General features: G+C 72.9%; 56 protein-coding genes and 1 pseudogene (1 of these 57 cut by a window edge). 29 read left to right on the top strand and 28 right to left on the bottom strand.

The features are described 5' to 3' along the window. The 3 genes from ACZ4EF_RS22385 to ACZ4EF_RS22375 all read right to left on the bottom strand — a co-directional run. Positions 1 to 1047, bottom strand: partial view of a hypothetical protein gene (locus ACZ4EF_RS22385; RefSeq protein ID WP_467506236.1) — the 5' portion only. The gene continues 357 nt to the left of window position 1, outside the view; only the first 1047 of its 1404 coding nucleotides appear in the window; its start codon is at positions 1045 to 1047; its stop codon lies beyond the left edge, outside the window. 126 nt (positions 1048 to 1173) lie between these two features. Continuing rightward, positions 1174 to 1887: a cytochrome b/b6 domain-containing protein gene (locus ACZ4EF_RS22380; RefSeq protein WP_355343891.1), complete on the bottom strand. Its 714-nt coding sequence runs from the start codon at positions 1885 to 1887 to the stop codon at positions 1174 to 1176. Further along, positions 1871 to 2560, bottom strand: a complete 690-nt coding sequence (locus ACZ4EF_RS22375) for a molybdopterin-dependent oxidoreductase (RefSeq protein ID WP_391164131.1) — start codon at positions 2558 to 2560, stop codon at positions 1871 to 1873. Before ACZ4EF_RS22375 ends, ACZ4EF_RS22380 begins: the two co-directional genes overlap by 17 nt. Positions 2561 to 2909: 349 nt before the next feature. On the opposite strand from ACZ4EF_RS22375, the gene ACZ4EF_RS22370 reads away from it, so the two are divergent. Then, on the top strand, positions 2910 to 3317 hold the full coding sequence (locus ACZ4EF_RS22370) for a RidA family protein (RefSeq protein WP_401724679.1): 408 nt from the start codon (positions 2910 to 2912) through the stop codon (positions 3315 to 3317). Between the two features lie 54 nt (positions 3318 to 3371). On the opposite strand, the gene ACZ4EF_RS22365 is transcribed toward ACZ4EF_RS22370, so the two are convergent. Further along, a complete protein-coding gene (locus tag ACZ4EF_RS22365) occupies positions 3372 to 4601 on the bottom strand; it encodes a PLP-dependent cysteine synthase family protein (protein WP_467506233.1) in 1230 nt (409 codons plus the stop codon). 250 nt (positions 4602 to 4851) lie between these two features. Between ACZ4EF_RS22365 and ACZ4EF_RS22360 the strand changes: the two genes are divergently transcribed. Then, positions 4852 to 5361, top strand: coding sequence for an ATP-binding protein (locus ACZ4EF_RS22360; RefSeq protein WP_391050183.1), 510 nt, complete (start codon positions 4852 to 4854; stop codon positions 5359 to 5361). A gap of 271 nt (positions 5362 to 5632) precedes the next feature. On the opposite strand, the gene ACZ4EF_RS22355 is transcribed toward ACZ4EF_RS22360, so the two are convergent. Then, positions 5633 to 5953 (bottom strand): SHOCT domain-containing protein, encoded by a 321-nt coding sequence (locus ACZ4EF_RS22355; RefSeq protein WP_467506230.1) that lies wholly within the window; start codon positions 5951 to 5953, stop codon positions 5633 to 5635. 217 nt (positions 5954 to 6170) lie between these two features. Between ACZ4EF_RS22355 and ACZ4EF_RS22350 the strand changes: the two genes are divergently transcribed. After that, positions 6171 to 7082, top strand: coding sequence for a DUF2797 domain-containing protein (locus tag ACZ4EF_RS22350; protein WP_467506228.1), 912 nt, complete (start codon positions 6171 to 6173; stop codon positions 7080 to 7082). Positions 7083 to 8020: 938 nt separating this feature from the next. Here the strand turns inward: ACZ4EF_RS22350 and ACZ4EF_RS22345 are convergent. Next, positions 8021 to 9253 carry an ROK family protein gene (locus ACZ4EF_RS22345; protein WP_355343876.1) on the bottom strand — a complete coding sequence of 411 codons (1233 nt, stop codon included), beginning with the start codon at positions 9251 to 9253 and terminating at the stop codon, positions 8021 to 8023. Between the two features lie 17 nt (positions 9254 to 9270). Between ACZ4EF_RS22345 and ACZ4EF_RS22340 the strand changes: the two genes are divergently transcribed. The 3 genes from ACZ4EF_RS22340 (at position 9271) to ACZ4EF_RS22330 (ending at position 12033) form a co-directional block, all read left to right on the top strand. Then, positions 9271 to 10617 carry an MFS transporter gene (locus tag ACZ4EF_RS22340; protein WP_467506226.1) on the top strand — a complete coding sequence of 449 codons (1347 nt, stop codon included), beginning with the start codon at positions 9271 to 9273 and terminating at the stop codon, positions 10615 to 10617. Between the two features lie 157 nt (positions 10618 to 10774). Further along, the gene (locus ACZ4EF_RS22335) at positions 10775 to 11188 is read left to right on the top strand and encodes an SCO4225 family membrane protein (RefSeq protein ID WP_467506224.1); all 414 of its coding nucleotides are present in this window, start codon (positions 10775 to 10777) and stop codon (positions 11186 to 11188) included. A 62-nt stretch (positions 11189 to 11250) separates the two neighbouring features. Beyond that, on the top strand, positions 11251 to 12033 hold the full coding sequence (locus ACZ4EF_RS22330) for a maleylpyruvate isomerase family mycothiol-dependent enzyme (protein ID WP_355343868.1): 783 nt from the start codon (positions 11251 to 11253) through the stop codon (positions 12031 to 12033). Between the two features lie 35 nt (positions 12034 to 12068). Here ACZ4EF_RS22330 and ACZ4EF_RS22325 read toward each other — a convergent pair whose 3' ends face one another. Further along, positions 12069 to 12464 carry a MarR family winged helix-turn-helix transcriptional regulator gene (locus ACZ4EF_RS22325; protein WP_355343865.1) on the bottom strand — a complete coding sequence of 132 codons (396 nt, stop codon included), beginning with the start codon at positions 12462 to 12464 and terminating at the stop codon, positions 12069 to 12071. Between the two features lie 87 nt (positions 12465 to 12551). Here ACZ4EF_RS22325 and ACZ4EF_RS22320 point away from each other — a divergent pair, with 87 nt between their 5' ends. Beyond that, positions 12552 to 14129 carry an MFS transporter gene (locus ACZ4EF_RS22320; protein WP_391164124.1) on the top strand — a complete coding sequence of 526 codons (1578 nt, stop codon included), beginning with the start codon at positions 12552 to 12554 and terminating at the stop codon, positions 14127 to 14129. Positions 14130 to 14313: 184 nt separating this feature from the next. Further along, positions 14314 to 14760 (top strand): DUF6332 family protein, encoded by a 447-nt coding sequence (locus tag ACZ4EF_RS22315; protein WP_391164123.1) that lies wholly within the window; start codon positions 14314 to 14316, stop codon positions 14758 to 14760. On the opposite strand, the gene ACZ4EF_RS22310 is transcribed toward ACZ4EF_RS22315, so the two are convergent. The 3 genes from ACZ4EF_RS22310 to ACZ4EF_RS22300 are packed head-to-tail and all read right to left on the bottom strand — an operon-like array spanning position 14721 to position 17636. After that, positions 14721 to 15386: a response regulator gene (locus ACZ4EF_RS22310; protein ID WP_391050197.1), complete on the bottom strand. Its 666-nt coding sequence runs from the start codon at positions 15384 to 15386 to the stop codon at positions 14721 to 14723. The genes ACZ4EF_RS22315 and ACZ4EF_RS22310 overlap by 40 nt on opposite strands. Next, complete coding sequence (locus tag ACZ4EF_RS22305) at positions 15386 to 16795, bottom strand: sensor histidine kinase (RefSeq protein WP_467506219.1); 1410 nt, start codon at positions 16793 to 16795, stop codon at positions 15386 to 15388. Before ACZ4EF_RS22305 ends, ACZ4EF_RS22310 begins: the two co-directional genes overlap by 1 nt. Before the next feature lie 58 nt (positions 16796 to 16853). Next, on the bottom strand, positions 16854 to 17636 hold the full coding sequence (locus tag ACZ4EF_RS22300) for a TetR/AcrR family transcriptional regulator (protein WP_467506217.1): 783 nt from the start codon (positions 17634 to 17636) through the stop codon (positions 16854 to 16856). 150 nt (positions 17637 to 17786) lie between these two features. Between ACZ4EF_RS22300 and ACZ4EF_RS22295 the strand changes: the two genes are divergently transcribed. Beyond that, positions 17787 to 18251 (top strand): nitroreductase family deazaflavin-dependent oxidoreductase, encoded by a 465-nt coding sequence (locus ACZ4EF_RS22295; RefSeq protein ID WP_467506215.1) that lies wholly within the window; start codon positions 17787 to 17789, stop codon positions 18249 to 18251. 46 nt (positions 18252 to 18297) lie between these two features. On the opposite strand, the gene ACZ4EF_RS22290 is transcribed toward ACZ4EF_RS22295, so the two are convergent. Further along, positions 18298 to 19551: a geranylgeranyl reductase family protein gene (locus ACZ4EF_RS22290; RefSeq protein WP_355343843.1), complete on the bottom strand. Its 1254-nt coding sequence runs from the start codon at positions 19549 to 19551 to the stop codon at positions 18298 to 18300. 159 nt (positions 19552 to 19710) lie between these two features. On the opposite strand from ACZ4EF_RS22290, the gene ACZ4EF_RS22285 reads away from it, so the two are divergent. Continuing rightward, positions 19711 to 21084, top strand: a complete 1374-nt coding sequence (locus tag ACZ4EF_RS22285) for a dipeptidase (RefSeq protein ID WP_355343840.1) — start codon at positions 19711 to 19713, stop codon at positions 21082 to 21084. An 84-nt stretch (positions 21085 to 21168) separates the two neighbouring features. On the opposite strand, the gene ACZ4EF_RS22280 is transcribed toward ACZ4EF_RS22285, so the two are convergent. Together ACZ4EF_RS22280 and ACZ4EF_RS22275 are read right to left on the bottom strand one after the other, a co-directional pair. After that, on the bottom strand, positions 21169 to 22203 hold the full coding sequence (locus ACZ4EF_RS22280; protein ID WP_355343837.1) for an NUDIX hydrolase: 1035 nt from the start codon (positions 22201 to 22203) through the stop codon (positions 21169 to 21171). Positions 22204 to 22508: 305 nt separating this feature from the next. Continuing rightward, positions 22509 to 22673: a hypothetical protein gene (locus ACZ4EF_RS22275; RefSeq protein WP_467506211.1), complete on the bottom strand. Its 165-nt coding sequence runs from the start codon at positions 22671 to 22673 to the stop codon at positions 22509 to 22511. 261 nt (positions 22674 to 22934) lie between these two features. On the opposite strand from ACZ4EF_RS22275, the gene ACZ4EF_RS22270 reads away from it, so the two are divergent. Continuing rightward, positions 22935 to 23120: a hypothetical protein gene (locus ACZ4EF_RS22270; RefSeq protein WP_467506209.1), complete on the top strand. Its 186-nt coding sequence runs from the start codon at positions 22935 to 22937 to the stop codon at positions 23118 to 23120. 50 nt (positions 23121 to 23170) lie between these two features. Here the strand turns inward: ACZ4EF_RS22270 and ACZ4EF_RS22265 are convergent, their stop codons facing one another. The 3 genes from ACZ4EF_RS22265 to ACZ4EF_RS22255 form a co-directional block, all read right to left on the bottom strand. Further along, positions 23171 to 23386, bottom strand: coding sequence for an MFS transporter (locus ACZ4EF_RS22265; protein WP_467506207.1), 216 nt, complete (start codon positions 23384 to 23386; stop codon positions 23171 to 23173). Then, positions 23383 to 23568: a hypothetical protein gene (locus ACZ4EF_RS22260; protein WP_467506205.1), complete on the bottom strand. Its 186-nt coding sequence runs from the start codon at positions 23566 to 23568 to the stop codon at positions 23383 to 23385. The genes ACZ4EF_RS22265 and ACZ4EF_RS22260 overlap by 4 nt, the downstream gene beginning before the upstream one ends. 322 nt (positions 23569 to 23890) lie before the next feature. Then, on the bottom strand, positions 23891 to 24862 hold the full coding sequence (locus ACZ4EF_RS22255; RefSeq protein ID WP_467506203.1) for an ROK family protein: 972 nt from the start codon (positions 24860 to 24862) through the stop codon (positions 23891 to 23893). A 177-nt stretch (positions 24863 to 25039) separates the two neighbouring features. Here ACZ4EF_RS22255 and ACZ4EF_RS22250 point away from each other — a divergent pair, with 177 nt between their 5' ends. Continuing rightward, complete coding sequence (locus ACZ4EF_RS22250; protein ID WP_355343831.1) at positions 25040 to 26029, top strand: LacI family DNA-binding transcriptional regulator; 990 nt, start codon at positions 25040 to 25042, stop codon at positions 26027 to 26029. Positions 26030 to 26120: 91 nt separating this feature from the next. Here ACZ4EF_RS22250 and ACZ4EF_RS22245 read toward each other — a convergent pair whose 3' ends face one another. The 5 genes from ACZ4EF_RS22245 to ACZ4EF_RS22225 all read right to left on the bottom strand — a co-directional run bounded on the left by ACZ4EF_RS22245 (position 26121) and on the right by ACZ4EF_RS22225 (position 30829). Next, entirely contained in the window at positions 26121 to 27413 is a 1293-nt protein-coding gene (locus ACZ4EF_RS22245; protein WP_467506201.1) for a DUF6986 family protein, read from the bottom strand. Positions 27414 to 27557: 144 nt separating this feature from the next. Continuing rightward, on the bottom strand, positions 27558 to 28520 hold the full coding sequence (locus ACZ4EF_RS22240) for an electron transfer flavoprotein subunit alpha/FixB family protein (RefSeq protein ID WP_355343825.1): 963 nt from the start codon (positions 28518 to 28520) through the stop codon (positions 27558 to 27560). Positions 28521 to 28619: 99 nt separating this feature from the next. Continuing rightward, positions 28620 to 29405, bottom strand: a complete 786-nt coding sequence (locus tag ACZ4EF_RS22235) for an electron transfer flavoprotein subunit beta/FixA family protein (protein WP_355343822.1) — start codon at positions 29403 to 29405, stop codon at positions 28620 to 28622. Between the two features lie 206 nt (positions 29406 to 29611). Beyond that, positions 29612 to 30151: a flavin reductase family protein gene (locus ACZ4EF_RS22230; RefSeq protein ID WP_401314019.1), complete on the bottom strand. Its 540-nt coding sequence runs from the start codon at positions 30149 to 30151 to the stop codon at positions 29612 to 29614. A 264-nt stretch (positions 30152 to 30415) separates the two neighbouring features. Then, complete coding sequence (locus ACZ4EF_RS22225; RefSeq protein ID WP_391050214.1) at positions 30416 to 30829, bottom strand: TlpA family protein disulfide reductase; 414 nt, start codon at positions 30827 to 30829, stop codon at positions 30416 to 30418. A gap of 205 nt (positions 30830 to 31034) precedes the next feature. On the opposite strand from ACZ4EF_RS22225, the gene ACZ4EF_RS22220 reads away from it, so the two are divergent. Further along, positions 31035 to 31442, top strand: coding sequence for a DUF4395 domain-containing protein (locus ACZ4EF_RS22220; protein ID WP_355343813.1), 408 nt, complete (start codon positions 31035 to 31037; stop codon positions 31440 to 31442). A 159-nt stretch (positions 31443 to 31601) separates the two neighbouring features. Continuing rightward, positions 31602 to 32348: a lysophospholipid acyltransferase family protein gene (locus ACZ4EF_RS22215; protein WP_355343810.1), complete on the top strand. Its 747-nt coding sequence runs from the start codon at positions 31602 to 31604 to the stop codon at positions 32346 to 32348. A gap of 84 nt (positions 32349 to 32432) precedes the next feature. Here ACZ4EF_RS22215 and ACZ4EF_RS22210 read toward each other — a convergent pair whose 3' ends face one another. The 4 genes from ACZ4EF_RS22210 to ACZ4EF_RS22195 all read right to left on the bottom strand — a co-directional run bounded on the left by ACZ4EF_RS22210 (position 32433) and on the right by ACZ4EF_RS22195 (position 36378). Then, complete coding sequence (locus ACZ4EF_RS22210; RefSeq protein WP_467506196.1) at positions 32433 to 33035, bottom strand: transglutaminase-like domain-containing protein; 603 nt, start codon at positions 33033 to 33035, stop codon at positions 32433 to 32435. Between the two features lie 93 nt (positions 33036 to 33128). Then, positions 33129 to 34220, bottom strand: coding sequence for a threonine aldolase family protein (locus tag ACZ4EF_RS22205; protein WP_467506194.1), 1092 nt, complete (start codon positions 34218 to 34220; stop codon positions 33129 to 33131). After that, entirely contained in the window at positions 34199 to 34957 is a 759-nt protein-coding gene (locus tag ACZ4EF_RS22200) for an SDR family oxidoreductase (protein WP_355343801.1), read from the bottom strand. Before ACZ4EF_RS22200 ends, ACZ4EF_RS22205 begins: the two co-directional genes overlap by 22 nt. Positions 34958 to 34980: 23 nt before the next feature. Next, entirely contained in the window at positions 34981 to 36378 is a 1398-nt protein-coding gene (locus tag ACZ4EF_RS22195; RefSeq protein ID WP_355343798.1) for a DUF6421 family protein, read from the bottom strand. 234 nt (positions 36379 to 36612) lie between these two features. On the opposite strand from ACZ4EF_RS22195, the gene ACZ4EF_RS22190 reads away from it, so the two are divergent. The 4 genes from ACZ4EF_RS22190 (at position 36613) to ACZ4EF_RS22175 (ending at position 40045) form a co-directional block, all read left to right on the top strand. Beyond that, positions 36613 to 37284, top strand: coding sequence for a glycerophosphodiester phosphodiesterase (locus ACZ4EF_RS22190; RefSeq protein ID WP_355343795.1), 672 nt, complete (start codon positions 36613 to 36615; stop codon positions 37282 to 37284). A gap of 141 nt (positions 37285 to 37425) precedes the next feature. Further along, a complete protein-coding gene (locus tag ACZ4EF_RS22185; protein ID WP_391164114.1) occupies positions 37426 to 38346 on the top strand; it encodes an ABC transporter substrate-binding protein in 921 nt (306 codons plus the stop codon). Continuing rightward, positions 38343 to 39221 (top strand): amino acid ABC transporter permease, encoded by an 879-nt coding sequence (locus tag ACZ4EF_RS22180; RefSeq protein WP_355343789.1) that lies wholly within the window; start codon positions 38343 to 38345, stop codon positions 39219 to 39221. The genes ACZ4EF_RS22185 and ACZ4EF_RS22180 overlap by 4 nt, the downstream gene beginning before the upstream one ends. Further along, on the top strand, positions 39218 to 40045 hold the full coding sequence (locus ACZ4EF_RS22175; protein WP_391164113.1) for an amino acid ABC transporter ATP-binding protein: 828 nt from the start codon (positions 39218 to 39220) through the stop codon (positions 40043 to 40045). Before ACZ4EF_RS22180 ends, ACZ4EF_RS22175 begins: the two co-directional genes overlap by 4 nt. A 76-nt stretch (positions 40046 to 40121) precedes the next feature. Here ACZ4EF_RS22175 and ACZ4EF_RS22170 read toward each other — a convergent pair whose 3' ends face one another. Both ACZ4EF_RS22170 and ACZ4EF_RS22165 read right to left on the bottom strand, forming a co-directional pair. Continuing rightward, positions 40122 to 40655 (bottom strand): GNAT family N-acetyltransferase, encoded by a 534-nt coding sequence (locus tag ACZ4EF_RS22170; protein WP_355343786.1) that lies wholly within the window; start codon positions 40653 to 40655, stop codon positions 40122 to 40124. Between the two features lie 198 nt (positions 40656 to 40853). Next, positions 40854 to 42281, bottom strand: coding sequence for an aminotransferase-like domain-containing protein (locus tag ACZ4EF_RS22165; protein WP_467506189.1), 1428 nt, complete (start codon positions 42279 to 42281; stop codon positions 40854 to 40856). Here ACZ4EF_RS22165 and ACZ4EF_RS22160 point away from each other — a divergent pair. The 6 genes and pseudogenes from ACZ4EF_RS22160 to ACZ4EF_RS22135 all read left to right on the top strand — a co-directional run. Further along, a pseudogene (locus tag ACZ4EF_RS22160) lies at positions 42280 to 43164 on the top strand (DMT family transporter); the annotation flags it as partial. The gene ACZ4EF_RS22165 and the pseudogene ACZ4EF_RS22160 overlap by 2 nt on opposite strands. 356 nt (positions 43165 to 43520) lie before the next feature. After that, the gene (locus ACZ4EF_RS22155) at positions 43521 to 44132 is read left to right on the top strand and encodes a DUF5134 domain-containing protein (RefSeq protein WP_467506187.1); all 612 of its coding nucleotides are present in this window, start codon (positions 43521 to 43523) and stop codon (positions 44130 to 44132) included. Positions 44133 to 44213: 81 nt separating this feature from the next. Then, entirely contained in the window at positions 44214 to 45152 is a 939-nt protein-coding gene (locus ACZ4EF_RS22150; RefSeq protein ID WP_355343774.1) for a M56 family metallopeptidase, read from the top strand. Between the two features lie 23 nt (positions 45153 to 45175). Further along, on the top strand, positions 45176 to 45880 hold the full coding sequence (locus ACZ4EF_RS22145) for an HAD family hydrolase (RefSeq protein ID WP_467506185.1): 705 nt from the start codon (positions 45176 to 45178) through the stop codon (positions 45878 to 45880). Between the two features lie 227 nt (positions 45881 to 46107). Then, positions 46108 to 46782, top strand: coding sequence for a TetR/AcrR family transcriptional regulator (locus ACZ4EF_RS22140; protein WP_467506183.1), 675 nt, complete (start codon positions 46108 to 46110; stop codon positions 46780 to 46782). 108 nt (positions 46783 to 46890) lie between these two features. After that, positions 46891 to 48264 carry an FAD-dependent oxidoreductase gene (locus ACZ4EF_RS22135; protein WP_467506181.1) on the top strand — a complete coding sequence of 458 codons (1374 nt, stop codon included), beginning with the start codon at positions 46891 to 46893 and terminating at the stop codon, positions 48262 to 48264. Positions 48265 to 48409: 145 nt separating this feature from the next. Here ACZ4EF_RS22135 and ACZ4EF_RS22130 read toward each other — a convergent pair whose 3' ends face one another. Beyond that, positions 48410 to 48829, bottom strand: coding sequence for an ArsR/SmtB family transcription factor (locus tag ACZ4EF_RS22130; RefSeq protein ID WP_467506179.1), 420 nt, complete (start codon positions 48827 to 48829; stop codon positions 48410 to 48412). A 138-nt stretch (positions 48830 to 48967) separates the two neighbouring features. On the opposite strand from ACZ4EF_RS22130, the gene ACZ4EF_RS22125 reads away from it, so the two are divergent. The 5 genes from ACZ4EF_RS22125 (at position 48968) to ACZ4EF_RS22105 (ending at position 53758) form a co-directional block, all read left to right on the top strand. Next, positions 48968 to 50062: an NADH:flavin oxidoreductase/NADH oxidase gene (locus ACZ4EF_RS22125; RefSeq protein ID WP_467506177.1), complete on the top strand. Its 1095-nt coding sequence runs from the start codon at positions 48968 to 48970 to the stop codon at positions 50060 to 50062. A 98-nt stretch (positions 50063 to 50160) separates the two neighbouring features. Continuing rightward, on the top strand, positions 50161 to 50838 hold the full coding sequence (locus ACZ4EF_RS22120) for a uracil-DNA glycosylase (RefSeq protein WP_188280927.1): 678 nt from the start codon (positions 50161 to 50163) through the stop codon (positions 50836 to 50838). Between the two features lie 25 nt (positions 50839 to 50863). Then, positions 50864 to 51703 (top strand): LURP-one-related family protein, encoded by an 840-nt coding sequence (locus ACZ4EF_RS22115; RefSeq protein WP_355343755.1) that lies wholly within the window; start codon positions 50864 to 50866, stop codon positions 51701 to 51703. Between the two features lie 3 nt (positions 51704 to 51706). Beyond that, positions 51707 to 52789, top strand: a complete 1083-nt coding sequence (locus ACZ4EF_RS22110; RefSeq protein WP_467506174.1) for an N-acetylglucosamine kinase — start codon at positions 51707 to 51709, stop codon at positions 52787 to 52789. A gap of 81 nt (positions 52790 to 52870) precedes the next feature. Then, positions 52871 to 53758: a sirohydrochlorin chelatase gene (locus ACZ4EF_RS22105; RefSeq protein WP_355343749.1), complete on the top strand. Its 888-nt coding sequence runs from the start codon at positions 52871 to 52873 to the stop codon at positions 53756 to 53758. The last annotated feature ends 110 nt before the right edge of the window (positions 53759 to 53868 follow it).

Raw genomic sequence — 53868 nt, 5'->3', positions numbered from 1 at the left:
GAGCAGTGCGTCGAGTCGCTTGACCAGACCGTCGAACTGCCGCTGGTCGGCGACCCCGTAGGCGGCGTCGTGGACGAACCAGCGGCTCTCGCTGGCGGCGGCCTGCGCGGCGGTGGCGCGGGCCTCGGCCAGCCGGGACCAGGGGCGCAGCCCTTCGCGGCCGGCCGCGGTCACGGCGTCGGCGGACGAGGTGAGGGCGAGAGTGCCCACGAGGGTGACGAGCAGCGCGGCGACGGTGGCCGCGACCAGCGCCGGGTTGAACAACCGCCGGTAGTCGGTGGCCAGTTCCCACTGCCACCACAGGAGGAAGCCGAGCGTCAGCAGGCCGACAACACCGATGACGAGGGCCCAGCGCAGCGCGGCCGAGCGGGCCGCGGACTCCAACTGCGCCGCCCTCGCCTCGTACCCGGCGGACAGCTCCGTGGCCTCGGGCAGGAGCTGGTCGTGCATGATCTGCCCGGCCTGGACGTTCATCGCCACGGCGCGCGGCGGCGGGTGGCCCGCGGTGCGGTCGGGCTGCTGCTCGTCCACGTAGGCGGCCCGGCCGCTGAGGTCGTCGTAACGGCCGAGCCCGTCGAGCAGGTCCCGCACCCGGACGCTCTGCGAGCGGTCGGCGGCGAGCTGCCGCAGCAGGTCGCTGATCTCGGCGCGCCGCTGCTGCGCGGTGATCAGCGCGATGAGCTGGTTGCCGACCTCGACCTGTGCGTCGGTGGCGGATCTGCCCGGTGCGAGGGTGTCGGCCCGCTGGGCGTCCAGGTCGGCCAGGGCGAAGCGCAACTGACCCGCCACGGCGGCCCGTTGGGTCACCGCGTCCCGCAGGCCCGCGGTGTCGGACCGTACGCCGATCGCCCCGGCGACCGCGACGGCGCACAGCGCGGCCAGCAGCGCCAGCGCCGTCAGGGCCCTGGTACCGAGCCGCCGCGGCCCGGCCTTCCCCCGTCGAAGGCCGCGCCGCGGCGCGCGTATCGTCTCCGGTTGCCTGACCGTTACGGCCACCACCGCCGGCGGGTCGCCCGCCGGGGGCCGCGTCACCTGAGACGTCGTCATGCGGCGACGCTAGGCGCGTCCCGCGAAACCCCGGTGGCCCCGGAGCGACCGCCCGGTGTCCGGCCCGTAACAGAACTGCCGCGAAAGGTACGTGCGACCGCGAACCGGCCGCGGGCGCACCGGAGTTCAGCGCGGCCCGCGCGCCGTGGTCTTCCCCGACTTCCCCGTCCTCCCCGGAGCACGGCCGCCGCCGCTCCCCTCCCCGTCACCCTCGGTCGGGGATTCCGGCTGCCACAGCGGGTGTTCCTCCTTGATCCACCAGCGCGGTACGTAGCCGGTGCGCAGGCCGCGCCGCGCCTCGGGGTCCTTGCTGGCGAACCAGACGTGTCCGGTGATCCCGGCGGCCAGCAGGAGCGCCAGCCAGTCGTGCACGAAGGTGGCGCCGGTGCGGTAGAGCAGCGGGGACATCCGGGGGAACCACATGATCAGCCCGCTGCCGATCATCACCAGCACCGCGCCGACGCTGAAGGCGGCGAAGAGCTTCTGGCCCGCGTTGAACTTGCCCGCCAGGCTCGGCTCGCGCCTGCGGGTGCGCAGCGCGGCGCGCAGCCAGCGCCAGTCGTGCGGGAAGAACCGGCCGAGCCCGCTCGCGTCCCGGCGGAAGGCGCGCGAGGCCAGTCCCAGGATCACCGGTACCGGGAGCAGGATGCCGGACCACTCGTGGACGGTGACGACCAGCCGTCTGCGGCCGACGATCTCCGACAGCGGCGGGAAGTACAGACAGGCGGCGGTGAACACGCACACGCCCATCAGCCAGGCCAGTGAGCGGTGCACCCAGGTCTCGGCGCGGGTGAAGCGGCGCAGCCCGGTGACGGCCCGTGCCTCACGTAGTCGGGTCATCATGGCGGCCGTTCGACGTGCCGACCCATCCGTCCACGTCATAGCCGTAATGCTCCCAGTAGCCGGGTTGGACGTCCTTGGTGACCGTGATTCCGGACAGCCACTTGGCAGACTTGTAGAAGTACATGGGCGCGGCGTAGAGCCGTACGGGTCCGCCGTGCGCGTCGGTGACGGGCTTGTCGTTCATGGTGAGCGCCACCAGCATGTCGGGCCGCCTGGCCTGCTCCATGGTGAGGCTCTCGGTGTAGACGCCGTCGAAGCAGTTGAAGCGGATCGCCCCGCCCTTGGCCTGGACGCCCGCCGCGTCGAGCAGGGTGGACAGCCGCACCCCGGAGAACGCGGTGCTCGGCACCCGCCAGCCGGTGACGCACTGCACGTCGTGCACCATCCGCACCTGCGGCAGCGCCCGCAGATCGGCGAGGCGGTACGAGGCGGGCTTGTCGACGAGGCCGCCGACGGTCAGCCGGTAGTCGTTCTCGCCCCGGTGCGGGATGGAGTTGGACACCGAGTAGAAGCGGAAACCGCCGCCGCCGGGCAGCAGTCCGGTCACCCCGGTGGGGTCCTTGGCGCTGACCGACGCCAGGATCGTGTCGAGCTTGCCCTGGACGGCGCTGCCCACGCCGACGCCGACGGCGCCGAGTCCCAGCATGCCGAGGATGACTCGGCGACCCACGGGGGTGCCGAGCCCTTCCGATTCCGCGCCTTCCGGGGAGTCCTGAGCGTCCTGCGAGTCCGGGGTGTCCCGCGGTTGGGGGGTGTCCGGCGTTCTGGGGGTGTCCGGCGATTTCGGTGTGTGCGGGACTGCCGACGGCGGAAGCGGTTCCGGTGACCTCACCGGGTGGGACGTGCTGTCTTCCATTCCTCGATTCGAGCACGCCGGAGGCCCGCTGGCCAGGGTCGGCGGCACTCCGTCAGAGTTTCGTCACATCCGGGTCCGTTTATCCGCGTCCGCTGTGCGTTCCGCGAGGTCGCGGCGGGTGCGGGTGCGGGGACCGGCACACGGCTGTGCCACCATGCCGGTCATGGGTGACAAGGATCAGTCGGGCATCGCGCACTACGAGCGGCCGGAGGGGCTGCCGCCGGTCAACGGGTACAGCCACGCGGTGGCGTTCACCGGGCGCATGGTCGCGGTGTCGGGTCAGGTGCCGCTCGACGCGGACGGCACGCTGGTCGGCGAGGACGACGCCGAGGCCCAGATCCGGCAGGTGTTCGTCAATCTCGTGGCGGCGCTGGCCGCCGCGGGCGCGACGCCGGACCGGATCGTGAAGCTCACCGTCTTCCTCACCGATCTCGCCGACCTCGCCGCCTTCCGGCGGGTGCGGGACGAATTCCTGGCCCCGCAGAGGCTCCCCGCGTGTTCCCTGGTACGGGTCGCCGGGCTGGTCAACCCCGCGTTCCGGGTGGAGATCGACGCGCTGGCGGCGATCTGATCAGGCACTGGGTCCGGCGCCGGACCGCGCGCCGACCTCGTATCTGACGTGGCGTCAATCCGGCCGACTGCCGTCCGCCAGAAAGGCGTCGATCGCCGCCGCGTACGGCGCGATGTCCAGGCCCTGCGCCGCGAGCCAGGCGTCGGAGTAGTACTTGTCGAGGTAGCGGTCGCCCGGATCGCAGATCAGGGTGACGACGCTGCCGGTGCGCCCCTCCGCGACCATCTCGGCGATGATCTTGAAGGCGCTCCACAGCCCGGTGCCGGTGGAACCGCCCGCCTTGCGGCCGATGGCCGTGTCGAGGGCACGTACGGCCGCGACTGAGGCGGCGTCCGGGACCTTCATCATGCGGTCGATCGCGCCGGGCACGAAGCTCGGCTCCATACGCGGCCGTCCGATCCCCTCGATCCGTGAACCCCGCTCGCAGGAAACGGACTTGTCACCGGTCAGCCAGCCGTCGAAGAAGCAGGAGTTCTCCGGGTCGGCGACGCAGATCCGCGTGTCGTGCTGCATGTAGTGCACGTAGCGGGCGATGGTCGCCGAGGTGCCGCCGGTCCCCGCGGTGGCGACGATCCAGGCCGGGTCCGGGTACCGCTCACGGCGGAGCTGCTGGAACATCGACTCGGCGATGTTGTTGTTGCCGCGCCAGTCGGTGGCGCGCTCGGCGTACGTGAACTGGTCCATGTAGTGCCCGCCGGTCTCGGCCGCGAGCCGCGCGGAGACCTCGTAGACCGTGCGCGGGTCGTCCACGAGATGACACCGGCCGCCGTGGAATTCGATCAGCCGCTGCTTCTCGTGCGCGGTGGTGCGCGGGAGGACCGCGACGAAGGGCACGCCGATGAGACCCGCGAAATAGGCCTCGGACACGGCGGTTGAGCCGCTGGACGCCTCGATGACCGGCTTGCCGGGGCGGATCCAGCCGTTGCACAGCCCGTAGAGGAAGAGCGAGCGGGCGAGGCGGTGCTTGAGCGAGCCGGTCGGGTGGGTGGACTCGTCCTTGAGGTAGAGGTCGATGCCCCACGACTCGGGCAGCGGGAAGCGCAGCAGGTGGGTGTCGGCGGACCGGTTGGCGTCGGCCTGGACCTTGCGGACGGCTTCCTTCAGCCAGGCGCGGTAGCCGATGTCGGTGCGGTCGACGTCCACCGTGCCGGTACGGCCGCCCGCCCGGTCACCCGCCCCGGCCGCTCCGGTCGCCCCCGCCGCTCCGGCCCCCTCGGCAGTTCTTCCCGCGCCGCTCGCCCCGTCCGATCGCTCGCCGGTCTCGTCCGAATCGTTCGCGTCCATGCCGTGGATCATAAGCGTCTAAACCACCGGAAAGCGGTCCAGCACTGGCCCGTCGGCCTTTGCGCAGGCGGGCGACGGTCCCGGAAGTTGCGGATTCGGCCACCTGGGGAGACTCTGAAATCGCATCACGGAGTGCTGTAGCAGTCACTCTACGCATTTTCGCTCAGGTGTTCCCATCGGAGCGGCGTACGTCCCGGACCCGCCCCGCGGTGTTCCGGCCCCCGCCGCGGAGGGAGTCGCAGCCGTGATCATGCAAGCCGACCAAACCGACAGAGAGTGTGCGCTCGAACTCGACGCGCATCCGTACCGGATCCAGCAGATCCGGCGCATCGTGTCCGCCCAGCTTCGCTACTGGCGCCTCGACCCGCTGATCGACGCGGCGTCGCTAGGCATCAGCGAACTGCTCGCGAACGTCCACCGCCACGCCAAGCCCGACAAGCACTGCTCGGTGCGTCTGTCGCACGCGTCCGACCGCCTCACGGTGGCCGTCACCGACAACGACCCGAGGCTGCCGAAGCTGGCACCGGCCGCCGCGGAGCCGCTGGCGACCGCCGGCCGCGGGCTGGCCATGGTGGAGGCGGTGAGCGACAGCTGGGGCACCGATCTGCTGCCCGAGGACGGCGGCAAGGTCGTGTGGTTCGTGCTCCGCACACCGATGCCGCGGCCGTCGCTGGTCCCGCTGCGTGCCGCTGTGGCCTTCGAGCCCCCGCGTGAGCGCATCGCCGCCGTCGCCGCCAGTATCGCCGTACCGGTCGCCTGACCGACCCGGTGCGCAGGCCGCCCGTCACGGCGATCCCGTACGGTGCCTGCGCGGCGATCCGCGAGGCCACGGAACCGGCCGTCGTATCCCCCCGTGCGGATACGACGGCCGGTCCGTCTGTGCGCGCGCTCCTCCCGTGCCCTGCTGTCGTGTCCCGCTGGCGTGTCCCGCTGTCGTGCCGGGCCGCCGTGTCCCGCTGGCTCACTCGGTGGTGACGGCCCGTAGGACGTCCAGCCGGGCCGCCCGTCGTTCGGGCCGCTGGGCAGCGCGCTCACGCCGTACCGCCCGTGCCCTCGCGCAGGTCACGGCCGAAGCGCTCGTCCAGGACCGACAGTCGGCGCCAGTACTCGTCCTCGTCGATCTCGCCCGCGGCGAAGCGGCGGCCGAGCAGGGTGACCGGCGAGTTCTCCGCGGCCTCGGCGGCCGCCTCCGACCGCCAGGGCGCCGCCCGCCAGGGGCCGCCGCGCCCGCGTCCGCGCCAGACGGTGCGGCGCAGCACGGTGATCACGGTGACGACCACAGCCGCCCAGATCAGGGGCAGGAACATAATCCACGGGCCGGGCCCGCCGTCATGCCAAGCCAGGGTGTTCATCGCTCGTCAACTCCTCGGTGGGTGCCGGGTCGGGAGGTTTCTTCCGACACCACCGAGCCTCGTCCTCCACGGGCCGCCCGTCGTCGTACGGCCAGCGGCACCCGCGCTACCACTCGCGGAGTACGCGGCGGCCCCGGCGGTGCTCCCGGCCGGTGCGGGCACCGCCGTCGGCGGTCGAGGGCGGGCGCTGTCGTACCCCTGCCCTAGGGTCGGGGACATGTGGCGCTGCACGGGACTGGGCTGGGGTCAGGGAGGTCCCGAGTGGACGTGGTGGCATCCGGTGCACCGCAGCCGGTCGAGCCCGCTGCGGCTCGGCGGACCGCTGTCCCTGGCCGTCGGCGCGGACGCGGTACGCACCTGCGCGGGGGTGTGGCGCGGCGGCCGGTACGTGACGTGTCCTTACGGCGCGCGGCTGCCTCCCGACGTACGGCGCGACCAGTGCGAGCGGTGCGCCGCGCTGGACCGTTCGTATTCGGTGGCGGCCGACACCAAGGCGGACGATCCGCGGCCGTACGCCGTCTATCTGGCCTGGTTCGGCCCCGGACTGCTCAAGGTGGGCATCACGGCGGCCGAACGCGGCGCGGCCAGGTTGCGGGAGCAGGCCGCCGTCTGCTTCACCTTCCTCGGCGAGGGGCCCCTGATGACGGCCCGCCGTACCGAGGCGATCCTGGGCGCGGCCCTCGGCGTCCCCGACCGCGTCTCCGCTCCGGCCAAGCGCGCCGCCCGCCACGCGCTGCCCGACGCGGAGGCCCGCGCGGCCGAACTCCGCGGCCTGCACGCCTCGGTGGCCGGCCTGCTGCCCGACACCTTGCGGGCTCGACCCTGCGAAGTCGTCGACCACGCCGTCCTGTTCGGCCTCTCCCCCGGTCAACTCCCGCCTCCCGCCGCCCGCATCACCGCGCTGCCGCCGGGCAGCACGGTGACCGGGACGGTCAGGGCGGCGGCCGGTTACGACGTCTACGTGCGGGTCTCGGAGCCGGAGGGGGCGGAAGACTCGGGCCGCCTTCTGCTGCTCGACACCCGGCTCGCCCAGGGCTGGCCCCTGCTGCGCGCGCCGCACGGCACGCCAACGGACGTCCCGACGGCCGTGACCGCGCCGGCCAAGCAAGCCCCGCCGCCGCTCTTCTGAGGGCTCGCCGCTGCGCGGTCTGTCTTGCCCGCCCGCCCGCCCACCCGTGCGGGTGCTTTGTCGTCTGCGGGTGCCGCCTGTGCCTGGTCGGTGCCGGTCCGGGGCACCTCCTCGAAATCCGTACCACCTGGCCTCTGCGAATCCGGCACCCGGCCGTCAACGTATTTCTGCGGGGGCACCCCGCCCCGTCCCCTCCTCGCCCGTCGGCGTCCGCTTGTCCGGTGGGGGTGGCCGAGAGGGGGTGGGTGGGGGCTCGGGCACGTCGGCGTCCGACGGTCCGCTGTGGCTGAGGAATGTCCCAAAGACCGGCGACGGCGCCCGGCCGTTCCTCCACCGTGGGATCGACGGAGAGCGCCCCCTCAGGGCGGAAGACGCCCGTGGCACCCTCACAATCTTGGACACCCACCCCGGCCCCCACAGACAGGCGGACGCCGACGACCTCACCCCCACCCACCACCTCCGCCCCACCACAGCGGACCGTCGGACGCCGACGTACCCGAGCCCACCCACCCCTTCCCGTCCGCCCCGGCTGGACGGTCGGTCACGCAGGGGCCGGACTCCCACTCGCCCCCTTTCGCCCACCCCAGGTGGACCGTCGGACGTCGAGGTACCCGAGCCCACCCACCCCCTTTCGCCCACCCCGCCGGGAGGTCGGGGGCGCAGGGCAGAGCCCCTACCCACCCCCCTCGGCCACCCCCACCGGACAGGCGGACGCCGACGTACCGGGAGGGGACGGGCCGGGGTGCCCCCGCAGGGGGACGAACAGACAAGGGCTGGACGTCATCGAAGTGCGGGCACGTTCGTCGCCCGAGGAGGTGCCCCGGACCGGCACCGACCCAGGCACAAGCGGCACCCGCAGACGAAAAAGCACCCGCAGGGGTGGGCGGGCGGGAAAGACAGACCGCGCAGCGGCGAACCCTCAAACCAACGGGCACCCCTCACCCGCCCAGCAGCGCCAGCGGATCATCCAGCACCGGCTGCCACGCCAACTCCGCCGCCCCGACAAGGCTGTTGTGGTCCAGAGCACAGGCGAGCAGCGGCACACTACCGCTGCGCCCCCAAAGGCTGTGATCGGCGACAACAGCCCGCAAACGCTCCGGATCAGCGTCCAGCAGATACCGGTGCAGGCCGCCGAGAAGGATGCGATCGGGGTTGAGGACGTTGACAAGTCCGGCCAGACCGCGCCCGAGGCGGTCGATGAGGGTGTGCGCCGCGTCGCGGACGGAAGGGTCGGACGGGTCGTCGTACTCCCTGCGGAGCAGGTCGATGGACTGCTGGAGCAGCGAGCCCTCGGGCCCCGGCGCGCGACCGGCCGCTTCGAGGAAGGCCAGCGGGTCGGCCTCGACGTCGAGACAGCCTCGGCTGCCGCAGTGGCAGGGGCGTCCGTCGGGCAGCACGGTGAGGTGGCCGACCTCCAGGGCGAGCCCTGAACTGCCGGTGTGCAGACGGCCGTCGAGGACCAGGGCGCCACCGACACCGCGGTGTCCGGAGGCGACGACGAGCAGGTGCTGGGCGTCGCGTCCCGCGCCGTGCCGGTGTTCGGCGAGCGCGGCGACGTTGACGTCGTTGCCGATGAAGGAGGGGACGGGGTCGCCGTCGGGGCCCGTGATGCCGACGCGGGCGATCTGGCTCGCGAACACCTGCCGTACGGGGGCGCCCGCGGGCCACGCGAGGTGCAGCGGGTTGAGTGCGGTGCCCTCGGGCTCCGCGACGGCGGACGGTACGGCGAGGCCCGCGCCGACGCAGACCCGGCCCGACGCGCTCAGCAGCTCCGCTCCGGCCTCGACGACCGCGGCGAGCACATGCGCGGGGTCGGCGTGCACGGTCATGGAGCCGGGCGCGGTGGCGACGATCTCGCCGCCGAGTCCGACCAGCGCGGCCCGGAATCCGTCGGCGTGCACCTGGGCGGCGAGCGCGACCGGTCCGCCGGGGGCCACGTCGAGCCGGTGCGAGGGACGGCCCTGCGCGCCGGAGGGGCCGGTGGGCCGGGTGTCGACCCGGATCAGTCCCAGCGCCTCCAGCTCCGCGGCCACCGCCCCGGCGGTGGCGCGGGTCACTCCGAGCTCCGCGGTGAGCAGGGCGCGGGTCGCCGCGCGGCCGGTGTGCACGAGGGAGAGTGCCGGGCCGAGCGCGCCCCGACCCCTCTCAAGCCTTGTCCGAATCTGTGTCACCCCTCTATTCTGACTTTGTGCCGACGCTAAACAAAATAGGGACGGCCCTCGGCCGATCCCACCACACTCCCCCACCCTCTCCTGCCCTACGCCGCCTGCGCGTCGCCCTGACCGTCTTCTTCGCCGTCGACGGCTTCCTCTTCGCCGGGTGGGTCGTCCGCATTCCCGCGATCAAGGCCCAGACCGGCGCGACCGCCGGTCAGTTGGGCCTCGCGCTGCTCGGTGTCTCCGTCGGCGCCATCGCCACGATGGTGCTCACCGGACGGCTCTGCCGCCGCTTCGGCAGCCGCCGGGTGACGGTGCTGACCGGCATCCTCCTCTCCCTGAGCATCGCCCTGCCCCCGAGGACGCACTCGGCACTCGCCCTCGGCCTCGTCCTGCTGCTGTTCGGGGTGGCCTACGGCGGCATGAACGTGGCGATCAACAGCGTCGCCGTCGACCTGGTCGCGGCCATGCGCCGCCCGGTCATGTCCAGCTTCCACGCGGCGTACAGCATGGGTGGCCTGCTCGGCGCGGGGCTCGGCGGCCTGCTGGCACCGCACCTGTCGGCCGCCACGCACCTGCTGCTGCTCACCCCGATCGGCCTGCTGACGGTCTTCCTCGCCGGACGCGTCCTGCTGGCGCACCCGCTGCGGCAGCCGTCGGCGGTCGCGGCACGCCAGACGGCCGGACCCGTACAGGCCCGTACGGAACCGCCGCTCGCGGACGGCCCGGCCCGTACGGTCGCGGCACCTGCCGACGCGGTCACCGCGACGGCGAAGGACCCGGTGCACGCGCCCGCCGCGAAGACCGCGCCCGGCAGGCCCGCAAGGACGGGGCTGATCGTCCTCCTCTTCGGGCTGATCGCGGCGTGTTCCGCGTACGGCGAGGGCGCGCTCGCCGAATGGGGGCCGCTGCACATCGAGCAGGATCTGCACGGCGGGTCGAGCATCGCGGCGGCCGGTTACGCGGCGGTCGCGGGCGCGATGATGCTCGGCCGCCTTTCCGGTACCGCGCTGATCGAACGCCTCGGACAGACACGGGCGTTGGTGCTGGGCGGCCTCACCGCCTCCGCGGGGATGCTGATCGGCGCGCTGGCGCCGTCGACCCCGGTCGTGGTGGCTGGTTTCGCCGTCACCGGGCTCGGCCTGGCCAACCTCTTCCCCACCGCCATGGCCAGGGCGGGCGAACTGACCGGCCCCGGCGGCGTCGCGGCGGCCTCCACCCTCGGCTACGGCGGCATGCTGCTCGGCCCGCCCTCGATCGGTTTCCTCACCGACGCCGTCGGCCTGCCCACCGCGCTGACCACCGTCTCCGCCCTGGCCGCGGTCGCGGCGGCCATCGCCTACGGCGTACGGAACAGCGCCGCGCGCGCCGAGAAGTGACCGACGGAACAGGCGCTCACCGCCACGTATCACGGCATGCTGGTCCCCGGCCGCGAGATCCACTGCCGGAAGCGTAGGGCCCGGAGACCGGGCGGGGCGAAGGCGTCGGAGCCTCACGGGCCGGAACCGTACGGGTTCGGAACCGCAAGGAGGAGCGATGCGCATACCGTCCTGGCTGACCACCGCCACCGGCCCGCTGCACCGGGAACGGATCTCCCGCGGCTATCTGTACGTCGTCGGCGCCGCGCTGGCGCTGATGCTGCTGGACACGGCGGTCTTCTCGCACCGCAACGCCTCGCTCACCGCCGTCCTGCTGGTGCTGCTGACCCTGCCGTGGACGCCGCTGATCTGGGCGCTCTTCGCCGCGGTCGGCGGCATGGACACCCGTGGCACCGCCTTCGGCTGGTCCGGCTGGACGCTGACCGTCGTGGCCGCGCTGGTCTCCGCGGCGCTCAACGCCGTACTGTTCGGCTACGCGGCCCGGTACGCCCGCCGCCGCGCCGACACCAGGGGCGAGCGTTCCGCCGACGGCTCGACGGCCGCGGAGACGGGCGCCCGGCCCACCCGCTGAGCGGGCCGCCGGCCCCGTTTACTCCCTCGCCCGCACGGTGACCGTCCTGCGAGAATCCGCGCATGGAGAGCGATCAGCGGACGGGGAAGCGGACGGGGAGCATGGAGACAGCCGAGTTCATCGACACGCTGCGCGACGAGGGCACGCTGCTCGCCGACGCGGCGGGTGGCGCCGGTCTCGACGCGCCCGTGCCGCCGTGCCCCGGCTGGCGGGTGCGCGACCTGCTGGCGCACACCGGCGCGGTGCACCGCTGGGCCACCGGGTACGTCGCCGAAGGCCGCATGGAGCGCGAGCCGTTGGACCCGGCGGTGCCCGACGACCCGGAGCTGGTGGACTGGTACCGGGGTACGCATCGGCGGCTTACGGAAGCGCTGGTCACCGCCCCGGCCGATCTGACGTGCTGGTTCTTCCTGGCGGCACCCTCGCCGCTGGCCTTCTGGGCGCGGCGCCAGGCCCATGAGACGACTATCCACCGGATCGACGCGGAGGCGGCGCTCGGCCGCGACCCGTCCCCGGTGGCCACCGGCTTCGCGGCGGACGGCGTGGACGAGCTGCTGACCGGCTTCCAGGCCAGGCGGCGGGCCAGGCTCCGCACCGACCGGCCGCGCACGCTGCGGGTCCGGGCGGCCGACGTGCCGGGCGGCGCCCGCGAGTGGCTGCTGCGGCTCTCGCCCGAGGCCCCGACCGCGGAGCGCGACGCGCCCGGTGAGGCGGACTGCACCGTCACCGGCTCGGCGGCCGACCTCTATCTGGCGCTGTGGAACCGCGGGCCGTACGAGCGGCTGTCGGTGACGGGTGACGACGCACTGGTGGAGCTGTGGCGTCGGACGGCGAAGATCACCTGACGAACGGACCGGGGCCCGCGGATTGACGAACGGGGTCAGCTCTGGACGAGCATCCGTTCCAGCACGGCGCGGTGGCAGGGGCGGGCCTGTTCGTAACGGGCGCGACCGGTCTCGGTGAGGCCGACGCGTACGCCCCGGCGGTCCTCACTACAGATGCCGCGGTCGACGAGACCGTCCTTCTCCAGCCTGGCGACGAGCCGGGACAGCGCGCTCTGGCTGAGGTGGACGCGGTCGGCCAGCTCCTGGACGCGGAAGGTGCAGCCGCCGTCCTGGGGGTCGCCGGAGGCGAGCAGGTCCAGCACCTCGAAGTCGCTGGCGCCGAGCCCGTACTGGTGCAGCGCACGGTCGAGTTCACATGCCGTGCGCGCGTGAACGGCAAGGATCTGCCGCCACTCGTCCACGAGCGCCCGCTCACCCTTGTCGCCGGTCATGTCTGCACGGTAGCAGAAAGCGAACCCTTCATGCACGGACATTAAATGCGCTTGCATTGAATGCGTGCGCATGTAAGTCTCGCCTCCATGACCTCTCCGTCTCCTACCGTCCCCCGCACCGAGGAGCGATGGAGTGCCCTGCAGTGGGGCACGCTCCTGGTGCTCTGCGCGGCGCTCTTCCTCGACGCACTCGATGTGTCGATGGTCGGCGTGGCGCTGCCTTCGATCGCCCACGACCTCGACCTCTCCACGTCCTCGCTCCAGTGGGTCGTCAGCGGTTACATCCTCGGCTACGGCGGCCTGCTGCTGCTCGGCGGCCGCGCGGCCGACCTGCTCGGCAGGCGCCGCGTCTTCCTCATCGCGCTCGGCGTCTTCGCCGTCGCCTCACTGCTCGGCGGCCTGGTCGACTCAGGTGAACTGCTGATCGCGACCCGCTTCATCAAGGGCCTCAGCGCCGCGTTCACCGCGCCCGCCGGACTGTCGATCATCACCACGACCTTCGCCGAGGGCCCGGTCCGCAACCGCGCCCTCACCATCTACTCGAGCTGCGGCGCCACCGGCTTCTCCATGGGTCTGGTGCTCTCCGGCTTCCTCACCGAGGCGGGCTGGCGCTGGACGATGCTGCTGCCCGCGCCGGTCGCGCTGATCGCCCTCGCCGCCGGTCTGAAGCTCATCCCGAAGAGCCCGCGCGAGAGCGGCAAGGGCCGCGGATACGACCTGCCGGGCGCCGTCACCGGCACGGCCTCGATGCTGTTGCTGGTGTTCACCGTGGTCTCGGCGTCCGAGGCGGGCTGGGCCTCGGCCCGCACGCTGGTCTCCTTCGCCGCCGTCGCCGTCCTGCTGGCGTCCTTCGTCGCCATCGAACACCGCTCCTCGTCCCCGCTGATCCGGCTCGGCGTCCTGCGCTCGTCCAGCCAGATCAGGGCCAACCTCGGCGGCGCCACCTTCTTCGGCTCGTACGTCGCCTTCCAGTTCCTCGTCACGCAGTACATGCAGAACGTGCTGGGCTGGAGCGCCCTGCACACCGCGCTCGCCTTCCTGCCCGCGGGCTCACTGGTGGCGGTCCTGTCCACCCGGATGGGCCCGATCGTGGACCGGTTCGGCACGCCACGGGTGATCGCCGTCGGCTTCACCTCGCTGGTCATCGGCTACATCCTCTTCCTCCGGATCAATCTGGACCCGAACTACGCGGCGGCCATCCTGCCGTCGATGCTGCTGCTCGGCGCCGCCTTCGCGCTGGCCTTCCCCTCCCTCAACATCCAGGCCACCAACGGCGTCAAGGACCATGAGCAGGGCATGGTCTCCGGGCTGCTCAACACCTCCTTCCAGGTCGGCGGCGCCATCTTCCTCGCCGTGGTCACCGCGGTGGTCACCGCAGCCGGCGGCGATCACCCGGCGAACAAGCAGGCCATTCTCGACAGTTACCGGCCCGGCCTGTGGGTCGTCACCGGCATCGGTCTCGTGGGCCTGCTGCTGACCCTGTCCGGGCTGTTCACCCGCAGGAAGGCGTCCTACGGCATCCTGGTCGCGTCCTCGGCCGACTTCGAGAACGGGGGCGCGGGACGGTCCGGCGCCGCCGGTTCCGCGGCTGCCACGGGGTCTGCCGGTTCCGCGGGCACCGCCGAGGCGGCCGACGAATCGGAACAGGTCGCCGTGCGCGACTGATCACCCGATCGGCCGACCGCTCGGCCGACTGACCGATTCCCATCCCGCGTCCCTTCCGGCGTCCTCCGACTCCCTTGGCGATCCGGGCACTTGACGACCGGCCCCGCGCGAAAAGGCATCGCGCGGGGCCGGTCGTGCCATGGCAGACTTGGCCGCATCGCGATTGCGACGGGAGGGGCGGGGGATGCGCGGAAGCCGTACGCAAGCGGAACGCGACGCCATTACAGTCGAAATGGTCTTCGCCATGGTGTCGGGCGCCGTGCTGGCGGCGGTCGGATTTCTGGCGGTGGTGAGCCCGGTCATGGCGGACGAGGCCCACGGCACGGCCCGCGAAGGGTGGTTCACCGCCGCGGTGATCGTCGCCGCGGCCGCCTTCTGCGGGCGCGTCGCCCTGACGCTCCGCCGCTTCGAGCAGCGGGGGCACGCGCTGCACGAGCGGATTCCGTTACCCGGGGCACCGGTCGGCGCGGACGCGAGCGCCGAGAGGGGCGCGGGCGCCGAGTCGGGCACCGGAACCGGTCCTGATACGGGGGCCCAGTGGGGTACGGCGGCCGGCCGTTCGCCTTCGGGCGGTGGGTCGGTGACGTCGGGTCAGCCCAGCCAGCCGGGCCGGACGAGCCCGGACTCGTAGGCCATCACGACCAGTTGGGCCCGGTCGCGCGCCCCGAGTTTCACCATCGCACGGCTGACGTGCGTCTTGGCGGTGAGCGGGCTCACGACGAGGCGGCGTGCGATCTCGTCGTTGGACAGCCCGATGCCGACCAGCGCCATCACTTCCCTTTCCCGCTCGGTGAGTTGGTCCAGGCCGACCGCCTGCGCGGGCTCCTTGGAACGAGCGGCGAATTCGGCGATCAGCCGTCGGGTCACACCGGGCGACAGCAGCGCGTCGCCCTCCACCACCGCCCTTACCGCGCGCAGTAGTTCCTCCGGTTCGGTGTCCTTCACCAGGAAGCCGGAGGCTCCGGCGCGGATCGCCTCGAAGACGTATTCGTCGAGTTCGAAGGTGGTGAGGATGACCACCTTGACCTCGGACAACGCCGGGTCGTCGGTGATCCGGCGGGTGGCGGCGAGACCGTCCGTCAGCGGCATGCGGATGTCCATCAGCACGGCGTCGGGGGTCATGTCGCGGACCAGCCGCAGCGCCTCCTCGCCGTCGGCCGCCTCCCCCACCACCTCGATGTCGCTCTGCGCGTCCAGCAGCGCGCGGAATCCGGCGCGTACCAGCACCTGGTCGTCGGCCAGCAGCACGCGGATCACTAACGCTCCTCGGTGGCCTCGACGGCCTTGGTGAACTCGGTCGCCTCAGCGGCTCCGTCGGCGGGGGTGGGCCGGTCGGCGCGGTGGTCCCCCGCTAGCGGCTCGGCCGTGCCCGATCGTACGGCGCGTGGCGTCGGCGGGGCGGCCGGTGGGGTCGGGCCCTCGGGGCGGTCGGCCGGGGCGGAGGGTCCGGGCGTCGGGCCGATTGGGGCCTCGGTGCCGCCGGCCGGTACGCCCGGCGCGACGATCGGCAGCAGCGCGCGGATCCGGAAGCCGCCGTCGGGGCGCGGGCCCGCCTCCAGCGTGCCGCCCAGCGCGACGCTCCGCTCGCGCATGCCGACCAGGCCGTTGCCCCCGCCGCTCTCGCCGCCCGCGACGGCGGGTCCGTCGTCGTCGACCGTCACTTCCACGCTGCCGGGCCGGTAGCCGAGGCGGATACGGGCGGCGCGGGAGCCGGAGTGCCGCACGATGTTCGTCAGCGCCTCCTGCACGATACGGAAGGCGGCGAGGTCGACGCCGGGCGGCAGCGGGGCCGGTGCGCCGTCGACGGTGACCTCGGCCTTCAGGCCCGCGGAGCCCGCCTGTTCGACCAGTTCGGGGAGCCGGTCGAGGCCCGGTGCGGGCGAGCGCGGTGCCTCGCCGGGGGCGCGGAGCGTGCTGAGCACCTGCCGTACCTCGCCCAGCGCTTCCTTGCTGGCGGCCTTGATGGTGACCAGCGCCGTCCGCGCCTGCTCCGGCCGCTCGTCCATCAACGCGAGGGCCACGCCCGCCTGCACATTGATCACCGAGATGCTGTGCGCGAGCACGTCGTGCAGTTCGCGGGCGATCCGCATGCGCTCCTCGTCGGCCTTGCGGTGCTCGGCCTCGGCCCGCTCACGGCGGTCCCTGGCGATCTGCTCGCGCCGTACCCGGTACAGCTCGGCGGCGGCCAGCACCGCGAGCAGCCAGGCACCGGCCGCGGAGGTCTCCGCCCAGGACGCGCGGCCGTCGCCGGAGGGCGGCAGGTAGCGGTAGAGCCACTGGCCGATCAGCGTGTGTCCGGCGAGGAACACCAGGGCGATGGCCGGCACGGCCCTTCTGTGGCCCGCGGCGACGGCGCTGAAGAAGGCGACGACGAGGCTGGCGAAGACCGGGCCGTAGGGATAGCCGAGCGTGATGTAGAGCAGCGTCGCGCCGCAGGTCGCGGCGGCCACGACAACCGGCGCGCGGCGGCGGAGGAGCAGGAGTGCCGGGCCCGCGAGCAGCAGCAGGTAGCCGAGCCAGTCCAGGTCGACCCGGCCGGTCTGGTGGCCCGATGCCACGCGGGTGCCGACGACCTGGACGAAGGCCAGCGCGAGTGCGGGGATCCAGACGGGCCGTGCGAACGGGATTCCGTGGCGCGGCGGCCCTGTCGGCTCCTCGTTGCTCATGCGTTCCACGCTAGACCGCGGTCCGGGAGGCGGCGTCCGCTGTACGGGGGCACCGCGACTACTTCGCGGGGAGTACGCCGTCCGTCGCCGACGCGTCCGCGGGTATGTCGTCAGGGGTGTCCGCCGAGGCGCTCGCGGGGGCGCCGAGGCCGACTTGGCGGGCCAGTCCCGCGGCTGCCAGTTCGAGGAATTCACGGCGGGCCTCGACCACCCGGTTGAACTGCCCGAAGACCTCGAAGCTGATCAGCCCGAAGAGCTGCGCCCAGGCGGCGACGAGCGCGGCGACCGTCCGCACCGGCAGATCGGGGGCCAGTTCCGCGGCGAGCCGGGCGGCGTCGGCGCGGACGGGGGCGGCGAGCGGATTGCCGGGCGGCTGCGTGAGCAGGCCGTCGCGGTGGGCGTCGCGGACGACGGAGAACAGGGCCAGGGCGGCGCGGGAGGCGGGGCCGATGGTGTCGAGCGGCGCGGTGTAGCCGGGTACGGGTGAGCCGTAGATCAGCGCGTACTCGTGCGGATGGGCGACGGCCCACTCGCCGGCGGCGCGGCAGATCGCGACCCATCGGTCGGCCGGTGCCGCGCCCTGCTCCACCGCGCTCGCCAGGGCGTCCTCCGCCGCCGCGCCGATCGCGTCGTAGGCGTCGATGATGAGAGCGGTGAGCAGATCGTCCCTGCTCGGGAAGTAGCGGTAGAGGGCGGATGAGACCATGCCCAGTTCGCGTGCGACCGCGCGCAGCGAGAGCCGCGCCGCTCCCTCGGCGGCGAGCTGGCGGCTGGCCTCTTCCTTGATGGCCGCGGTGACTTCGATCCTCGCCCGTTCCCTGGCTCCTCTGATCACGCTCATGGCAGTCAGTGTGCCACCTTCAAGAGCATCAGCCAAGAAAGAGAGCAGTGCTCTTGCTTTTTCTCACGAGGCGCTGGCACACTGTTCTCAAGCGAGAGCACCGCTCACAACAGCGGTCACGACAGCAGTCGAGAAATCGGAGAGATCGCCATGTCTGAGCAGGTCGCACACGTCAAGAAGCCCGGCTGGTTCACCGTCAACGTCCTCAATCGCACGGTCGGCTGGCTGACCCGGCGCGGCTTGAGCGTCTGGGGTTCGCGGGTGCTGGCCGTCCGGGGCCGCAAGAGCGGTGAGTGGCGGCAGACCCCGGTGAATCTGCTGACCTTCGAGGACCGGCGGTATCTGGTGGCCCCGCGCGGCCACGTCCAGTGGACCTACAACATGCGGGTGGCCGGCGGCGGCGAACTGCACCTCGGCAATAAGGTCGAGGAGTTCACCGCCACCGAGGTGGCCGACGACGACAAGCCCGCCATCCTGCGCGCCTACCTCAAGCGCTGGAAGGCCGAGGTCGGAGCCTTCTTCGACGGCGTGGGCCCGGATTCGACCGACGAGGAGCTGCGCGCGATAGCGCCCAACCACCCGATCTTCCAGGTCCACGCCACCGACGGGAAGTGAGGCGCGGGAGTACGGCACAGGGCCCGGAGCCGGGCCGGGGCCGATGTCAGGCGCGGTCGACGGCCTCCAGTGCCTTGCGGGCGAGCGGGTGGGTGCGGACGAGTTCGGCGAGCGAGCTCTTTCCGCGGGTGATGCCCGCGAAGGCGCGCCAGGCGGGCGGGAATGTGGTGAGCACGGCGTGCAGCATTCCGGGGCGCCGTTCGAAGAGGGTCAGCATGCGGCGGCCGACCCCCATCTCGACGCCGAGCCCGGCCTTCACCGCGAAGGTGTAGTTGAGGGCCTGGCGCCTGGCGTCCACCGCGTCGTGGGACTCGGCGATGCGCACGGCCCACTCCCCCGCCAGACGCCCGGAGCGCAGCGCGTAGGAGATGCCCTCGCGCGTCCAGGGTTCGAGCAGGCCCGCGGCGTCGCCGCAGACCAGGACCCGGCCCCGGGAGAGCGGGGAGTCGTCGGCGCGGCAGCGGGTGAGGTGGCCGGAGGAGACGCTGGGTTCGAACCCGGCCAGGCCGAGGCGGGCGATGAAGTCGTCCAGGTAGCGCTTGGTGGCGCTGCCGTCGCCGCGGGCGGAGATCACGCCCACCGTGAGGGAGTCGCCCTTGGGGAAGACCCAGCCGTAACTGCCGGGCAGCGGGCCCCAGTCGATCAGCACCCGTCCCGCCCAGTCCTCCGCGACGGACGTGGGGACCGGGATCTCCGCCTCCAGGCCGAGGTCGACCTGGTCGAGCTTGACGCCGACATGAGCGCCTATCCGGCTCGCACTGCCGTCGGCGCCGACGACGGCGCGGGCGTAGACGGTCTCCTCGACGCCCTTGCCCGCCGGGCCGCCGCTGCCGTTGAGCACGACGGCGACGGTGCGACGGTCGGGGACACCGGGACCGTGCTGCTCCACGCGGGAGACGGTCACTCCGGTGCGCAGCTCGGCGCCCGCCTCGCAGGCGGCCTCCACGAGGGCGTTGTCGAATTCGGGCCGGTTGATCAGCCCGAAGAGCATCTGCCGGGAGCGCTTGGTGCGCGTCAGCTTGCCGTTGAGGCTGAAGGTGACCGCGTGCACCCGGTCGCGCAGGGGCAGTTCGAATCCCGGCGGCAGGGCGTCCCGTGAGGACCCGATGATGCCGCCGCCGCAGGTCTTGTACCTCGGCAGTTCGGACTTCTCCAAGAGGAGGACCCGACGGCCCGTCACGGCCGCGGCGTGGGCCGCGGTGGCCCCCGCGGGGCCCGCGCCGATCACCACGACGTCCCAGACCGCGAGCGCCTCGCCGTCGTTCGCGCCGCTGTCCTGCGCCGCCTGCTCACCGCTCACGTCTGTTTCGCTCCCGCTCGGCCTGTCCGGCTGTGTTGCCCCTGTTCAGCCGCATCCTATTGCGCCCGTCCGGAACATCTCGCTGTGGCACCATCGGCAGCGACCCCGTTGTGTGCACCAACGACCGATGTTGCCACCTGATTCCTGCTAGGAGCACCTATGTCCAGCACCCCGCTCGCCGATACTGTCGCCGCTCTGCTTCCCCGTGCCCGGACGGAGCTGGCGGAGCTGGTGTCGTACGCGTCGGTGGCCGATGAACGACAGTTCCCGAAGAGCGAGTGCGAGAAGGCGGCCGTCTGGGTGGCCGACGCGCTGCGGGCGGAGGGCTTCCAGGAGGTGGCCCTGCTGGACACCCCCGACGGCACGCAGTCGGTGTACGGCTGGCTGCCGGGGCCCGAGGGCGCGCCGACGGTGCTGCTGTACGCGCACTACGACGTGCAGCCGCCGCTGGACGAATCGGCGTGGCTGTCCCCGCCCTTCGAGCTGACCGAGCGGGACGGCCGCTGGTACGGGCGTGGCGCGGCCGACTGCAAGGGCGGCGTGCTGATGCACCTCACGGCGCTGCGGGCGCTGCGCGAGCACGGCGGCGCTCCGGTGAACATCAAGGTCATCGTGGAGGGTTCCGAGGAGCAGGGCACCGGCGGTCTTGAGCGCTACGCCGAGGAGCACCCGGAGCTGCTGGCCGCCGACGCGATCGTGATCGGCGACGCGGGCAACTTCCGGGTGGGGCTGCCCACGGTGACCTCGACGCTGCGCGGCATGGTGCTGGCGGAGGTCCGCGTCTCGACGCTCGAAGGCAACCTGCACTCGGGGCAGTTCGGCGGGGCGGCGCCGGACGCGCTGGGGGCGCTGATCCAGATCCTGGCGTCGCTGCGGGACGCGGACGGTTCGACCACGATCGACGGTCTCGACGCCTCGGGCGAGTGGCCGGGGCTGCGCTACCCGGAGGAGGACTTCCGGCGCGACGCCAAGGTGCTGGACGGTGTGGAACTGGTCGGCAAGGGCAGTGTCGCGGACCGGATCTGGGCGCGTCCCTCGGTGACGGTGCTGGGCATCGACGCGCCGCCGGTCGTCGGCGCGACCCCGTCCGTACAGGCCACCGCGGGCGCGCTGGTGAGCGTCCGGGTCCCGCCGGGCACCGCGGCCGAGCAGGCGGCCGAGGCGCTGACCGCGCATCTGCGGGCGGCGGCTCCGTGGGGCGCGAAGGTGGAGGTGACGCAGCGCGGCAGCGGTCAGCCGTTCCGCGCGGACACCGGGAGCCCGGCGTACACGGCGATGGCGGACGCGATGCGGGAGGCGTACGGGGAGGAGTTGGCGGTGGCCGGGCAGGGCGGTTCGATCCCGCTGTGCAACACCCTGGCGACCCTGTATCCGCGAGCCGAGATCCTGCTGATCGGCCTCAGCGAGCCGGAGGCGCAGATCCACGCGGTCAACGAGAGCGTGTCGCCGCGGGAGCTGGAGCGGCTGTCGCTGGCGGAGGCGCTGTTCCTGGGCCACTACGCGGCCTCCAAGTCCGCGGGCGGCGCGGCCTGACCGACCCGCGGGACCCGGCCGCCGTCACCGCCGTCCACGCCGGGTGGGCGGCGGCGGGGGCAGCGGCGGCCGGGCGGGGCGGGGTCATTCGGCCGGGTGACCGGCCTCCAGGTTGAGCGGGCGGCCCTGTTCGCGGGCGCGCAGCGCCCAGCGCAGCCGGTCGAGGCGGGCCGGTGGGAGCAGTCCCGCGGCCTCGTCCTCGGTGACGAAGCGCCAGCCGCGCAGTTCGGCGCCGGGCAGCAGCAGGCGGCCGATGTCCGCTTCCGCGACCCGGCCGCCGTCGAAGATCAGGCGGAGCCCGCCGTAGCCGGGCGGGCGTGGTGGTTCCCAGTCGACCACGAGGAGTTCGAGGCCGCGGGCGAGTTCGAGCCCCAGCTCCTCGGCGACCTCGCGGTGTCCGGCGCGCGCGGGCGACTCGCCGCGTTCGACGACCCCGCCGGGGAACTCCCAGCCGGGTTTGTAGGTCGGGTCGACCAGCAGGACGCGGTCGGCGTCGTCGAAGAGCAGGACGCCGGACGCCACGGTCTCCGCGGTCGGTTCGGGGGTCTGGACGATCCCGCAGGCCCCGGCGCCGCGCCCGACGGCCTCGGTGACCCGCAGCGCGGTCTGACGGGGGGTCAGGCCCGCGGTGGACAGGATGTGCGCGTCCAGGGCGAGCCACGGCAGGGCGTTCTCGTAGTCGGCGATGCGGTCCAGCGCCCAGCGGCGGGCCCGGTCGTTCGTTCCGGTGCGGTCGGGGTGGTCGTCCCTGGTGGCGATGCGTTCACGCAGGATCGTTTCTCCTGGTTCCAGCAGTACGTGCCGGACCTCGATGCCACGGGACGCGAGGCCACCGAAGATCTCGTCGCGGTAGTCCTGCCGCAGCAGGGTCATCGGGGCCACCAGAACGCCGCCCACCTCATTGAGGAGAGCGGCGGCGGTCTCGACCACCAATCGCCGCCATATGGCCAGGTCCTGATAGTCGGTCACTTCTTGGAGCCGTTTTTCCGGCAGCAGTTGGCGCAGACAGCCGCCGAGTACCTCGGGGTCGTACAGGGTGCTTTCCGGTATCAGCTCCAGCATCTCCAGTGCGGCGCTGGTCTTCCCCGCGCCGAACGCCCCGTTCACCCAGATGATCACGGTGCCCCCTTTTCCGTAGACCCCTACGAATTGCCCGGATCATCGTGGGCGGCAAACGCGCCGTGGCCCGCGGCGGCGCGTACCGGCCGCAGCGGTCGGCGCGGGGAGGCCAGCGTGACGGACACCGGACCGTCGCGGTGCGGGCCGTCGGAGCGCGGCCCGGGCCGCGTCTCCGCCTCCGCGGCCGCCACCCTGTGCTCACCGCGGACCGGCCAGCGCCCGCCGTGTCGAGCCGGGCGCCGCACGCGATGCGGTGGAAGGCGCGGGTCGCTCCCGCCTCCCGGTCCTCGGAAACGCCCCGCCCCTCAGCGGGAATCCGGCACGGCGGCGGCAGGGGCGGGCCTCGGCGCGGCGCCCGGTCCGCCGCGCAGCGGGTCCTCCTCGGCGAACAGCGCGGCCAGGAAGGCAGCGGCGCAGACGGCCGCGGCGACCATGAAGATCTGATGCGTCCCCGTCGCGCCGGAACGCAAGTACGCGTCCCGCGCCGCCCGCGCCCGGCCGACGCCCCTCGGTGGCCCGGGTGAACAGCGAGCCGAAGACGGCCACGCCGAGCGAGCCGCCGACCGTACGGAAGAGCGTGGTGCCGGCGGACGCGACGCCCATGTCCCGCATCCCGACGTTGTTCTGGGCGATCGTCGTGGGCATCCGCATCAGCAGGCCGAGCCCCGCACCGGCCGGAGCTGGTGGCCGACGCGCCCTGGACGCTCTGCCGGTACAGCGGCGGATCGAGCGTGGCACCGAACATCGCGGCGCCCACCGCGAAGATCATCATTGACGAGAGCCGGACGTTCCGGGTGTCGAACACCCGCAACGGCAGGACGGGTTCGGCCGCGCGGCGCTGCGAGGCGACAAAGGCGGCCAGGCCGAGCGCGGCGGCGACGGCCAGCGCGCCAATCCGCCAGGAGGCCCAGGCGTAAACGGTTGCCCGCCCAGGTCCCGGCGAGCACGACCGAGGAGGGGGCGAAGGTCATGAGGACGATGCCGGGCCAGTCGGTCCTGGCCTTGCCGCGGGAGGCGGGTAGCGGGTCGCGGACAGCCGCAGCATCACCTGGCACCACACCAGCGCGAGCAGGCCGAGCGGCAGATTGACGGAGAAGGCCCAGCGCCAGCCGAGGTGGCCGGTGACGAAGCCGCCGAGCAGCGGGCCGCCGATGGTGCCGAGCGCCATGACCGAGGCGGTCATGCCCTGGTAGCGGCCCCGCTCACCGCGGGGGGCACCGGCGCGCCGATCAACGAGAAGGCGCCCACGGCGAGACCGCCCGCGCCGGGCCCCTGAAAGGCCCTGAAGGCGATCAGCGCCGTCATCGGCTGCGCGGCACCGGAGTGCGCGCCACCTGACGAGACACGGCACGCGGTGGCGTCCACGACGCGAAGCACACCGCGCGGAGGCCAAGGTCTCGGGGCCCGCCCCCAGACGCCCTCATCCCTCGGAAGAGAGCGCACCGAGATCTCGGCGAGCACGGTGCGCCGCCGTCACCAATCGCCAGAGGGCACGCCAGGTCTTTTGAGGGCCGCGGGGAACTGCGCGCCCAGCCAGCGCGCAGCCGCGGACCGCAGCCGGCCCTCGCGAGGCGGTCACCTCTTCGGATTGTCGGGCCACCGGCCCGACAAGAGCCGAGCACGCCGCGGGCCCCCGCCCCCACAGGAACCGCCCTCGCGGACGCGGACCCGGCGGCGAGCCGCCCCGTCAGATCGTCGTCGTAAAAGCGTCCAACCGCAGCGCCTGCGCCGCAGCCGCCGCCGCCCCGACCAACCCGGCGTCCGTCCCGAGCTTGGCGGGCACGACATCGACCCCGGCCGCGAAAGAAAGCGTGGCGTACCGCGCGAGGTGCTCCCGGAGAGGATCGAAGAGAATCGGCCCGGCCCCCGCGACGCCCCCGCCGATGACGGCGACATGGATCTCGACGAGCGTCGCGGTGGCCGCGATCCCGGCCGCGAGCGCCTGCGCGGCCCGGTCGAAGGAGGCCAGCGCCACGGCGTCCCCGCCGCGCGCGGCCTCGGCGACGGCCGCCGCCGTGGGCACGGCACCGGCGGGCGGCACCCAGCCCCCGTCCAGCGCGCGGCGCGCGATGTTCGGCCCGCTGGCGATCCGCTCGACGCAGCCGCGCGACCCGCACGGGCAGAGATCACCGTCGAGGTCGACGCTGATGTGACCGATGTGCCCGGCATTGCCGGTGGGCCCGGGAAGGAGGGCGCCGCCGAGGACCAGACCGCCGCCGACCCCGGTGGAGACGACCATGCACAGCGCGTTGTCGTAACCGCGGGCGGCTCCCTGCCAGTGCTCGGCCGCGGTCATGGCGACGCCGTCGCCGGTGAGGACGACGGGCAGGCCGCCGACCGCGTCGGACACCCGCGCGACGAGCGGGAATTCGCGCCAGCCTGGCACGTTGACCGGGCTGACGGTGCCGTGCGCGGCGTCGACGGGACCCGCGCTGCCGATGCCGACGGCGACGACGCGGGTCCACACGGCGGTGGCCCGCAACTCGGCGATCACGTCGGTGACCGCCCGCACCACCGTCTCGCCGTCCTCCCCCGCGGGCGTCGCCCGCAGCGCCCGCGCCAGCAGTCGCCCCTCCGCGTCGATGAGCGCCCCGGCGATCTTCGTACCGCCGATGTCGATTGCGGCCACGAGTGGACCGGTAGCGCCTTGGGGGTGCATCGCTCGGGGATCTCCTCTTTCCTGACGTTCCTGACGAATGTCCTGGCGAATCGCCCGGGGTTCCGCGGAAACGGCACCAGAGATAGTCTCGCCTAACTCTGACAACGTTGTCCAACTCTTCCCGCAGGGAATACTACGATCGTGACCCACAGTTCTGGACGAGTTCCCCGGCCCACCATGAAAGATGTCGCCGCCCGAGCGGGCGTCGGCCTCAAGACGGTGTCGCGGGTGGTGAACGAGGAGCCCGGCGTCACCCCGGACACGGTCGCCCGCGTCCAGGCGGCGATCGACGCGCTCGGCTTCCGGCGCAACGACAGCGCGCGACTGCTGCGCACCCGCCGCACCGCCAGTGTCGGCCTGGTGCTCGAAGACCTCGCCGACCCGTTCTACGCCCCGCTCAGCAGGGCGGTCGAGGACGTGGCGCGGGCCAACGGCGCGCTGCTGTTCACCGGGTCGAGCGCCGAGGACCCGCGGCGTGAGCAGGAGTTGGTGCTGGCGTTCTGCGCCCGCCGGGTGGACGGGCTGATCGTGGTGCCCGCGGGTGACGACCACCGGTATCTGGTCCCGGAGATCGAGGCCGGGGTGGCCACGGTCTTCGTCGACCGTCCCGCGGGCCGGATCGACGCGGACATGGTGCTGACCGACAACGCGGGCGGCACCCGTGACGGTGTCGCGCATCTGATCGCGCACGGACACCGCAGGATCGGCTTCATCGGTGACCAGCCGGGCATTCACACCGCCGCCGAGCGACTGCGCGGCTACCGCGAGGCGATGGCCGACGCGGGGCTGACCATCAGGCCCGAGTGGTACTCGATGGGCCCGACCAACCCCGAGCGGGTCCGCGCCGTCCTGGCGTCCCTGCTGTCCGGTCCCGAGCCGGTGACCGCGCTGTTCGCGGGCAACAACCGCGTCACCGTCACGGCGGTGCGCGTGCTGTCCCACCACCCGCGCCCGGTCGCCCTGGTCGGCTTCGACGACTTCGAACTCGCCGATCTGCTCGACCCGCCGGTCAGCGTCGTGGCCCAGGACTCGCCGGGGCTCGGACGCAGCGCGGCGCAGTTGCTCTTCCGCCGCCTGGAGGGCGGCGCGGACGCCGCTCCCGCCCGGCTGGAGCTCCCCGCCCGCCTGATCGCCCGCGGCTCCGGCGAGATCCCCCCGTCCGACTGAGCACCCGCCGGGCCCGTAACGGCATCGGTCCTTGTCCTGCGGGCATGCGCCCGGCGCGTCAGGGGCCGTTCGCAATCCGCGGGACAGGCGCCTAGCGGCCCGCCAGCGTGTCCAGCTCCGCGCGGCCGAGGCCGGTGCGCTCGATGACCTCCTCGGCGTCGATGGCGCCGCAGTCGAGGCCGCGCAGCAGGTAGCCGCTGAGGGCGCGGGCCGTGGCGGGCTCGTCCATTACGTCGCCGCCCGCCTTGGCGACGTAGGCGGCGAGGCGGGCGGCGGAGGCGTCCAGGCCCTCGCGGTAGAAGGCGTAGACGGCGGCGTAGCGGGTCGGCAGGTGGGCGGGGTGCATGTCCCAGCCCTGGTAGTACGCGCGGGCCAGTGAGCGGCGGACCAGGCCGTAGTGCAGGCGCCAGGCGTCGTGCACCTGCTCGGCCGGGCCGACGGGGAGCACGTTGGTGGAGCCGTCGGACAGCCGGACGCCGGTGCCCGCCGCGGCGACCTGCATGACCGCCTTGGCGTAGTCGGCGGCCGGGTGGTCCATCGACTGGTGGGCGGCGCTGACCCCGCACGCGGCGCTGTAGTCGAAGGTGCCGTAGTGCAGACCGGTGGCGCGGCCCTTGGCGGCGTCGATCAGCCGCGGCACGGTCGCCGTGCCGTCGGGGCCGAGGATGGACTGGGTGGTCTCGATCTGGATCTCGAAGCCGATCCGCCCCCGCGGCAGCCCGGCCGCCCGCTCGAACTCCTCGCACAGCCGCGCCATCGCCGCGACCTGCGCGGGGAAGGTCACCTTGGGCAGTGTCAGCAGCAGCCCGTCGGGCAGACCGCCCCCGTCCAGCAGGGCGGTCAGGAAGAGGTCGAGCGTACGGATGCCCCGGTCGCGGACCGCCGCCTCCATGCACTTCATCCGGATGCCGACGTACGGCGGCGCGCTGCCGTCCGCGACGGCGGCCGTCACGGTGCGGGCGGCGGCCACGGCCGCCGCGTCCTCCTCGGTGTCGGGGCGCGGCCCGTAGCCGTCCTCGAAGTCGATCCGCAGGTCCTCGACGGGCTCGCGCTCCAGCTTGGCCCGCACCCGGTCGTGGACCTCGGCGGCCAGCCCGGTGGACGGCCCCGCGGGAAGGCCGAGTACGGCGGCGAGCGCGGCGGCGTCCGGGGCGTGGGCGTCGAGTGCGGCCAGCGCCTGGTCGCCCCAGTCGCGTACGGTCCGGGGGCCGAAGGCGTCGGCGGGTACGTAGACGGTGTGCACGGGCTGCCGGGTGCCGGGGTCGCCGGGGTAACGGCGGGCCAGTTCGGCGTCGGTGCCGGCCAGACCGGCGCCGATGTCCGCCCGTACCGCGTCCGCCAGTGTCGTACCGGCCGCCGCCGCGCCCGCTGAGCCCTGCGCCATGTGCCACCCTCCCGGAAATTCAACAAATCGTTGAAGTGAAGCTAGCCGTGCCGTAGGCCGAGGTCAACACCCCACCAGGGGGGCGCCGGACGGACGACGGCCCCCGCACGCGGCTGGCGTGCGGGGGCCGTCGGGAGGGGTCGGTCAGCCCTTGCGGGCCTTGATCTCCTCGGTGAGCTGGGGGACGACCTGGAAGAGGTCGCCGACGACGCCGTAGTCGACGAGGTCGAAGATCGGCGCCTCCGCGTCCTTGTTCACCGCGACGATCGTCTTGGACGTCTGCATGCCCGCGCGGTGCTGGATCGCGCCCGAGATGCCGTTGGCGATGTAGAGCTGCGGCGACACCGACTTGCCGGTCTGGCCGACCTGGTTGGTGTGCGGGTACCAGCCCGCGTCCACCGCCGCGCGCGACGCGCCCACGGCCGCGCCCAGGGAGTCCGCCAGCGCCTCGATGACCGAGAAGTTCTCGGCGCCGTTGACACCGCGACCGCCGGAGACCACGATCGCGGCCTCGGTCAGCTCAGGACGCCCGGTCGACTCCCGCGGGGTCCGCGAGACGACCTTGGTGCCGGTGGCCAGTTCACCGAAGGCCACCTCCAGCGCCTCGACCGTCCCGGCCGCCGAAGCCGCCTCGACCGGCGCGGAGTTCGGCTTCACCGTGATGACGGGGACGCCCGTGCTGACCCGGGAGCGGGTCGTGAAGGCGGCGGCGAACGCCGACTGCGTGGCCACCGGGCCGTCGGCGCCGGCCTCCACGTCGATCGCGTCGGTGATCAGGCCCGAGCCCAGGCGCAGCGCGAGCCGCGCGGCGATCTCCTTGCCCTCGGCGGAGGACGGCACCAGGACCGCGACCGGGCTCACCGCCTTGGCGGCGGCCTCCAGCGCGTCGACCTTCGGTACGACGAGGTAGTCGGCGAACTCCGGCGCGTCGGCGGCCAGTACCCGCACGGCGCCGTGCTCGCCCAGCACGGAGGCGGCGGCGTCGGCGCCGGGGCCGAGGTGGACCGCGACCGGCTCACCGATCCGGCGGGCCAGCGTCAGCAGTTCGAGAGTCGGCTTGCGGACGGCACCGTCCACGTGGTCGACATAGACGAGGACTTCACCCATGGAAATGCACTCCTACGAAAAAGTTTGACGGGGCGGATACGGACCGGAACGGCCGGAGGCGGGCCCGGGACAGCGTCCGGGAGGGCGCCCGGCATCCGGTCAGATGAACTTCTGGCTCGCCAGGTACTCCGCGAGCTGCTTGCCGCCCTCGCCCTCGTCCTTCACGATCGTGCCCGCCGTCCGCGCCGGACGCTGCGTGGCGTCCTCGACGGCCGTCCACGCACCCGCCAGGCCCACCTCGGCCGCGTCCAGACCCAGATCCGACAGGTCCAGGGCCTCCACCGGCTTCTTCTTCGCCGCCATGATCCCCTTGAACGAGGGGTAACGGGCCTCGCCCGACTGGTCGGTCACCGAGACCAGCGCCGGAAGCGACGCCTCCAGCCGCTCGCTGGCCGCGTCGCCGTCGCGGCGGCCGGTCACCTTGCCGTCCTCGACCGACACCTCGGACAGGAACGTCACCTGCGGCACGCCCAGCCGCTCGGCCAGCAGCGCGGGCACCACGCCCGCGGTGCCGTCGGTCGAGGCCATGCCGGTCACGACGAGGTCGAAGCCCGCGCGCTCGATGGCCTTGGCGAGCACCAGCGACGTGCCGAGGATGTCCGTGCCGTGCAGGCCGTCGTCCTCGACGTGGATCGCCTTGTCCGCGCCCATCGACAGCGCCTTGCGCAACGCGTCCTTCGCGTCCTCGGGACCCACGGTCAGCACCGTGATCTCCGCGTCGTCCGCCGCGTCGGCGATCTGCAGCGCCTGCTCGACCGCGTACTCGTCCAGCTCGGAGAGCAGGCCGTCCACCGCGTCGCGGTCAGTGGTCAGGTCCTCGGCGAAGTGACGGTCGCCCGTGGCATCGGGCACGTACTTCACTGCGACTACGATCCTCAAACTCACGCCAGCTCTCCTACCTACTGCATCGTTGCAACGTCTTCGTCCAACTGCCCCGGAATCCGCCCCGGAATGGCAGCATAGGCGTCCGCGGCGGCGGCTCCCCGCCGGGACGCAGCAACTGCCCCGACAGAAATATTACTCGCCAGTACACAGAGCTGGTTCCCCGTTAGCAAGGACCTTGAACTGTGATGTGGCCGACGCCGCCGCCGTCAGTGGCCGAGTGAGTTGAAGCCGCCCTGGTGGTAGAGGAGCGGGCGGCCGGGACCCTGGGGGTCACCGGCGACGGCCTGGGCGATGACGATCCGGTGGTCGCCCGCCGGGATGCGCGCCACCACGCGGCACACCAGCCAGGCCGGTACCTCGTCGAGCAGCGGGACGCCGTGCGGGCCGGACGCCCAGGCGGTGGCGGGGCCGAAGCGGTCGGCGCCGCTGCGGGCGAACGTGCCGGCCAGCACTTCCTGGTGCTCGCCGAGTATGTGGACGCCGACGAACGACGCCTCGGCGACGGTCGGCCAGCTCGACGACCCCAGGCTGATGCCGAAGGAGAGCAGCGGCGGCTCGGCGGACACCGAGGTCAGGGAGGTGGCGGTGAAGCCGACGGGATCGGGGCCCGCGGCGGTGATCACGGCGACTCCGGCCGCGTGGCGGCGGAAGACCGAACGGAAGACGGCGGGGTCGAGAGCGGGGCCGGGCGTGGGGTCGAAGGCCGAGGAGTCAAAGGCGGCGGGGTGATCGCTGATGGCAGTCACGGTCAGATCCTTCTGAAGCGGTCGAGCGGCGGAGTGCGGGTCGTGGGCGCTCAGCAGCTCGGACAACGCGCGCTGGAGTGCCGACCGAAGTCGACATCGGCGCGCGCGTACAGATACGCGTACAGAAAGTGGTCGTGCGACATAACGTCAGAGTGACGATTCGGACGGGGTCACGTCAAGACCCGCCCGGAATATGGAATTTCCGTCACACCGCGCTCCGCCGGAGGCTGACAGCCCCTCAGATCGGCCGGCCCGCCCGGCTCGTCAGACAGCCGCGCCCAGCGCGGCGATCACGTCCGCCTTGCGCGGCTGACCGGCGGCCCTGCGCACGATCGCGCCGTCCGCGTCGAGGACGAACACGGTCGGGGTCTTGAGGACGCTCAGCCGCCTGACCAGCTCCAGGTGCGCCTCGGCGTCGATCTCGACGTGCCGGACGCCGTCCACCATGCCCGCCACCTCGTCGAGCACGCGCCGGGTGGCCCGGCAGGGCGCGCAGAAGGCGCTGGAGAACTGCACCAGGGTGGCGCGCTCCCCCAGCGGCCCGCCGAGGTCAGCGGCCGTCAGCCGCTCGTCGCCGTCCTTCGTCCGCACCCGGATTCTCCCGTCCCTGCGCCGGTGCACCAGCCCGTAGGCGCTCGCGGCCAGCAGTACGGCCAGGCAGACCACCAGTCCCGTCAACGCCGTGCTCCTCGTCCGCTCACACATCTCGTACGTCTCATACGCCTGCTCATACGTCCGGTCACACACCGTCGTACGTCCGGTCACACACACGGTCGTACGTCCGGCGGCTTCCCGCCCGCGTCATTCCGATCCGTGCAGCGTTCATGCGAACGCAATGATTCCCGCGGTCGCGTTCCGTCGCTGGTCGGCCATTATTTCAGTCATGGAGATCGATGTACGAGGGCCCCGCTTCGGTGCGTCCCTGACCACGGTGGTGCTGGCGGTCGTGCTGATCACCGGCAGCGGCTGGCTGCTGGCCGTTCAGGCCGCGGTCTTCGCCGTGGGAGCGGTGGCCGGAGTGCAGAATTCGCCGTACGGCTGGGTTTTCCGCACCCTGGTGCGGCCCAGGCTGGGGCCGCCGCCCGGCACCGAGGACGCGGCCCCGCCGCGGTTCGCGCAGGCGGTGGGTTTCGGCTTCTCCGTGATCGGTGTCATCGGCTACCTGGTGGGCCCGCAGTGGCTGGGTCTGGCGGCCACCGCGTGCGCGCTCGCCGCCGCCTTCCTCAACGCCGCTTTCGCCTACTGCCTGGGGTGCGAGGTGTATCTGCTGCTGAAACGGGCAGCAGCCTGATGGGTTCCGCCGCAGGTCGTGAGAAGAATCTCGCCTTGGCACCGGTCCCCGGGATGACAGGGGGCCCGCCGGCGGGGCACCATCGCTCAGCGGCCGAACAACTTACGGGCGCGTAACTTCCGCCGGGAGCGCCGCCCCGGAGAGAGCAGGTGCCCCGACATGGCCGAACTCGTCTATCCACCGGTGATCGCTTGTGCCCGCACCATGTTCAAGGTGCAGGGGCTCAAATTCGACATCCGGGGCACCGAGAACGTCCCCCGCCAAGGCGGCGCCCTGCTCGTCAGCAACCACATCGGCTATCTGGACTTCGTCTTCTGCGGTCTGACGACGCTGCCCGCCAAGCGCCTGGTGCGCTTCATGGCGAAGGAATCGGTTTTCCGGCACAAGGTGTCGGGTCCGCTGATGCGCGCCATGAAGCACATTCCGGTGGACCGCTCCGAGGGCATGCACGCGTACGCGCACGCCTTGGACGCGCTGCGCGGCGGTGAGATCATCGGGGTCTTCCCCGAGGCGACCATCTCGCAGTCGTTCACGTTGAAGTCGTTCAAGTCGGGTGCGGCCCGGCTGGCGATGGAGGCCGGTGTGCCGCTGCTGCCGATGGCGCTGTGGGGCACTCAGCGACTGTGGACGAAGGGGCACCCGCGCAATCTGGGCCGCAGCAAGTTCCCGATCACGCTGCGGATCGGCGAGCAGATGCGCCCGCAGGAGAACGAGAAGGCGGGCGCGCTCACCCGGCGGCTGCGGCTGCGGGTGCAGGAGCTGCTGGACGACGCGCAGCGTACGTATCCGGGCAGGCCCTCGGGCCCCGCCGACCGCTGGTGGCTGCCCGCGCATCTGGGCGGCACCGCCCCGACGCCGGAGGAAGCGGCGGCCAGGGACCGCGAGCAGCAGCCCCAGCCGAGCTGAGGCGGGACCCTCCGGACGCGGGCGCGGAACCCCAACCGGACGCGGGACCCCTCCGGACGCGGGACGCGGGACGCGACGGCGTCCTCACGGCAGTTCGGTGGGCAGCGTCCTGGCCAGTTCCGACCGGTCGCGCGCGCCGCGCAGGGCCTCCAGTACGGCCGTGGGCGGCGCCGCGTGCACGAGCGGATAGTCGGCCTCGCCGATCTCCGGGCGCGCCGCCCACGCGAGCCGTTCCTCGTCCAGCGAGAAGCGCGCGTCGACGCCGGGTTTGTTGCCGCGCGCGTCCAGCCGTGACCAGTGGCCGCGCCCCGGCAGCAGCAGGGCGATCAGGCCGTGGACCACCGGGTCCGTACCGTCGTCGTCGGTGAGCCGCTGGTAGCAGAGCCCGGCGGGGATGGACGCGGCGCGCAGCAGCGCCGTCAGCGCGTGCGACTTGGCGTAGCAGATGCCGGTGCGCTGCTCCAGCACGTCGGAGGCCCGCCAGGTGACGCGGTCGTCGCCGGAGTCGAAGGAGTGCGGGATCGTGTCGCGGACGAATACGAAGGCGGCCCGCGCATAGTCATGCGGTCCGGTGGTATGGGCCAGCAGCGCGGCCGCGGTGTCGCGCACTCGTGGGTGGCCGTGGTCGATGACGTCGTCGGCGGCCGTATAGGCCGAGAGGTCGGCGGTCTCCAGGATCAGCTCCATGTGCGGGAGCCTAGGAAACCGCCGACCACTCGATCAATCGAATTACCGCCAACCGCATACTCATGCGGCCGACTCCGGGCCGCCGGACAGGCCCTAGGCCCGCATCTCCTCCTCGAGCGCGGCGGCGAAGCCGTCCACGTCCGACTCGGTCGTGTCGAAGGAGCACATCCAGCGGACCTCGCCCGTCGACTCGTCCCAGAAGTAGAAGCGGTAACGCTTCTGCAGCCGCTCGCTGACCTCGCGCGGCAGCAGGGCGAAGACGGCATTGGACTGCACGGGCCGCAGCACGGTGACCCCGTCCACGCCCCGTACGGCCTGCTCCAGGCGGCGGGCCATCGCGTTGGCGTGGGCGGCGCTGCGCAGCCACAGGTCGCCCGAGAGCAGCGCCTCGAACTGCACGGAGACGAACCGCATCTTGGAGGCGAGCTGCATCGACAGCTTGCGCAGGTAGTCGATGGCGCGCACCCGCTCGGGGCTGAGGACGACCACGCACTCGCCAAGCAGCAGGCCGTTCTTGGTGCCGCCGAAGGAGAGGATGTCCACGCCCGCCTCGGTGGTGAAGCGGGCCAGCGGCACGTCGAGGCCGGCCGCCGCGTTGGCGATCCGCGCGCCGTCCAGGTGCACGGCCATGCCGAGCTGGTGCGCGTGGTCGCAGATCGCCTTGATCTCCTCGGGCGTGTAGCAGGTGCCCAGTTCGGTGGTCTGAGTGATCGAGACGACCTGCGGCTGGGCCCGGTGCTCGTCGGAGAAGCCGTACGCCTGCCGGTCGATCAGCTCGGGGGTGAGCTTGCCGTCCGGGGTCGGGACGGTGAGCAGCTTCAGGCCGCCGACCCGCTCGGGGGCGCCGCACTCGTCCACGTGGATGTGCGCGGACTCGGCGCAGATCACCGCGCCCCAGCGCTCGGTGACGGCCTGGAGCGCCGTCACGTTGGCGCCGGTGCCGTTGAAGACCGGGAAGACCTCCGCGCGCGGGCCGAAGTGGCCGCGGAAGACCTCCTGGAGGTGGCCGGTGTACTCGTCCCCGCCGTAGGCGGGCTGATGGCCGCCGTTGGCGAGGGCGAGCGCGGTGAGGATCTCCGGGTGCACCCCGGCGTAGTTGTCACTGGCGAAGCCGCGCACCTGCGGGTCGTGGCGGCGCACGGCGTCGCTGGCGAGCTGTTCTGTCACGGTCGGGGCGTCAGCCACTGTCGGGTCCCGTTCACTTCCGTAGGGCTCTGGTCCCAGACGTCCGCGATGGCCTCGGCGAGGTCGCGCACGTCGGTGAAGCCGGCGAATTTGGCGTTCGGGCGCGTGGCCCGCATCTCATCGTGCACCAACGCCTTGATCACCAGCACAGTGGCCGCGGCCGTGGGTCCGTCGGCGCCGCCGAGCTTGCGGAAGGAGTCGCCCAGCGCGAGCGTCCACGCCTCGGCCGCGGCCTTGGCCGCGGAGTAGGCGGCGTTGCCCGCGGTCGGCGTGGTGGCGCCGGACGCGCTGATCAGCACGTACCGGCCGCCGTGGCTGCGCATGAGGCCGTCGTGGAAGGCCAGCGAGGTGTTCTGCACGGTACGGATCAGCAGCTTGTGCAGCACGTCCCAGTCGCCGAGGTCGGTCTCGGGGAAGGACGCGGAGCCGCGCCAGCCGCCCACGAGGTGGACCAGGCCGTCGACCCTGCCGTGGTCCTTCTCGATCCGGCCGGCCCAGTCCTGGGTCGCCTCCAGGTCGAGCAGGTCGACGATCTCGCCGGTGATGTCAGCGCCGCCCGCGTCGTAGCGCGCCGCGTCGACGGCCTCGGCCAGCCGCTCGGGGTCGGCGTCGGCGGCGATCACATGGCCGCCCTCGCGCGCGAGCCGTTGCAGTACCGCCCGCCCCGCGGGGCCGCCCGCGCCCGCCACGGCGATCACCGCTCCGTCGAGACCACCCGTGTACGTGTCGGTCGTCATGTCCGCCTCCTCGGCCGCACCGGTCACGCGGCGCCCCGAAGTGAGCTCTCGCCGGTGATTCCCTTGGTCGAGGTGATCACCGTCCGCAGCTTCTTCGCAAGGGCCTCGTAGAACATGCTGAGCGGAAACTCGTCCGCCAGCACGTCGTCCACGAGTTTGCGCGGGGGCTGGGACAGGTCGAGGGCGTCGGGGCCCTTCGCCCAGACCGAGCCGGGATGCGGGGAGAGGTAGCTGGCGACCAGGTCGTAGGCGGCGAACCAGTGCACGAGCTTGGGCCGGTCGATGCCGTCCCGGTAGAGCGTCTCGATCTCGGCGCAGAGCTGGTTGGTGACCTGCGGTGCGCGCTCCCAGTCGATGTGCAGGGTGTTGTCTGTCCAGCGTACGGCGTCGTGCTTGTGCAGGTACGCGAAGAGGAGTTGTCCGCCGAGTCCGTCGTAGTTGCGGACGCGTTCACCGGTGACCGGGAAGCGGAAGAGCCGGTCGAAGAGGATCGCGTACTGCACGCCCAGGCCCATCGGGTGGCCCTCGGCCTGGAGCTTCACGGCCTCCCTGAACGTGGTCAGGTCGCAGCGCAGCTCCTCCAGCCCGTACATCCAGAACGGCGCGCGCTGCTTGATCATGAACGGGTCGAACGGCAGGTCGCCGTGGCTGTGCGTGCGGTCGTGGATCATGTCCCACAGGACGTACGTCTGCTGCGCCAGGTCCTGGTCGGCGATCAGCCGGGCCGCCTCCTCGGGCAGTTCCAGGCCGAGGGTGTCGACGGCGGCGGCGGTCACCGCGCGGAAGCGGGCGGCCTCGCGGTCGCAGAAGATCGCGCCCCAGGTCCAGCGCTCGGGGGCCTCGCGGACGGCGACGGTCTCCGGGAAGAGCACCGCGGAGTTGGTGTCGTAGCCGGGGGTGAAGTCCTCGAAGGTGATCGGTACGAACAGCGGGTTGTCGTACCGATTGCGCTCCAGCTCGGCCAGCCAGTCGGGCCAGACGACGCGCAGGGCGACGGCCTCCAGATTGCGGTCCGGGTTGCCGTTCTGTGTGTACATCGGGAAGACGACCAGGTGCGGCAGGCCGTCGCGGCGGTCGGCCGCGGGCTGGAAGGCGAGCAGCGAGTCGAGGAAGTCCGGGACGCCGAAGCCGTCGTCGGACCAGCGGCGCAGGTCGGCGACCAGGGCGCGGTGGTACTCGGCGTCGTGCGGGAGGAGCGGGGAGAGCTGTTCGACCGACTCGGTCACCCGGCGCACGGTGCGCTCGGCGTCGTCCTTGCTGGGCGCGCCCTCGGCCTCGAAGTCGATGGAGCCGTCCTTGCGCTGCCAGGGCCTGATGGCTTCGACGGCCTGCTTCAGCACCGCCCACGCGGGGTGGCCGACGATGCCCACGCCGGACGTACCGCCGCCGTCCGCCACCTTCGCCGAAAGAACTTCGCCCATGACCCCTCCTCCACAAAAGAAACTGTCGTCCGGACACCGTATCCGTGACCTTGTTGATCCATCAAGGGGAGCCGGTGGAGATTGTCCTGCCTGATGGTCGACAGGCCGCTGTTCTTCCTGTCGTCTGCCGGGATGGGTCACTAAAACTTGCGCATAGGGGCCGCTTGAGCACGCGGTCCCGAGTCGTCACGGCGTGTTCGGCCCGCCGTCGCCCGGTCTCGCTAGGGTGCCGGTATGAGCTTCCTCACCGTCGGCCACCGCGGGGTCATGGGCGTCGAGCCGGAGAACACCCTGCGCTCCTTCCGCCGAGCCGAAAAGGCGGGCCTGGACCAGATCGAGCTGGATCTGCACCTCAGCAAGGACGGCGCGCTGATCGTCATGCACGACGCCGACGTCGACCGCACCACCGACGGCGCCGGGCTGGTCCGCGACCTCACGCTGGACGAGATCCGCGGCCTGGACGCCGGGCTCGGCGAGCGCGTACCGGTCTTCGAGGAGGTCCTCGAAGCGGTTGGCCGGCCGATCCAGGCCGAGATCAAGGACGTGGCGGCGGCCCGGGCGCTGGCCGACACCCTGAGCGCGCACGGCGCGACCGACCGGGTCAGTGTGCTGTCCTTCCACGACGAGGCGCTGGCGGAGATCCGTACGCTGCTGCCCGACGTGCGCACGGTGCTGGTCGCCAGCGACCTCGGCCCGGAGATCGTCACCCGCGCCCAGGCGGTGGGCGCCCGCCTGGTCAGCCTGGAACTGCGGCAGGTGAACCTGGACGTCGTCGAGCGCTGCCAGGCCGCGGGCATCGCCGTCATGGCCTGGACCGTCAACACCGCGCAGGAGTGGGCCCTGGCCCGCGCGCTGCGGCTGGACGGCGCCGCCACCGACCTCCCCGAGGAACCGGCCATCGCGTAGCGCCGCGGTACCGTACCGGCGTCATCCTGCGGCGCCGCGGTCCCGCGGCCCCGCGCAATGTGCCGGACACAAAGGTCCGGCATCCGGACAACTGGCCGAATCGCGTGGACAGACGCGCCCGCGCGGTGCCAAGGTCCCGCCATGCGTCCCGCGATCTCGCTGTCCCCGCGCCGTGCCGCGCTCGCCGCGGCTGCCCTGCTCACCCTCGCACTGGCCGGCTGCTCGCCCCAGGACGACACGACCGACGCCGGTCCCTCGTCCTCCGCGGCGTCGGCCGGTGCGACCGGCACCACCACCGCCACCACGGCGTCGTGCGCGCCCGGCACGCTCGCCACCCGTACCCCCGGCAAGCTCACCGTCGGCACCGACAATCCGGCGTACGACCCGTGGTTCTCGGACAACAAGCCGTCCAACGGCAAGGGGTACGAGTCGGCGGTCGCGTACGCGGTGGCCAAGCAGCTCGGTTACGCGCCGGACCAGGTCGTCTGGCAGACCGTGGCCTTCAACAAGGCGTTCGCGCCCGGTGCCAAGAACTTCGATTTCGACATCAACCAGGTTTCGATCAACGACGAGCGCAAGAAGGCCGTCGACTTCTCGCCCGGCTACTACGACGTACGGCAGACCGTCGTCGCGCTGAAGACCTCGAAGATCGCGAACGCGCACAGCGTCGCGGACCTGAAGAACGCCAAGCTCGGCGCCCAGGTGGGCACCACCAGCCTGGACGTCATCGACAACCTGGTGAAGCCCGCCAAGCAGCCCGCCGTCTACCAGCGCAACGACCTCGCCGTGGCCGCGCTCAAGAACGGCCAGGTCGACGGGATCGTGGTCGACCTGCCGACCGCCTTCTACATCACCGGGGCCGAGGTCACCGACGCCAAGGTGGTCGGGCAGTTCGCGGCGGCGGGCTCCTCGCCCGAGCAGTTCGGGCTGGTCCTCGACAAGGGCAGCAAGCTGACCGCGTGCGTCTCGCGGGCCGTCACCGCCCTGCACGGCGACGGGACGCTGGCCGCCCTGGAGAAGCGGTGGCTGTCGGACGCCGTCGGCGCCCCGGTGCTCGGATGACCGTGCGGGACGACCCCGCGCAGGTCGACACGTACCAGCCGTCCGCGCGGCGGATCGAGCGCGAGCTGTACCGACGCGCCCGCGGCCGCCGCGCCTTGGTGGTGGCGAGCGTCAGCACCCTGGCGACCGCCGGGGTGCTGATCGGGCTGATCGTCAGTTCGCCCGGCTGGCAGCGCACCCGTGAGACGTTCCTCAACGGGCACTACGCGCGGCTCGCGCTGCCGGACGTGCTCCAGGGCCTCTGGCTCAATCTGCGGCTGATGGTGGTGTGCGGCGCCGTCGTCTTGGTCGCGGGGCTGCTGCTGGCGGTCGTGCGCACCCTGCGCGGCCCGGTGTTCTTCCCGCTGCGCGCCCTGGCGACGGCGTACGTGGACTTCTTCCGCGGGCTGCCGCTGATCATCTGCCTGCTCGCGGTGGTCTTCGGCGTGCCCGCGCTGCGGCTGAGCGGCGTCACCAACGACCCCGTGCTCCTCGGCGGCCTGGCGCTCTGCCTGACGTACACCGCCTATGTCGCCGAGGTGTTCAGGGCCGGGATCGAGACCGTCCACCCGAGCCAGCGCGCCGCGGCCCGCTCGCTCGGCCTCAGCAGCGCGCAGACGATGCGGTACGTGGTGCTGCCGCAGGCCGTGCGCCGCGTGGTGCCGCCGCTGCTCAACGACCTGGTGTCGCTCCAGAAGGACACCGGTCTGGTGTCGATCGCGGGCGCCGTGGACGCCGTCTACGCGGCGCAGATCATCGCCAGCCGTGACTTCAACTACACGCCGTACGTGGTCGCGGGGCTGATCTTCGTCGCGCTGACCATCCCGATGACGCGGTTCACCGACTGGGTGACGGCCAGGATGAACCGGCGGCAGTCGCAGGGAGGCGTCGTATGAGCGGCACGGGCGGGGACCGGCTCGCCAAGGACGTACCGCCCCAGGCGCGGGACCTGGCCGATCCGGACCGGAGCCGGGACACGCCCGTGCTGCGGCTGGAGTCGGTCCGCAAGACGTACGGCTCCTCCGTCGTTCTGCGGGACATCGCGCTCGACGTGCCCGCGCACACGGTCACGGCGCTGATCGGCGCGTCCGGCTCAGGGAAGTCCACGCTGCTGCGCTGCGCGAATCTGCTGGAGGAGATCGACGACGGCGCGATCTTCCTGGACGGCGAGGACATCACCGACCCGCGGGCCGACCAGGACGCGGTACGGCGCAGGATCGGCGTCGTCTTCCAGGCGTACAACCTGTTCCCGCACATGACGGTGCTGGACAACATCACGCTGGCGCCGCGCCGGGTGCACGGGGTGCCGCGGGGCGAGGCGGAGGAGCGGGCGCGGGAGCTGCTGGCCCGGCTGGGGCTCGCCGACCGGGCCGCGGAGTATCCGGACCGGCTCAGCGGCGGCCAGCAGCAGCGGGTGGCGATCCTGCGGGCGGTCGCGACCAGGCCGCGGCTGCTGCTTCTCGACGAGGTGACCGCCGCGCTCGACCCGGAGCTCGTCGGCGAGGTGCTGTCGGTGGTCCGCGACCTGAAGGAGCAGGGCATGACGATGGTGATCGCCACCCATGAGATGGCGTTCGCCCGCGATGTCGCCGATCAGGTCTGCTTCCTGGACGCGGGCGTGATCCTGGAGCGCGGCACTCCCGCCGAGGTGTTCGGCGCCCCGGCCGAGCAGCGCACGCGGGACTTCCTGCGCCGGATCACGGAGGCGGGACGGCTGTGACGGCCGGGGCCGGGCGACCGGGTTCGGGGCGCCGGGTACCGGGTGGATCGGGTGTCGGGTGGCGGGCGTCCGGGTCTCAGACCAGCTTCTTCGTGAGCAGCTCGAACTCCAGGTCGTCCCTGGTCGGCAGCCCGAAGCGCTCCTCGCCGTACGGGAAGGGGCTGGTCTGCCCGGTGCGCTGGTAGCCGCGGCGGACGTACCAGGCGATCAGGTCCTCGCGGACCGAGATCACCGTCATGTGCAGCTCGGCGACGTCCCACTCCTCGCGGGCGAACCGTTCGGCCTCGGCGAGGATCACCTTGCCGAGCCCGGCGCCCTGGAGCGCGGGCCGTACGGCGAACATCCCGAAGTACGCGTGGTCGCCGCGGTGTTCGAGCTGGCAGCAGGCCACCACCTCGTCGCCGGACTCCACCACCGTCAGCCTGCTGTCCGCGCCTTCGATGACGGCCAGCACGCCCTCGGGGTCGGTCCGCTGCCCCTGAAGGATGTCCGCCTCCGTCGTCCACCCCGCGCGACTCGCGTCGCCGCGATAGGCGGACTCGATCAGCCCGACCAGGACGGGGACGTCGTCGGGGGTGGCGGCGCGGAAGCGGGGAGCGGCGATATCCATGCGGGCAAGGCTATCCCCAGGTCCGGGCCGCGCTCACGGGTCCTGCCGAGGTCTTCGCGGGCGGGCGGCGTCGGCGCGCGACGGGGCGCGTGCTCGACGTGGGGCAGGGCGCGTGGTCGGCGTGCGACAGGACGCGTGCTCGGCGCGCGGAAGGGCGCGTGTGCGGCGCGCGGAAGGGCTTCGTGACAGAGCTGGTGTTCACAGCGCGGGGGCGGTCTCGCGCAGCGCCAGCTCGAAGCGCCGGACGCCTTCGGTGATCTCGGCGGCGCCCGTGGTGTAGGCGAAGGTGATCCGTATGTACGGGGCGGGCGACTCGGCGGGGAAATAGGGACGGCCGGGGGCGACGGCCACGCCCGCGCGGAGCGCGGCGCCGGTCAGCGCGGTCTCGTCGGTGCCGTCGGGCAGCCGCAGCCACAGGTGGTAGCCGCCGGTGGGCACCGGGTCGGGGACCAGTTCCGGCAGGCGGTGCCGGAGCGCGGCGAGCATGGCGTCGCGCCGCTCGCGCAGTGCGGCGGTGACAGCGCGCAGATGGCGCGGCCAGGAGGGCGCGCCGACGAGTTCCAGGGTCGCCTCCTGGAGGGGCCTGGGCACGAAGAAGCTGTCGACCACCTGGATGGCGCGCAGCCGTTCCATCACCGGGCCGCGGGCGATCAGCGCGCCGACGCGCAGATTGGGCGAGGTCGGCTTGGTGAGCGACGCGAAGTGGACGACGGTGCCGTACGGGTCCTCGGCGACCAGGGGCGGCGGCAGCGGGTCGCCGTGGCCGAGCCGCCGGGCGAAGTCGTCCTCGACCACGAAGGCGCCCGCCGCCCGCGCGATGTCGAGCACCTGGCGGCGGCGCCCGGCGGCGAGCACCGCGCCGGTCGGATTCTGGAAGAGCGGCTGGCAGAAGAAGACCCGCGCGCCGCTGGCCTCGAAGGCGTCGGCGAGCAGATCGGGCCGGACGCCGTCCGCGTCGAGCGGGACCGGCACCGGCCGCAGCCCCGCGGCGCGGGCGGCGGAGAGCGCGCCGGGGTAGGTGGGCGATTCGACGAGTACGGCGGAGCCCGGCGCGGCCAGCGCGCGCAGGGCCGTGGTGAGGGCGGCCTGCCCGCCGGAGGTGATCAGCACCTGGGCGGGCGGAACTCCCGCCTCGCGGCCGAACCAGTTCCGCAGCGCGGTGAGCCCTTCCAGCGGCGGCCGTTCCCAGGCGCCGGGCCTGCGGGCGGCACGGGCCAGCGCGGCGCCGAGCGCCCGCTCGGGCTGGAGGCCGGGGTGCAGATAGCCGCCGTTGAGGGGGATGACGCCCTGCGGCGGGCCGACCAGGCAGCCCAGCACTCCGGAGGCGTCGACCACGCGCGGTGCCACGTCCGGGTCCTCCGCGGTGAGCGCGACCTGCTGCCAGGAGGTGTCGACGGCGGTGGTGGTCGCCGCGCCCTCGGCGGCCCGGTAGGTGCCCGCGCCGGGCCGGGTGACGACCAGTCCCTGCGCGGCGAGCGTCGCCAGCGCCCGCGAGACCGTCACCGGACTGACCCCGAACCGCTCGACCAGGGCCCGGCTCGACGGCAGTTTCGCTCCCGGTGAGAAGCGGTCCAGCTCTCCTCGGAGGGATTCTGCCAGCGCACTGGCACTGCTATCGTCATTCATGAAGGATAAGAATAGCGCTACTCCCCGCACCTCAGTAGCGGTCGCGGGCACCGCGCTCGCCTGTCTCGGTGTGGCCGCCTTTTCGCTCACCTTCCCTTCCACCCACTGGGCGCTGAGCGGATTCGGCGCCTGGTCGGCGGTGACGGTCCGGGCGGTCCTGGCCACCGCGGTCGCCGGGGCCTTCCTCGCGGCGGGCCGGGCGAAGGTGCCGGACCGGGAGCACTGGGCGGGACTGGCCGTGGTCGCCTGCGGTGTCGTCATCGGCTTCCCGCTGCTGACCACCCTCGCGCTGCGCACCACCGACACCTCGCACGCCGCCGTCGTCGTCGGCGCGCTCCCGCTGTGCACCGCGGTGCTCGCGGCCGTGCGCACCGGTGCGCGGCCGTCCCGTACGTTCTGGATCGCGGCCGTCGCGGGCGCGGCGGTGGTCACCGCCTTCTCGCTCGGCGAGAGCGGCGGCGCGCCGACCGCCGGGGACGGCTTCCTCTTCGCCTCGCTGCTGGTCTGCGCCGCCGGTTACGTGGAGGGCGGGCGGCTGGCGTCGGTGCTGCCGGGCTGGCAGGTGGTCGGCTGGGCGCTGGTCGGTACGCTGCCGCTCACGCTGCCCGCCGCGGTCGTGTCGCTGTCGCTGGAGCCGGTACGGCTGACCGGCGAGTCGGTCGGCGGCCTGGTGTGGGTCTCGGTGGTGTCGCAGTTCCTCGGCCTGATGGTCTGGTACCGCGGCATGGCGGCGATCGGGGTGACCAGGGCCAGCCAGCTCCAACTCGCCCAGCCCGTGCTGACGTTGGTGTGGTCCGCCGCGCTGCTCGGTGAGCACCTGGGCCGTGCCACACTGCCCGCGGCGCTCGCCGTACTGGTCTGCGTGGCCGTCACCCAGCGCTCCGGCGCCCGGCAGGCGCGGGAAGTACGCAGGTCGCGGGCCGCGGCGCGGGCGCGCGGGGCCGAGGCGCCGGACGCCGGCCCGGAGGCGTTGCGGTCGGGCGACGCGCACGAGATCGTGGCACACGGCGATCCGCGACGGCGCGCGCCGCGGTGACACGCTCCCCCGACTACCCCGATGCGCTCGGGTGTGCGCCCTCGGACCTGGGCAGTTCTCCTGGGACCGCCGAACAACCGTCCGGCGGTCCGGTCGTCACGGACTGGACCGGGCCGGTCGTCACGGACCGGACCGGACCGGCCGAGGGTCACCGCACGGACCGGGGCGCGCCGAAGAGGCGTGGGGATGAGGGGGAGGACGGCATGCACGGACCACCGCTGGTGGCCTGGCTGCTCGTGGCGCTCAGCACCGTCGCCGCGGTCGCGTGCCTGTTGCGCCGCGAAGCGCGCGACGAGGCGGTGATGGCGGCGGGCATGGCGGTGATGGCCGTCCCGATGTCCGTCCTCGACCCGCGGCCGTGGGGGACGCCGCTGTTCGCCGTCGTCCTCGGCGTGGTCTTCGCGCTGGCCGGGGTACGGGCGCTGCTGCTGGTCCGGCGGCCCGGCCACCATCTGCACCACTCCGTGTGCTCGGCCGCGATGGTCTACATGGCCGTGGCGATGGGCGGGGCGGCGTCGGCGCACGGCGGCCACGCCGAGCACATGGCGGCCACCGGCGCGGGCACCCCGCTGCTCACCGGCCTGCTGCTGCTCTACTTCGCGGGCTACGTCCTGCGCAGCGGCACCACCCTGGTCGCGCTCCCGGCGCAGGCGCACGGCGCGCCGGGCGGCGGCCCGCTGATATCCACCGGCCAGGCGGAAGGAGGCGCGGGCGGCGACCGGGACCGTGTCCCGCTGCGGCACGCGCCGGAGGTCGCGGCGGCCTGCCGGGTGGCGATGGCGCTGGGGATGTTCGCGATGCTGCTGACCCTGTGACCGACTCGCTGCCGTGAGTCATGCGTCACATCGGGTCGTGGTCCGTCCCCCGTGAACCGCGCGCCTCCTAGGCTGATCACCATGACGGTCCCGTTCGTGCTGCTGATTCTCGGCGCACTTGCGGCGGCGATGGCGCCGCGTCTGCTGTCCCGTGCCAAGTGGCCGGAACGCGAACCGGTGCTGGCCCTGTGGGTCTGGCAGTGTGTGGTCGCCGCCGTACTGCTGTGCTGCGTGCTGGCCATGGCGCTCTCCGCCTCGGCCGCCTGGGCCGCGGTCCGCGGCAATCTCTTCGCGTTCGCCCCGAGCGGTGTGGTCGACGCCTACGCGCTGTCCGAGTACGGCCGCTGGGCCGGGACCATCGCCGTCCTGCTCGCGCTCGGCGGTGTGTGGACCGCGGCGATGCTCACCCGCGAGGTGCGCGGCACACGGTCGCGGCGCAAGCAGCGCCGCGCGGAACTCCGCGTGCGCGCGCCCCGGCTGCCCGGCGAGACCGTCACGCCCGGCGAGCGCCTGGTGGTCCTGGAGGACGCCCGCTCCGACGCCTGGTGGCTGTCCGGCGCCGAGCCCCAACTGGTCATCACCACGGCCGCGCTGCGCCGCCTGAAGGGCCGCCAACTGGACGCCGTGCTGGCCCACGAGCAGGGACACGTACGCGCCAGGCACGACGTGCTGCTGCACTGCTCGGGCGCGCTCGCGGGCGGCTTCCCGCAGGTGCCGGTCTTCGCCGCCTTCCGTGACCAGGTGCACCACCTGGTGGAACTGGCGGCCGACGACACCGCCTCGCGCCGCTTCGGCCGCCTCACCACCGCCCTCGCGCTGGTCGAACTCAACGCGGAACGCGGTGTCTTCGGCCCCTGCCCCACGCCGCTCGCCGCGCTGCCCGGCCGCGTGCACCGGCTGCTCGATCCCGCGCCCCGGCTGCCGCTCGGCCAACGGGTGCGGATGACGGCCTTCGCGCTGCTGGTCCCGGCCGTCCCGCTGCTGATCGCTTTCGGCCCCGGCCTCGGCGCGCTGACCTGAGCGGCGGCGGGAGAGGCGGGGCCATGGCCGTCAAAGGCGTGATGTTCGACTTCTCCGGCACCCTGATGCGGGTCGAAGCGGCCGAGTCCTGGCTGCGGTCGGCGCTCACCGCCGAGGGCGTCACGGCCACCGACGACGAGGTCTCCGCGTACGCCGGAACGCTGGAGCGGGCGGGCGCGCTGCCCGGCGGCGGACCGCCCGAGCGGATTCCGCCGCGATTGGCGGCGGCCTGGGCCCGGCGCGACACCAGCGCGGCCGAGCACCGAGCGGCGTACGGCGGCCTGTCCCGTACCGTCGCGCTCCCCTGGGATGTGCACGACGCGCTCTACGACCGGCACATGGCGCCCGCCGCGTGGAATCCGTACCCCGACACCGAGCGCGTGTTGCGGGCCCTGCGGGACCGGGGCGTGCCGGTGGCGGTGGTGAGCAACATCGGATGGGATCTGCGGCCGGTCTTCGGGGAGCACGGGCTGGACGAGTTGGTGGACGTCTTCGCGCTGAGCTTCGAGCACGGCGTCCAGAAGCCGGACGAGCGGCTTTTCCGGATCGCCTGCGACGGGCTCGGACTGGAGCCCGCGGACGTCGCGATGGTGGGCGACAGCCGTGCGGCGGACGGCGGCGCCGCCGCGCTGGGCTGCCCGGTGTTCCTGGTGGACCATCTGCCGGTGACGGCACGTCCCGACGCGCTGCTCGGCGTCCTGGACCGACTGGGCTACCGACTGGGCTGATGCGGCGCCGCGCACCGTACGCGCCGAGCGCTCATGAACCGGCCGCTGAAGGGGCAAGCGCTTTCAGGACACGAGCCTCGATGACAAGCGCTTTCGGGATCGGCGCCGGTCCCGGCGATCCCCCGCGCCGCCGGGCCCGGCACCATCCCCCGTTTCCCGGACAGGGCGAAGCCCGCCGGGTTGCGCTGAGTATATTGGCTCGCAGCCAGTCAACGCAGGAGTAAATAATGTCCCCTCGGAGCGCATCGGTCAATGAAGCTATGCGTCAGCGTTCCCGGGAACGGTTGCTCCAGGCAACCGTGGAGCTGGTGGAGGAACGCGGCTACGCGGCCACCACGCTGGCGGACATCACCCAGCGGGCGGGGTCGGCACGCGGCCTGGTCTCGTACTACTTCGCGGGAAAGCGCGAACTGTTGCAGTCCGCCGTGCACCGGCTGATGCACATGGAACTGGCCGCCGCGCTGGACCGCGAGCCGCGGTCGGAGGACGGCCAGGAACGGATGGCGCGGGCCATCGACGCGGTCCTCGGCCTTACGCAGACGCACACCACCTTGATGCGTACGCACATGGCGTCGATCCTCCAGGCGGAGGGTTTCATCCAGTGCCCGGAGCAGCAGAAGCTCGCGGCGCTGCTGAGCCAGGCGGTGGACGGCGCGGGAATCGTGTCGGGACCCGAGGGTCCCGAGGCGGAGTACCGGCTGCTGCGCGCGCTGCTGATGGGCGCGACCGTGGCGCTGCTGCTGCCGGGCGCTCCGATGCCGCTGTCGCGGCTGCGGGCCGAACTCTTCGAGCGGTACGGGCTGGAGTGGACGCTGGGGGTGCCGCCGAAGGACTGCGCGGTGGCCCCCGCGAAGGCCGGCGCGGGCGGGGACGGGGGCGGCGGGGACGGCGGGGGCCGGTGACCGGTGGGCTGAAATCGTGCGCCTCGACCGGGCCGCCGGGTGCGGCGCTCTGCCGCGACGCGTCCGGAGGGCGCATGCTGGTGACGTCCCGCCGAAGGGAGCACCGTCGTGTTACGCGTCGCAGTCGTCGGTTCGGGTCCGAGCGGGGTGTACACCGCGGACGCGCTCACCCGTCAGGAGTCGGTGCCGGATGTCGCGGTTGACGTGCTCGACCGGTTGCCGTGCCCGTACGGCCTGGTCAGATACGGTGTCGCGCCCGACCACGAGAAGATCAAGTCCCTCCAGGGCAGCCTGCGCAAGGTGCTGGAGGACCCGCGGGTCCGCTTCCTCGGCAACGTCGGCGTAGGGCCCGCGCCGCTGACGCCGGAGCGGCTGCTCGGCCTGTACCACGCGGTGGTCTACTGCGTGGGCGCCGCGACCGACCGCAGACTGGGCGTGCCCGGCGAGGAGTTGCCCGGCAGCTACTCGGCGACCCGCTTCGTGTCCTGGTACAGCGCGCACCCCGACGAGCCGCCGGACGGCTTCGCGCTGCGGGCCCGCTCGGCCGTGGTCATCGGCGTGGGGAACGTCGCGGTCGACGTGGCGCGCGTGCTGGCCCGGCGCGCGGACGAACTGCGGCGCACCGACGTACCGGAGGCGGCGCTGCGGGCGCTCGCCGACAGCCGCGTCACCGACATCCACATGGTGAGGCGGCGCGGACCCTCGCAGGCGAAGTTCACCACCAAGGAGCTGCGTGAGCTGGGCGCGCTGGCCGACACGGATGTGATCGTGCGCGAGGACGAGTTGGCGCTCGACCCGGCGTACGCCGACCCCTCCGGTCTGCCGACGGCGGCCCGGCGCAATGTGGAGGTGCTGCGCTCGTGGGCCGCGCAGCCGCCGCGGGGACGGCCGCGCCGACTCCATGTGCGGTTCTTCCTGCGCCCCACCGCGTTCCTCGCCGACGAGGCCGGGCGGGTGCGCGCGGTCCGTTTCACCCGAACGGGTCCTGACGGGCGCGGCGGTGTGTCCGATACAGGCGGCGGCGAGGAGATCGACGCGGGACTCGTCCTGCGCTCGGTCGGCTACCAGGGGGTGCCGCTGCCCGGCCTGCCCTTCGACCCTCGGGGCGCGGTGGTGCCGAACGACGCGGGCCGCGTGCTGCGCGACGGTACGCCCTCCCCCGGCGAGTACGTGGCGGGCTGGATCAAGCGCGGGCCGACCGGTGTGATCGGCACCAACCGGCCGTGTGCCAAGGAGACCGCGACGGCGCTGATCGCCGACGCGCCGGGTCTGCTGACGCGAGAGCTGTCGGCCGATCCGCTGGCCGGATTGCGGGCCGCGGGCGTACGGCCGGTCGCCTGGCCGGGCTGGCTGGCGATCGAGGCGGCGGAGGCGGAACGGGGCCGTTCCCTGGACCGGGGGACGGTCAAGATCCCCGACTGGGAAGGGCTGTTGACGGCGGCGGGCCACTCGTCGTCGCCGCCCGCCGAGGGACCGGCCTGAGGCCCCGTCAAGGACGGGACGGATCGAGGCGCGTCGAATCCAGCCACTCGAAATCCGGGCACTCGAATCCGGGCACTCGAATCCAGGGACTCGGATACAGGCACTCGGATACAGACTTTGGATCCGGGCGCCCGACGCCCCACGGTCAGCCGTCGAGCCGGGCCGCCTGGCGGGCCGCCGCGTCGAGGACGCGGTCGAGCAGACCGGGGAAGAGCGCTTCGAGGTCGTCCGTGCGCAGCGCGTTCATCTTGGAGGTGCCGCGGTAGATCTGGCTGATGACGCCCGCCTCGCGCAGCACCCGGAAGTGGTGCGTGGTCGTGGACTTGCTGACCGGCAACGGCACGTCGGAGCAGGCCACTTCACCGTGGGCCGCGGCCAGATTGCGGACCACGATCAGCCGCATCGGGTCGGACAGCGCGTGCAGCACCTCTTCGAGCCGGATCTCCCCGGCGCCGGGGTGCTCCAGCGCGCGCCCGGCGGCGGCCGGGGCGTCGGGGCCCGCAGCCGACACCGACGACGACGGTGCCGGTGCCGGTGGCGCGTGGGACGGAATCGGGAGTGTCATGAACGTCATATTACGATACCTGTCGTAGTTTGACGTCTGCCGTACTACGGCGTCTATCGTAGAAGCCGTCACCAGTGCGCGGCGACAGGCCCCGACCGGTGGAGCCCCGCGACGGAGTCCGACGACGAGGAGAGTGCCGTGAGCGCGCTGTTCGAGCCCTTCACCCTGCGGTCCGTGACCATTCCCAACCGGGCGTGGATGGCGCCGATGTGCCAGTACTCGGCGGCGACCGAGGGGCCCGACGAGGGAGCGCCCGGCGACTGGCACTTCGCGCACTACGCGTCGCGGGCGGTCGGCGGCGCCGGACTGATCCTGGTCGAGGCGACCGCGGTCAGCCCCGAGGGCCGGATCAGCCCCGCCGACCTCGGGATCTGGAACGACCACCAGGTGGCGGCCTTCAGCCGGATCACCCGCTTCCTCAAGGACCACGGCACCGTGCCCGGCATCCAGATCGGCCACGCCGGACGCAAGGCGTCCACGGACCGGCCGTGGGCGGGCGGCGGCCCGCTGGGCGCGGACGAGCGCGGCTGGCAGCCGGTGGCGCCGAGCCCGGTGGCGTTCTCCGACGACTCCAAGGTGCCGACCGAGCTGTCGGAGGCGGACATCAGGGACGTCGTCGGGCAGTTCGTGGCCGGGGCCCGGCGCGCGCTCGCGGCGGGCTTCGAGGTGCTCGAACTGCACGGCGCGCACGGCTATCTGATCGGCGAATTCCTCTCACCGCACAGCAACCACCGCACCGACGGCTACGGCGGCGCCTTCGAGAACCGGATCAGGTTCGCGCTGGAGACGGTCGACGCCGTGCGCGAGGTCTGGCCGGAGGAACTGCCGCTGTTCTTCCGCATCTCGGCCACCGACTGGCTGGAGGACGGCGGCTGGACGGCGGACGAGACGGTCCGCTTCGCCAAGGAACTGCTCGTGCGCGGGGTCGACCTGCTCGACGTGTCCACGGGCGGGAACGCCGCGGGCGTACGCATTCCGCTCGGCCCCGGCTATCAGGTGCCCTTCGCGGCCCGCGTGAAGGCCGAGACCGGCCTGCCGGTGGCGGCCGTCGGCGAGATCACCCACCCCCGGCAGGCCGAGACGATCCTGTCCACCGGCCAGGCCGACGCCGTCCTGCTCGGCCGCGAACTGCTGCGTACGCCGAACTGGCCGCTGCACGCCGCCCGTGAGCTGGGCTCCGAGGTGGCGGTGCCGCAGCAGTACGGGCGGGCCTTCCGCCGGGCCGGTATCTGACCGGTCCTGCCCGGCGGTCCGCCATCGGCGGCGTCGTTGCGCGGGCGGGTCCGATCCCCGTCCGCGGCACGGCCGTTGAGCCAGTAGAGTGACGGACCGTGACAGCGCGACCATTGAACGAGATCGTCGAAGCGGGCTGGGCGAAGGCGCTCGAACCGGTGGCGGACCGGATCGCGGCGATGGGGGACTTCCTCCGCGCCGAGATCGCCGCGGGGCGTACGTACCTTCCCTCCGGTGCGAACGTACTGCGCGCGTTCCAGCAGCCCTTCGACGACGTGCGGGTGCTGATCGTCGGGCAGGACCCGTATCCGACCCCGGGTCACGCGGTGGGACTCAGTTTCTCCGTCGCACCGGACGTACGGCCGCTGCCGGGCAGTCTGGAGAACATCTACCGCGAACTGGGCTCCGACCTGGGGCTGCCGCGGCCGTCCAACGGGGATCTCACGCCGTGGACCCGGCAGGGTGTGCTGCTGCTCAACAGGGCGCTGACCACCGCGCCCCGGCGGCCCGCCGCGCACCGCGGCAAGGGCTGGGAAGAGGTCACCGAGCAGGCGATCAGGGCGCTCGCCGCCCGGGGCCGTCCGCTGGTCTCCGTGCTGTGGGGCCGGGACGCCCGCAATCTGCGACCGCTGCTCGGGCAGTTGCCCGCCATCGAGTCCTCGCACCCCTCCCCCATGTCGGCCGACCGCGGCTTCTTCGGCTCGCGGCCCTTCAGCCGCGCCAATGATCTGCTGGTCCGGCAGGGTGCGCAGCCGGTCGACTGGCTCCTTCCCTGACATGTCTTGACGGTACTCTGCCCGGGTGACGACGCATCCCAATACTCCGGCGGGCTGGTACGCCGACCCGCAAGGCACTCCGAATCTGCTCCGCTACTGGGACGGCAAACAGTGGACGGAGCACACGAACCCCGGCCAGATTCCGCAGCAGCAGCAAGGCGGCGGCAACGCGTGGGAGGTGAATGTCAGCGGCGCCCCCGACCCGTCCAAGGTCCAGCGCCAGGTGCAGCAGCAGGCCGGGATAGCGCCGACCTCGTTCGGCGGCGGCACCCTGTTCACCGAGCCGATCCTGGTGGTGAACCAGAAGGCCAAGCTGATCGAGCTGGTCAACGAGTACAGCGTCTTCGACCAGCAGGGCCGTACCCTCGGCTCGGTCGTCGAGATCGGGCAGAGCACGGCGAAGAAGGTGCTGCGCTTCGTCTCCAGCGTGGACCAGTTCCTGACCCACAAGCTGGAGGTCAGGGACGCGCACGGGCAGCCGCAGTTGGTGCTCACCCGGCCCGCGAAGTTCATCAAGTCCAAGGTGCTGGTGCACCGCTCGAACGGTGAGCCGCTCGGCGAGATCGTGCAGCAGAACGCCTTCGGCAAGATCAAGTTCGCGTTCATGTACAACGGCCAGCAGATCGGTGCCATCAAGGCAGAGAACTGGCGGGCATGGAACTTCGCCATCGTGGACCACACGGAGACGGAGATCGGCCGGATCACCAAGACGTGGGAGGGCCTGGCCAAGACCATGTTCACCACGGCGGACAACTACGTCCTCCAGATCCACCGGCCGCTGGCCGACCCGCTGCTGAGCATGGTCGTCGCCTCGGCGCTGACCGTGGACACCGCGCTCAAGCAGGACTCGCGCGGGCTCGGCTGATCCGTGCCCGCTTCCGCTGACTGGGTGCTCGGGATCGACTCCGGCGGTTCCGGTGTGCGGGTGGCCGTCGCCCGCGCCGACGGCACCGAGGTGTCCGCGCCCGCCGTCTCGGCCCGCCCGGCCGTGACCGGCGAGCGCGGGATCGACGCCGCGAGCCTGCTCGACCAGGTCGTGCCCCTGGTGAACGGCCTGCTGGACAAGGCCGGGGCCGGCACGCTGGCCGCCGCATGCGTCGGCGCGGCCGGTATGGCCACACTCGGCACCGACCTGCGCGCCGTGCTGCCCGACGCCCTGGCCGCCGCCTTCGGGGTGGAGTCGCTGGCGCTGGCCGGTGACGCGGTGACCGCGTACGCGGGCGCGCTCGGTCTGCGGCCGGGCGTCGTCGTCGCCGCGGGGACCGGCATGATCGCGCTCGGCACCGCGGCCGACGGCCGCGGCTGGCTGCGCGCGGACGGCTGGGGCCATCTGCTGGGCGACGCGGGCGGCGGGTCCTGGATCGGCCGCGCGGGCCTGGACGCGGCGATGCGCGCGCACGACGGCAGGGCGGGCGGCTCCACGGCGCTGCTGGCCCGCGCGGAGGACCGTTTCGGGCCGCTCGACGGGATGCCCGCACGGCTCTACCCGCGCCCCGACCGGCCCGCCGTGCTGGCCTCGTTCGCGCCCGACGTGGCCGCCTGTGCCACGGGGGGCGACCCGGTGGCCTCCGGCATCCTGCGGGCCGCCGCGACGCACATCCTGGAGTCGGCGGCTGCCGTACGGCCGGACGCCACCGCGGTGGACGTGGCGCTGACCGGTGGCCTGTTCAAGATGGGTGAGCCGCTGCTCGGGCCGCTGCGTGAGCGGGCCGGGCGGATGCTGCCGGACGCCAGGCTCGTACCGGCGGCCGGGGATCCGCTGGACGGCGCGCTGCTGATCGCGGGGGCGCTGCACCGGGACGCGCTGCCGCTTCCGGCCGACCCCGCGCTGCTGCGGCTCGTCTCCCGTGCCGCACCGGCACGTTCGCGTACCGCACCGGTTCGTTCCGGTGCCGACGCGGCGCGTTCCGGCACAGCTCAGACTCGTTCGATGACCGAACGTGAGCGGTGAAAGGGACAGATCAGGACAGGTCTGCCGCGGCTCCGACCCGGCCGAACATCCAGGCGCCCCAAGGCGTTAGCATGCGTCGCCATGAGCACTGCCACAGGGCCCGCCTCCGGCCTTCCCGTTCGAATGCCGCGCCCGCGCCAGCCGGGACGTCACCGCCGACCGGAGGCGCTGGCCGCGCCCGAGGGCGCGCCGGTGCTGGTTCTGGCCGTCCCCGGCACTCCCACCGCCGCCGCGCTCAGTCTGGCGGAGGAGGTCGTGAGCATCGCCCGCTCCGAGCTGTCGGGACTCGATCCGCGGATCGGCTTCGTCGACGGTGAGGACGGCGCGGAGACCGAATTCCCGGCGCTGCGCGGCGTCCTGGCCGCCATCGCGGACGAGCGGTCGGGGGAGGACACCGCGGCCGTCGTCGTCCCGCTGCTCGCGGGACCCGAGGCTTCGGTGCTGCGCAGGATCCGGCAGGCCATCGCCGACACCAAGGCGCAGGTGGAGCTGACCGACGTCCTCGGTCCGCACCCGCTGCTCGCCGAGGCGCTGCACGTCAGGCTCGCCGAGGCGGGTCTGGCCCGCGCCGACCGCGCCCGGCTGTTCACCGTGGCGACCGCGGCCGACGGGATCATCCTGGCGACCGTCGGCGGCGAGGAGGCGGCGCAGGCCGCGGGTGTGACCGGGCTGCTGCTGGCCGCGCGGCTCGCCGTGCCGGTGCTGGCCGCCGCGCTCGACGAGGACGGCTCCATCGCACGGGCGGCGGAGCAACTGCGCTCCTCCGGCTCCGGCCGGCTCGCGCTCGCCCCGTGCCTGATCGGCCCGGAGATCGCGCCGCAGCTCCTGCACACCGCCGCGGCGGAGGCGGGCTGCTCGGGCGCCGACGCGCTCGGCCCGTACCCGGCGGTCGGCAAGCTGGTGGTCACGCATTACGCGGGCGCGCTGGGCATCGCGATGCAGCAGCAGGAGAGCGCGCCCTCGCACTGAACGAGGCGGCGCGTCGACACGGCGACGACAACGGCGGGGGGGGGGGGGGGGGGGGGGGGGAGGGGGTGGGGGGGGGGGGAGACCCGTTTGGGGGGGGGGTGTGTGGTTGC

Source organism: Streptomyces sp. NPDC025721 (assembly GCF_055558595.1).
Note: the sequence above shows the minus strand (reverse complement) of the source record. Positions and strands in the feature narration are given on the sequence as shown.

What these genes read in the sequence shown, in the direction of transcription:
- ACZ4EF_RS22380 (WP_355343891.1), bottom strand. Translation starts at nt 1,887, where the DNA reads ATGACCCGACTACGTGAGGCACGGGCCGTCACCGGGCTGCGCCGCTTC.
- ACZ4EF_RS22370 (WP_401724679.1), top strand. Translation starts at nt 2,910, where the DNA reads ATGGGTGACAAGGATCAGTCGGGCATCGCGCACTACGAGCGGCCGGAG.
- ACZ4EF_RS22365 (WP_467506233.1), bottom strand. Translation starts at nt 4,601, where the DNA reads ATGGACGCGAACGATTCGGACGAGACCGGCGAGCGATCGGACGGGGCG.
- ACZ4EF_RS22360 (WP_391050183.1), top strand. Translation starts at nt 4,852, where the DNA reads ATGCAAGCCGACCAAACCGACAGAGAGTGTGCGCTCGAACTCGACGCG.
- ACZ4EF_RS22355 (WP_467506230.1), bottom strand. Translation starts at nt 5,953, where the DNA reads ATGAACACCCTGGCTTGGCATGACGGCGGGCCCGGCCCGTGGATTATG.
- ACZ4EF_RS22350 (WP_467506228.1), top strand. Translation starts at nt 6,171, where the DNA reads ATGTGGCGCTGCACGGGACTGGGCTGGGGTCAGGGAGGTCCCGAGTGG.
- ACZ4EF_RS22335 (WP_467506224.1), top strand. Translation starts at nt 10,775, where the DNA reads ATGCGCATACCGTCCTGGCTGACCACCGCCACCGGCCCGCTGCACCGG.
- ACZ4EF_RS22330 (WP_355343868.1), top strand. Translation starts at nt 11,251, where the DNA reads ATGGAGAGCGATCAGCGGACGGGGAAGCGGACGGGGAGCATGGAGACA.
- ACZ4EF_RS22325 (WP_355343865.1), bottom strand. Translation starts at nt 12,464, where the DNA reads ATGACCGGCGACAAGGGTGAGCGGGCGCTCGTGGACGAGTGGCGGCAG.
- ACZ4EF_RS22320 (WP_391164124.1), top strand. Translation starts at nt 12,552, where the DNA reads ATGACCTCTCCGTCTCCTACCGTCCCCCGCACCGAGGAGCGATGGAGT.
- ACZ4EF_RS22315 (WP_391164123.1), top strand. Translation starts at nt 14,314, where the DNA reads ATGCGCGGAAGCCGTACGCAAGCGGAACGCGACGCCATTACAGTCGAA.
- ACZ4EF_RS22305 (WP_467506219.1), bottom strand. Translation starts at nt 16,795, where the DNA reads ATGAGCAACGAGGAGCCGACAGGGCCGCCGCGCCACGGAATCCCGTTC.
- ACZ4EF_RS22300 (WP_467506217.1), bottom strand. Translation starts at nt 17,636, where the DNA reads ATGAGCGTGATCAGAGGAGCCAGGGAACGGGCGAGGATCGAAGTCACC.
- ACZ4EF_RS22295 (WP_467506215.1), top strand. Translation starts at nt 17,787, where the DNA reads ATGTCTGAGCAGGTCGCACACGTCAAGAAGCCCGGCTGGTTCACCGTC.
- ACZ4EF_RS22285 (WP_355343840.1), top strand. Translation starts at nt 19,711, where the DNA reads ATGTCCAGCACCCCGCTCGCCGATACTGTCGCCGCTCTGCTTCCCCGT.
- ACZ4EF_RS22265 (WP_467506207.1), bottom strand. Translation starts at nt 23,386, where the DNA reads ATGACCGCCTCGGTCATGGCGCTCGGCACCATCGGCGGCCCGCTGCTC.
- ACZ4EF_RS22255 (WP_467506203.1), bottom strand. Translation starts at nt 24,862, where the DNA reads ATGCACCCCCAAGGCGCTACCGGTCCACTCGTGGCCGCAATCGACATC.
- ACZ4EF_RS22250 (WP_355343831.1), top strand. Translation starts at nt 25,040, where the DNA reads ATGAAAGATGTCGCCGCCCGAGCGGGCGTCGGCCTCAAGACGGTGTCG.
- ACZ4EF_RS22245 (WP_467506201.1), bottom strand. Translation starts at nt 27,413, where the DNA reads ATGGCGCAGGGCTCAGCGGGCGCGGCGGCGGCCGGTACGACACTGGCG.
- ACZ4EF_RS22240 (WP_355343825.1), bottom strand. Translation starts at nt 28,520, where the DNA reads ATGGGTGAAGTCCTCGTCTATGTCGACCACGTGGACGGTGCCGTCCGC.
- ACZ4EF_RS22220 (WP_355343813.1), top strand. Translation starts at nt 31,035, where the DNA reads ATGGAGATCGATGTACGAGGGCCCCGCTTCGGTGCGTCCCTGACCACG.
- ACZ4EF_RS22215 (WP_355343810.1), top strand. Translation starts at nt 31,602, where the DNA reads ATGGCCGAACTCGTCTATCCACCGGTGATCGCTTGTGCCCGCACCATG.
- ACZ4EF_RS22210 (WP_467506196.1), bottom strand. Translation starts at nt 33,035, where the DNA reads ATGGAGCTGATCCTGGAGACCGCCGACCTCTCGGCCTATACGGCCGCC.
- ACZ4EF_RS22200 (WP_355343801.1), bottom strand. Translation starts at nt 34,957, where the DNA reads ATGACGACCGACACGTACACGGGTGGTCTCGACGGAGCGGTGATCGCC.
- ACZ4EF_RS22195 (WP_355343798.1), bottom strand. Translation starts at nt 36,378, where the DNA reads ATGGGCGAAGTTCTTTCGGCGAAGGTGGCGGACGGCGGCGGTACGTCC.
- ACZ4EF_RS22190 (WP_355343795.1), top strand. Translation starts at nt 36,613, where the DNA reads ATGAGCTTCCTCACCGTCGGCCACCGCGGGGTCATGGGCGTCGAGCCG.
- ACZ4EF_RS22185 (WP_391164114.1), top strand. Translation starts at nt 37,426, where the DNA reads ATGCGTCCCGCGATCTCGCTGTCCCCGCGCCGTGCCGCGCTCGCCGCG.
- ACZ4EF_RS22180 (WP_355343789.1), top strand. Translation starts at nt 38,343, where the DNA reads ATGACCGTGCGGGACGACCCCGCGCAGGTCGACACGTACCAGCCGTCC.
- ACZ4EF_RS22175 (WP_391164113.1), top strand. Translation starts at nt 39,218, where the DNA reads ATGAGCGGCACGGGCGGGGACCGGCTCGCCAAGGACGTACCGCCCCAG.
- ACZ4EF_RS22170 (WP_355343786.1), bottom strand. Translation starts at nt 40,655, where the DNA reads ATGGATATCGCCGCTCCCCGCTTCCGCGCCGCCACCCCCGACGACGTC.
- ACZ4EF_RS22165 (WP_467506189.1), bottom strand. Translation starts at nt 42,281, where the DNA reads ATGAATGACGATAGCAGTGCCAGTGCGCTGGCAGAATCCCTCCGAGGA.
- ACZ4EF_RS22155 (WP_467506187.1), top strand. Translation starts at nt 43,521, where the DNA reads ATGCACGGACCACCGCTGGTGGCCTGGCTGCTCGTGGCGCTCAGCACC.
- ACZ4EF_RS22150 (WP_355343774.1), top strand. Translation starts at nt 44,214, where the DNA reads ATGACGGTCCCGTTCGTGCTGCTGATTCTCGGCGCACTTGCGGCGGCG.
- ACZ4EF_RS22145 (WP_467506185.1), top strand. Translation starts at nt 45,176, where the DNA reads ATGGCCGTCAAAGGCGTGATGTTCGACTTCTCCGGCACCCTGATGCGG.
- ACZ4EF_RS22140 (WP_467506183.1), top strand. Translation starts at nt 46,108, where the DNA reads ATGTCCCCTCGGAGCGCATCGGTCAATGAAGCTATGCGTCAGCGTTCC.
- ACZ4EF_RS22130 (WP_467506179.1), bottom strand. Translation starts at nt 48,829, where the DNA reads ATGACACTCCCGATTCCGTCCCACGCGCCACCGGCACCGGCACCGTCG.
- ACZ4EF_RS22105 (WP_355343749.1), top strand. Translation starts at nt 52,871, where the DNA reads ATGAGCACTGCCACAGGGCCCGCCTCCGGCCTTCCCGTTCGAATGCCG.